A 56484-nucleotide genomic window follows, 5' to 3' on the forward strand; every position below is an offset into this window, starting at 1 on the left:
ATACGGAAGCTGCGGTAGATCTGGCCAAAATGTGCGGTTCTTCTCCGGCCGCCGTCATTTGCGAAGTGATAAAAGAAGACGGTACGATGGCGAGGCTGCCCGATCTTGAAGAGTTCGCCAAGGAACATTCCCTTAAGCTGATTTCGATCAAAGATTTAATCCATTATCGCAACGAGAAAGAAAAGCTCGTCAAGAGAGAAGTCGAAGTGAGATTGCCGACCGATTTCGGTACGTTCCAAGCGATTGCCTATACGAACGAGGTCGATAATAAAGAGCACGTCGCGTTCGTTAAAGGAGAGATCGACGGTTCGCAGCCGGTGCTCGTCCGCGTGCATTCGGAATGCTTGACGGGAGACGTCTTCCATTCCCATCGCTGCGATTGCGGCCCCCAATTGGAAGCCGCGCTGAAACAAATCGACGAAGCCGGAAGCGGGGTTCTGCTCTATATGAGGCAAGAAGGCCGCGGAATAGGCTTAATCAATAAATTGCGCGCGTATCAGCTGCAAGAGCAAGGTTTGGACACGGTAGACGCGAATCTTAAATTGGGCTTTGCTCCCGACTTGAGAGATTACGGCATCGGCGCTCAAATTCTGAAAGATATCGGCATCCGGGATATTCGTCTCCTGACGAACAATCCGCGCAAAATCAAAGGGTTGGAAGGTTATGGCCTTAACGTCGTCGAACGCGTGCCTATCCAAATGACCGAGAACGAAGACAATACCGGTTATTTGCACACGAAAAAATCGAAATTAGGTCACTTGCTGTCTTTCAAAGGCGACCCGGATTACGAAATTTAATCAAAATAAAACGATTACCTATCTAAGAGAGGATGAATGACATGTCAGTCGTATACGAAGGTCACTTAATTTCCAAGGGGTTAAAATACGGAATCGTCGTCGGAAGGTTTAACGAGTTTATTACTTCAAAATTGTTGGGCGGAGCGTTGGACGCGTTGAAGCGCCATGGAGCGGAAGAGAACGAAATCGAGATCGCATGGGTACCGGGCGCGTTCGAAATTCCTTTTATCGCGCAGAAGCTTGCGGAGAGCGGCAAATACGACGCCGTTATTACTCTTGGCGCGGTTATTCGCGGCTCTACTCCCCACTTCGACTACGTTTGCAATGAAGTAGCTAAAGGCGTCGCGGCGATCTCGCTGAAAACGGGCGTTCCGACGATTTTCGGAGTGCTTACGACGGACAGCATCGAGCAAGCGGTCGAGCGCGCGGGCACGAAAGCCGGCAACAAAGGCTGGGAAGCTGCGTCTACTGCGATCGAAATGGCGAATTTGTCCCGTGCGATCTCCGGTTAATGTTATAATAGCGAAAGTGGGATAAGTCAGCTTTGACGGATGTCCGATTCGCGCCATGCTCGCAATCGCCATTAAAGGTTGACCTAAGTAGGAGGAGAAACTCGCGTGGCAATGCTGTACAAGCTGGAAACGTTCGAAGGGCCGCTCGATTTGCTGCTGCATCTAATAGATAAAGCGGAAATCGATATTCAGGATATTTCGATCAATGATATCACGGATCAATATATGGAGTATTTGGCGGCAATGCAAGAGTTGGAGCTTGACATTACCAGCGAGTTTCTCGTTATGGCCGCGACGCTGCTGTCCATGAAGAGCAGGCAGTTGCTGCCGAAGCCGCCCGTTACCGAAGAGCCTTGGCTCACGGTGGAGGACGACGAGTATTTGGATCCGCGCGAGGAGCTTATACGCAAGCTGATCGAATACCGCAAATTCAAGTCGGTCGCCGGTCAACTCCGCGAGAAAGAGTGGGACCGGAGCCAGGTTTATACGCGCGAGCCCGCAGATCTATCTCCGTTCGAGAAGGTCGTTCAATCGAATCCGGTGGAAGGGCTTCACGTGGACGATCTGGTTAACGCGTTCCAGAAAGCGATGCGCCGATTAGCGGGACGGCATCGGGTATCGTCTATTCGTAAAGACGAAATCTCGGTCAAAGACCGGATTTTCGATATCATCGAGACGTTAAAAAGCCGGTCTCATGATGGGAAGTTGCTGTTTTCCCAGTTACTGGGGGATGGGGATGATCGCGAGGAAATCGTAGTTACTTTTCTCGCAATACTCGAATTGATGAAGCGCAAGTGGATTTCATGCCACCAGAGCGGATTATTCGACGAGATCGTGTTGACGTGGACGGGGAGAGAGGATAACAATGGATTACTCGACATTGAAATCAGTACTTGAAGGACTTCTATTCGTATCCGGCGACGAAGGAATCAGCGCCAAGACGGCTGCCGAAGTCGTCGAGACGGACATCGAAGTCGTCAAGGACGTGCTGAAGGATCTGCAGAAAGAGCTCTCCAAGAAAAACCGCGGAATTCGGATAGCCGAAGTCGCCGGAGGGTATCGTCTGACGACCGTCATCGAGCATGCTCCTTATTTCGAGAAACTGGCGTACTCCCCGACTCGATCGGCTCTATCGCAAGCGGCATTGGAGACGTTGTCGATCATTGCCTATAGGCAACCGATTACCCGGATTGAAATCGAAGAAATTCGCGGAGTCAAAGCGGACCGCGCGTTACATAATTTAATAAACAAGGATTTAATCGAGGAGAAGGGCCGGGCTGAAGCGTTAGGCAGGCCGATCTTGTACGGAACGACTAAGTCGTTCCTCGATTATTTCGGCTTGGCGAGTATTTCCAACCTGCCCGAACCGACGATCTCGGACGGCGATGACGAGCTCGAAGAGAGAACGAAAATGCTGTTCGACCGGATCGAAGGCCGTCAGCTATCTATGGAAGATATGGATAAGGAACTGGATATGGAATGAAGTTAAGCCAGAAGGTCATACTACCCCTAGGAAAGGCGGGGAAAGTATGGCCTTCTGGCTTTGGATCGTATTGGCACTTGTGATCGTTGGACTGGCCGCAGCTTTGGTGTCCCGGATTAGGGTTCGGGTACGGTATTCGCGCAGCGGCCGATTGGATCAACTCGTCGTCGTTATTCAAGCCCTTTACGGTCTGTTTCAATACCAGGTCATCTTGCCTTCCATCGTCATTCGCGGCTTGAATGTGGTGTACCGGGAGCGCAAGGATGGAAACCTCCCTGGTTCAAAGAAGAAACAGAAAAAGCGAATCATCGGCAGAGGGACGATCATACGTTACGCGAGAGCCTATCGGACGATATTGCTGTCGACGAAGAAATTCAAGAGATGGGCCAGGTACTCGTTGAAAAAAATCGAGTGTACCCGATGGCGCCTTGATTTTCGCGTCGGTACGGGAGATGCGGCTTCTACGGCGGTGATTACGGGGCTGTTATGGGCAATATCCGGTTGCGCTTCCGGTGCCGCCGGTCAATTGCTGTCTTTGAAAACTTCGCCCAAGAGCGAAGTGGCGCCGAATTATTCATCGGTCGAATTCTCGATTGTTTGGGAAGCGGATTTCCGCATTCGTTTGAGCGTCGCCTTGTGGGCAATCTTGAAGCTTGGAACGAGCACGGTCCGCATAGGCAGAGCCGTTCGAGCTTGGCGAAGCTGGCTGTCCGGTCCACCGGAAAGCGTTCGTTAATAGCTGCTGAATCTGTTCGTTATCATGTTTGCGTAAAGAAAAGGCACTGCTCGCCAAAAGCGGTGCCTTTATTTTGCGTTGCTTTCGCGGATAATAATGTCGCAAAACTTGGGTGAATGACGTAAGTACACTATGGGGAACATATTGATCAACACGATCATGCAACATAGGGAGGATATGAAAAATGACTCAGCATCCGATTAACGGATTAATGCAAACCGCCATGGAAAATATCAAAGATATGGTGGACGTCAACACGATTGTCGGAGAACCGGTTCAAACTCCGGATGGCAGCGTCATTATGCCGATCTCGAAAGTCGGATTCGGTTTTGCGGCCGGAGGAAGCGAGTTCAGCGCTCTAGACGATGCATCATCGGGAGGATCTGCGAAATCGAACGGACAAGACTCGCATAATGCTTCCGTATCGCTTCCGTTCGGTGGAGGTAGCGGCGGCGGCGTATCGATCACTCCGATTGCTTTCCTCGTCGTTGGCGCGCAAGGCGTCAAAGTCGTACCGTTGGACAACCAAACCCATATTCTAGAGCGTTTGATCGATGCCGCGCCGCAATGGGTGGATAAATTGAAAAACGCGTTTCAGAAGGACGGAAGCATAGCAAACACGACTAACCAAATTCCGCCTAGCCCAATTAATCCGGCCAACAACAATCTCATGTAATATGTCCAGTGCGCCGATACGAATCGCATTGCCGGCCATCTTCGGCCGGCTTTTTGCTGTAGGCAGATTTTCAATACGGGCGCGTTGTCGTTATAAGCGATTCGAATCGCGAACATTTCCACTCTAAACACGCCGCTTACATACTTAGGGACATGCATACATAAAATGGTTACATGATCTTTTCGGACAGGCCGAAACCGCTGTACTAGACGGCTAGTCGTTCAAGGAGGAAACGCATGTTCACCTTTACCGGAAATCGTTATGCCCGCAAATTATGGACGGGTTTGATCGCGGTTCCGCTGCTCATGGTTAGTTTACATTCGGAAGCCCATGCGGCTCCGGAAATATCCGCCACAGAGATCAATAAATGGCCTAAGCCTCCAACCAACCATGCGAGAGCGGCGCGCTAGCCGACGTTACTTCGGGTCGTATCTTGTTCAGCCAGCGCGGGGACGAGCCGATGAAAATCGCAAGCTTGACGAAAATCATGACCGCGATCGTCGCGATCGAGCATAGCAAGCTGGATAGCACGATTAAGGTAAGCCCTCTGGCCGCAGGTAAAGAAGGTTCATCCCTGTACCTGAAAGCCGGAGACAAAATGACGTTGCGAAACGCATTGTACGGGCTCATGCTACGTTCGGGAAACGATGCTGCAACTGCAATCGCAGAGCATGTCGGCGGGTCGGTGGAAGGTTTCGCATTCCTTATGAACAAGAAGGCGGAAGAAATCGGGCTAACCCGCAGCCATTTCATGAATCCGCACGGATTGGACGAGCAGGGGCATTACTCCTCTGCGAACGACTTAGCCAAACTTACGGTTTACGCGCTGCATAACCCGGATTTCGCGAACATCGTCAAGACGCAGGTAAAGTCGGCACCAAACCCGAACGACAAATGGGATTACAAATGGGTGAATAAAAACAAAATGCTCACGATGTACGAAGGGGCGGATGGAGTTAAGACGGGTTATACGAAGCAGGCGCTTCGTACGTTGGTGAGTTCGGCGACCCGCGGAGGACAGCAACTCGTAGCGGTTACCCTGAACGACGGGGATGATTGGAAAGACCATCGCAATTTGCTTGATTACGGTTTTGCCCATTTTCCGCTTGCAAGCGTCACGAAGAACGGCGAACCGATCGCAGGTTATCCGTTCCAGGTCGCAAATAGCTTCTCTTATCCTTTTGCCAAAGGGGAGCGAGAGCAATTGGAAATTAGATTGGCCCCCTTGCGCAAGGGTACGGTGCAATATAACTTAGGGTATCGAGGACAACTGAAGTTCGTATTGAACGATCGGCTGATCGGAACCGTACCGTTCATCGACAAACCCGAGCCGACTCAATCCGGGCAACGGCAGCTTCCGCTATCGGCGAGCGACCGAGAGTCGGCCCAACCGACGGACGTTCAGACCTCGCCGACGAAATCTTTTATCGCTTCCGTAAGGGCTGCGCTTAAAGCGCTGTTCCTGCAAAGGGGGACGTAGGGATGGTAAATTGGATTTGGATGGGCATGATCGTCGTTAGCGTAATTTTCGGAGCGGCGAACGGGAAAATGGAAAAAGTGGCGGAAGCGGCGTTCGGCGGCGCGCAGACCGGCGTAACCGTATGCTTAGGATTGATCAGCATTCTCGTGTTCTGGATGGGGCTCATGAGGATAGCTGAGGACGCGGGGCTCGTTCGCAAGTTAGCCGACATCATGGCCCCGGTCGTTCGTAAGCTGTTCCCTGACGTGCCGGACGACCATCCCGCCATGGGCTACATCTTGTCCAATATGAGCGCTAACTTGCTCGGATTAGGGAACGCGGCCACTCCGATGGGAATCAAAGCAATGCAGGAGCTGCAGAAAATGAATCCGAATCCCACGATCGCCACTCCGGCGATGTGTACGCTGCTGGCGCTTAATACGGCAAGCATAACCCTTGTGCCAACGACGATGATCGCGATCCGAATGAATTTCGGCGCCGTGCATCCCGCGGATATCGTCGCTCCGACCTTGCTTGCGACTATTGTTTCAACGGGGGCGGCTATTTTGGTGGACAGGTGGTACCGCAGGAGAAGCAAAGCCCCGCCAAGCGCGCCAACCATTCAACTTCATAACGGAGCATCGCCGCCAACTTCCGTATCTAAGCCTTCCGCTCCTATCGGAGGAGGCTGAACGAATTGATCTCGTTAATTCAGATGATCTCGACTTGGACGATTCCCGTACTTATCGCTTTCATACCTTTATATGCATCCTTGCGCAAAGTTCCGGTATACGAATCTTTCATCGACGGAGCCAAAGACGGTTTTCAGACCGCGGTCAGCATCATTCCGCATCTCGTCGGCATGATGACGGCGATCGGCATGTTCCGGGCATCGGGCGCCATGGATGCTTTAATCGGCCTCATTAGGCCTCTGCTGGAGGGCTTCGGCATTCCCGGAGACGTCCTTCCGCTAGCTCTATTGCGTCCGATTACCGGAGCGGGTTCTCTTGCGTTCGTTACCGATTTAATTAAAGAACAAGGCCCCGATACGATCGCGGCTAGAATCGCATCCACCATCCAAGGGAGCACGGACACGACGTTATATGTGTTGACCGTTTATTTCGGCGCCGTGGGCATACGAAATTCTCGTTACGCGCTCAAAGTAGGCCTTATCTCCGACTTCGTCGGGTTTTTCGCCGCCGTTGCCGCTTGCTGGTTGCTGTTCGGCTTGGTATGATGGATGATGAGGTGAAAGTCCGTGGAAGAAAGATTACAGAAGGTTCTTGCGAATGCAGGAGTCGCTTCTAGAAGAAAATGCGAAGAACTCATTACGGCCGGCAAAGTTACGGTTAACGGAGAAGTCGTAACGGAGCTTGGCGTTAAAGCCGATCCGACGAAGGATGTCATTACGGTATCCGGCAAACCGATTAAGAAAGAAGCGAAAGTATATCTTATGTTTAATAAGCCTAAAGGGGTTATTACGAGCGTATCCGACCCCCAAGGCCGAAGCGTCGTTACCGATTACATGAAGGAAATCAAGGAACGGTTATATCCGGTCGGGCGACTGGACTACGATTCCGAAGGGCTGCTGCTCATGACGAACGACGGCGATCTGGCCCACAAGCTTACGCATCCGAGCCATCATGTGCCTAAAACTTACCATGCTACCGTGGAGAGAGTTCCTCACGGCAACGCGCTGGAGAAGCTGCAGAAGGGCATCAAGCTGGAGGACGGCATGACGGCGCCTGCCGAGGTGGAGTATCATGATATCGATCCGGAGAAGAAATTCGCCACGATCGCCATTACGATTCACGAAGGCCGCAACCGCCAAGTCCGTCGGATGTTCGATGCGATTAACCACCCGGTCACGCGATTGAAGAGAATTTCTTTCGGCGGGCTGTCTCTAGGCAATCTCCAACGCGGGAAGAACCGCCGGCTTACGGCGGAAGAAATCAAGATGCTCCAAGATTCGGTAGCGGGCGTAGCGATTACGCCTGATACCGTGGCGTCGGAACTCGCTCAAGACTAACCCCATATTGCGTCAAACTGTGGTTAATACCGGCGGTCGGGTTCTTGCCCTTGACCCCGGTGTTTTCGTTATAATGGACTTCATCATCCGAAATATTACTATATTAACGAGGGTTGGCTATCAACGGGAACTTCTTTGCCGGCTTCGATAGCAATTCGTCGGTTGGGAGCGATATAGAATCTTTGAGTATACGTGCAATAGGGTGAACGGCGATCTGGAAATAAACGGCGATCTTAGCAAGCCCGAGTGGAGGTTGGCCGCCGAAGTAAATCTCCGCGACGCGGCTACGGGACAAGAGCCAAAGCAAGCTACGACGGCTAGGCTGTTATGGAACGAGCGATGGCTGTATGCGGCATTTCATTGCGCGGACGCCCATATCTACGCAAGCATGACGAATTTTAATGACCCGATCTATAACGAAGAAGTCGTCGAGCTGTTTATTGACGACAATTGCGATTTGAAATCGTATATCGAAATCGAGGTAAATCCGCTCAATGCTTGTTTGCATTACGCAATACACAACGACTTGAACGGCCATCTCCTGTCGTATGCCCGAACCGAGCAAACGATTGTAACGGCTGTCCATGTAGACAAGGCCAAAGGTTCATGGAGCGCGGAGCTGGGGATTCCGTTACGGGAGTTCGCCTCCGCGTCGAATATTCCCCCGATTCCCGGCGATGCCTGGCTTTTTAATTTATATCGCATTGACCGTCCCCCGCATCGGGAAATCGAATTTTCCGCATGGTCGCCGACGGGCGAACATCAATTTCATCGCCCGCATAGCTTTGGCCGCTTGCTATTTCGCTAATTGTTCTCGCGCGCCTAGCGGCAGCAAAGGCAAACGCTTCCGCTTCTCCAGGAAATACATGCCCTCTTTTTCTCATCGGTTTCGGATAACAATGCGTAGGGCAACGTAGTGACGAAAATGCGAAATGGCGATACAGGGATGACTTCCCTAGTATCGCCATTTCATCATTTTCACGTCGTTCGTTGGTTAAGTGAGCGATCTCCTAAGTGAGATTCCCTACTTTTGAGTCGGTCCCTTTTTTACGCGCATTACGAAAACATGTAAACGTATTTCTTTAATTCGATGTAAGTTCAACCAATCTCGGTCCATGCTCCGCCGGCATTGGCGGAGCGGATCTCGGCTTCTATGATGGCGATACTGTCCATCGTTTCGTTGGGGCTGGCTTCTTCGATCGGCTTATCCTGCAGCAAGCGTTCCACAAAGTAGCGCAGCTGGTGGTAGTAGCCGAGCTCGGGGGATAACTCGGGAACGAAGCCTTTGCCTTCGTTGGGATTTTCCCGCACGACGCCGTCCTTCAAGACGATATTTCCCCGTTCGAAATTAACCCGGAACGACATGTCGAAGCCGTAGTCGCCTTGCAAAGTCCAATCCGCCTGCGCGTTCACGATCTTGCCGTCGTCATACTGATAATGGGTAGAGACGATGTCGTATCCGCTCCCCGGGATAACATTGCGTGCTTGGCAGGAGACCGAATTCGGCCTACCGAACAGCCAGTTGACCACATCCGTATCATGCACGTGCATGTCCAGCATCGCGCCGCCGCTCAGCTCGTTATTTGTCAGCCATGCTCCCCATGTAGGCGTTCCGCCGCCGCGATAGAACGAAGCCGCGAGCACCTTTCCGTAAGTCTGATCCTTGACGAGCTTCTTAAGCCGCACGTAAGCAGGCCAGAAGCGCAGGCATTGACCGATCATGAGCTGGCGGCCGCTATTCGCGGCTGCTGCCGACATGTCCGCGCATTGCTGGAAATCTCGCGCCATTGGCTTCTCGCAGAGTACGTGCACTCCGTGCTGCAGACATTGAATCGCTGCATCTTTGTGGAGAAAAGTAGGGAGCGTAATATCGACCGCGTCCAACTGCTCGTTCTCAAGCATATCCGACACGCTCGTATACTTGCGATAACGGTTGAAGTCAAGAGAGGAGCCCGAGTCGGATCCGATATTGCCGACAACCGCTCCGCCTTCCATTTTTATGGGGTCAACGTCGCACAGCGCCGTTACGACTACCTGTACTCCTTCTTTCTCTAGCCGATCGTAGATTTCTAGATGCGTTCTTCCCATGAAGCCTAATCCGATTAAACCGATTCTGATCATGCTCTGCCCCTCCCGAGAATTTGATCCATAGAATTAGAAGTATTGTATATGATCTGCTCCGCATGATGCTTATAGGGAGGTATCATCTCCGCCGTCACGTAATCGTCGTAACCGATGTCTTGGAGAGCCTTTACCACCTCCGGATAATCCACGTCGCCGGCCAGCAAATCGACAAAGCCGTGCAGTCCGCCCGCTTCTCTTCTGTAATCCTTGAAGTGTACCTTCTTGATTCGGTGGGCGAGGATGCGAATCCAATGCTCGGGATAACCGGAATAGACGACATTTCCCACGTCGAAATAAGATCCCACGAAAGGAGAAGCGATCTGGTCGATGAATCCGCGCATCTCGAGCGGAGATAGGAGGAATTTGTTCCACACGTTCTCGATCCCGATGGAAACTTGCAGCGACTCCGCTTCGCGGGCTAGCTTGACGAATGCCTCCAACGCGTAATCGTAAGCCTGCTCGTAAGGAACGACCTCCGAGCCCGGAATGAAGTCTACGCCGACCGCTCCCGGAACGATCAATACCGTATTCGCCCCGAGAATCGCGGCACATTCGAGCTGCTTGCGGGCAATATCGTATGCCTTTGCGCGAATGTCGCTCTGGGAGCTGGTTAAGGAGTAGTTCCAGAATAGACCGCTTGCAAGGCTGGGCAGTTGAAGGCCGAGATCCTTCGCACGATCGCGAAGTTTGTTTAGATCTGCTTCGCTGCTGCCTAGGCTCAACTCGCCTTCCTCATCCAGCGATAGCTCAATGCCCTCGAATCCGGCTTCCGCAGCTAAACTCAAGCTTGTATCAATGCTATAATGGGCTGGGAAGGACCAAATATTAATGCCTTTTCTCATCTTCCAACACTTCCTTATTGTCGTTTGAGTCGATTATAGTAAGCGGGAAGAGACTTGCCTTTATCCAATTGACCGATATATTTGCACATTCCGTCAGGCGTAACGGCCGGACGGACGATAGGGAAGGGGATTCCGATGGAGTTTGCCAAGTTAGCGCTTCAAGAGCATGTATCGGTGGATAAGTTGATTTCCTTCCACTATTTCGAATATGCCACAGGTTATGCGTTCGATGGCGAGGAGCACGACTTCTGGGAGTTTTTGTACGTGGATAAGGGGGAGACTGAAGTTCGGGCGGACGATCGCATATACGAGCTGAAGCAAGGTCAGCTCATTTTCCATAAGCCGAATGAGTTTCATACCGTGAGAGTCCATAAACATCATAAGCCGCCCAACTTGGTCGTTATTTCGTTCGAATGCCCTTCGCCGGCGATGGCTATGCTGGAGGATCGCGTTTTCGCGCTCGAGGATAAGGAAAAGAAGTTGCTCTCGGTCATCGTTAAGGAAGGATACCAATGCTTTGCGCCTCCGTTCGACGATCCGTCTTCGCATAACTTGATCCGCCAAGAAAACGCCCCGTTTGCAGGCGAACAACTGATTAAAGCATATTTAGAGGTGTTATTGATTTCGCTAATCCGACTCATTAAGCACCCGGACAGCTTGTTCGGCCAAATCGGTACCCCCCTTCAGTTAGAGAGCAATAGCGAAGCGGATGTCGTTAACGGGATCGTCGAGTATATGAAAAATCATATCTCGGAGCCGCTTGAGCTGGATAAGCTCAGCAAGCGATTTCATCTGGGGCGGAGCCGCCTCCGCGAAGTGTTTCACAACCATACCTCGATGGGACTGCTGGAATATTTCAAGCACCTTCGGATCGAATTCGTCAAGTCGGCTATACGCGAGAACCGTTGTAACTTTACGGAAATCGCCGAACGGCTGGGCTACGCGAGCATACATTACTTCTCGAAGGATTTTCGGAAAATGACGGGCATGTCGCCCTCCGAATACGCTAAATCGGTTACTTCCCGCATACCGACTTCGAAACCATGAGGGAATGGGAATAAAACGAAGACTCCGGGGATTTTCCCGGAGTCTGTTCTTTGTCGATAACCTACCTGGAATCGATGATCGTTTACGATCAATAACGCTGGGTTGCATTGTGCTAATTTTGACAAACAAAACTGCGAAAATCCAGTAAAACCAACGTATACTGGAGAGTGTTGATTGATGCTAGACAATCATTCCGTTACAATGAAAGTATTGGATACAGGTGGTGAAAATGTTCTAATGGGGCGTCATCGGAAAACAATTCAATATATCATATTGGCCGCCGTACTCCTCGTTGGAGGATTTGCGATCGGCAATTCGTTATTTTCGAAAAGTGTCGTACTTACGAAGGGGGATAAGCCTCCCGCTTTCCGTTTGGCGGGATTGGACGGTCAGGTGCACGAGTGGCAAGATTACGAAGGCAAACCGTTGATCATTAATTTCTGGGGGACTTTCTGTCCGCCATGCCGGAACGAGATGCCCGCCTTGCAGAATCAATACGAGAAATGGAAGGGACAGGGGCTGGAGCTGATCGGAATCAATTTGAGCGAAGACCACTTGACCGCGGAAAGTTTTATACGCCAAGTCGGGGTTAACTTTCCGATCTTGATGGACAAGGACAAACGAACCGAAAAAGCGTACGGGCTCAAGCAATACCCGACGACGTTCTTCATATCCTCAAACGGAAAAATTCAAGAGGTCGTCATAGGCGGTTTGTTAACGGAAGAAGAGATCGAAGTGCGCGTCGAACGACTGATGAAGTCGTGAGCGGAAAGTTAAGGAGGCTTCACAGTTGTTTCAGAACACCAAGTGCGAATGCGGACATCAGAATCCCGTAGGTACGGTATTATGCGAATCGTGCGGCAAACCGCTCCTCGAGGATTTGCTCAATGACGAAAGCGCTCCCTTAGAAATGAGATATGACGGGGTCGCCCGCAGATCGCAAAAAGCGAACCCTCATATCGTCGATCGGATATGGAATTTTTTCTCATCGGTCAAAATCGCGGTCTATTTGATCGTTATTACTTTGTTGGGAGCGGCTCTGGGAACGGTCTTCCAGCAAGAGAGCACGTTGATCAACTTAACGGAATACTCCGAGTTTGCGGCATACTACAAAGAGCAGCATGGGACGCTCGGGGTCATTTACCATGCGCTCGGTTTATCCAGAACCTATGAGTCGTGGTGGTTCGTTACGCTGCTCGTCATGATCGGGACATCCCTAGTCGTCTGTAGCCTGGATCGCGTGCTTCCGCTGTACCGCGCGTTGGCCAAACAGCAAATCCGCAAGCATCTCCAATTCATCACCCGGCAACAGGTCGTTTATACCGGCGACGTGCAGGGAGATTCCGAAGCATGGATAACGGATTTCGGCAAGCAGCTTAAGCGTAAGCATTATCGGATCTGGCAAGAAAACGGGGCGTTGTTGGCGGAGAAGAACCGATTTAGCCGTTGGGGTCCCTATATCAACCATATCGGACTTATTATTTTCCTGCTGGCGGTATTGGGCCGCGGTATCCCTGCATGGCATATGGATCAGTACCTCGCTCTCTATGAAGGAGAGACGAGACAAATACCGGGCACGAACTACTACGTGAAGAACGAAAAGTTCACCGTGGACTACTACCCGGAGAGCGAGCTCGCGCAAAACCAGAAAGGTACGAAGGTCGTAAAGCTGTACGAGACGAAAGCGCGGCTGTACGAGTGCACGGACGCATGCGACGATCCGGTCAAGGATCCTGAGCTGACGGAAGTGAAAGAGCATGAAATCCGCGTGAACAGCGCCTTGTCTTATAAAGGCTTGAAACTGTACCAGAACAGCTTTCAAGAGCGGGTACGCTTCATCTCGGTACATCCTTCTCTAATGGACACGGCAACGGAAAAGCCAATAGGCTCATTTGACCTGCTGATGGACGATCCGGCGGAAACGTATCAAGTCGGTCCGTATACGTTGAAGCTTAACGATTATTATCCGGACTTCAGCTTGGACGAGCAGAACCGTCCGATGACGAAGACGCGCGAGCCGAACAACCCGGCATTCGTGTTTAGAATCGAAGGACCCGATGTTAAACCTAAAGGCGAAATCTATATTTACTTCCCCATGCCTAGCGAGAAGAGCAAATTTTACGAGAAGCTCCTTAATGATAGCTTCAAGCAAAGAGGAGATAGCACGGGGATTTTCGCAATTAAGGTGGAAAACCCGATCGTCGATGGTAAAATGAATAATATCAAGTATTCCGAATACACGACCTATCTGAACATCCGTATGGACAAGGCAATGCCTTATATCTGGGTCGGCGCGGCGATTTCCATGATCGGTCTCATCATGGGCTTCTACTGGCAGCACCGGAGAATTTGGTTGCGGATCGACGACGGCAAGCTTTCGCTTGGAGGACATACGAATAAGAACAGCTTCGGCTTAAGGGCCGACGTTGCATGGGCTTTGGGACGAACGGGCACTGAAGTCGATCCCAAGTCGTTAGATAACAGGAGGAATGTACGTTGACGTGGTGGCTAGATTTCAGCAGTGACGCTTTTATCGTCGCATTTTATTTGTATTGCGCTTCTTTTATTTTCTTCGCCATTGCGGTCGGAGGCAAACGCTGGAGTAATCGCAAGCCGGAAGACCATACTAACCGTTGGGGCAAACTCGGATTCGGGGCAGCCGTCATTGGTTGGTTGGCTCATCTGACGTTCTTCTTTACCCGCTGGTATGGCGGCGGTCATATTCCAACCAGTAACATGTACGAGTTCATGACGTTCCTCGGCATGGCGATCATGTTCGCGTTTATCGTCGTACACTTAATCTACCGTAATATGTTGCTGGGTGCATTTGCGCTGCCTTTAGTAGTTATCATAATTGCATATGCATCCGTGTTTCCGTCCGAAGTACAGCCGCTCATCCCGGCATTGAATAACTACTGGCTGAAAATCCATGTGACGACGGCCGCGCTCGGCGAAGCTTTCTTCGCGGTCGGATTCGCCGCCGCGCTGATGCAGCTAATTCGCGTGGTCGATTTTACCCGCGAAGATAAAGCGGGCAAACGCGCTCAACGTTGGACGGAGTTTTCGCTCTTCGTCATTATCGTGCTGATCGGATTCCTTGTCGCCGTATTCGGGTTCCGAGGCGCGGGGTACGAGTCGGTATTCAAACAAGAGACCGTTACGATCGACGATAACGGAATCGCAAGCTCCGAGGTGAAGGAAGTCGTATATAGCCTTCCGCCGATCGTAGCTCCATACAATAGCGAAATCGTATCCTTCCAATCGTTCCTCGGGATGAAAGAACCTGCGTTCGAATCATTCCCTTGGCTGAACGGAGTGAATGCGGGACGCAAGCTGAATACGGTCATTTGGTCCATTATCGCGGGCTTGGTCGTTTATGGAGTGCTGAGACTGATTGCCCGCAAGAAGCTGACCGCGGTTATTCATCCTCATCTATCGGATATCGATCCGGAAGACTTGGAGGAAATCAGTTACCGGGCGATCGCGATCGGATTCCCGATCTTCACGTTAGGAGCTCTCATTTTCGCGATGATCTGGGCGGAAATTGCCTGGTCTCGTTTCTGGGGCTGGGATCCGAAGGAAGTATGGGCGCTCGTTACGTGGTTGTTCTACAGCGCATATTTGCATCTACGGCTTTCCCGCGGCTGGCAGGGAACCCGCTCGGCTTGGCTGGCGGTTATCGGTTTCTTGGTCGTCATGTTTACTCTAGTCGGGGTTAATCTCGTTATTGCCGGATTGCATTCTTACGCAGGGGTATAATGTGGCACAATTAAGGCGAAGAGCCGAAAGGAGCGCATTCGGATGAATAATGCCGGTAATCGGATATTGGTCGTAGACGACGAAGAAAGAATTCGTCGTCTGCTCAGAATGTATTTGGAGAAAGAAGGATATTTGATCGAAGAAGCGGAAGACGGAGAAACCGCATTGCGCATGGCGCAAGAAGACGATTTCGATCTGATCGTGCTCGATCTTATGCTGCCCGGAATCGACGGAATCGAAGTATGCGCCCGTCTTCGCCAGCAGAAAGCGACTCCCGTGCTCATGCTTACGGCCAAGGGCGAGGAAGTCAATCGCGTGCAAGGCTTCGAAGTCGGCGCGGACGATTATGTCGTGAAGCCGTTCAGCCCGCGGGAAGTCATCTTCCGCATCAAGGCGATTTTACGGCGTTCGTCGGCAACGGCGTTCCTATCGAAAGAATTGAATACGAGCAACAACATCGTGTTTCCATACTTGGTCATCGAGCATGACGCGCACCGCGTTACCGCAAGCGGCCAAGAGGTGAATTTGACGCCGAAGGAATACGAACTGCTTCACTATTTGGCAAGTACGCCGGACAAGGTGTTCTCGCGCGAAGAGCTTCTGAAGGACGTATGGAACTACGATTTCTTCGGCGACCTGCGTACCGTGGACACCCATGTCAAACGGCTTCGCGAGAAGCTGAATCGCGTGTCTTCGGAGGCGGCTTCGATGATTACGACCGTATGGGGCGTAGGGTACAAGCTGGAGGCGGCGAAGTAGTCTATGGCGATATGGAGAACGGTCGTCGGCAAGATGTGGCTGACGATCATGGGTTTGGTTGCCGTAGTCATTCTTACGCTGGGCTTGTTCCTGCTGGAGTACATCGATCTCACGTTTACCGACCCGCTTGCGATCAAGCGATTGTTCAGTTACGCGGGAATAATCGGTTTTCTGTTAACGACTTTCTTCGCTTTCTTCTTGTTGACTAAGATCACCCAGCCGCTAAGGGAAATGAAGGACGCGGCGAATCGGGTCGCGCAAGGCGACTACACGACCCGTGTGGCGATCCGTTCGTCCGACGAGATCGGCGAGCTTGCTAACACCTTTAATCAGATGGCTTCCGAGCTTCATACGTTGATCCGCGATCTCCAACACGAACGGGATCATCTCAGCAGCGTCCTGAAAAGCATGACGGATTCCGTCATCTCCTTCGATGCCAATGGCGAGGTCATTCTGACCAATCCTCAAGGCCGGTATTTGCTAGAAGATTGGAGCTCCGTCGATTGGTCTGACGAAGAGTTGCCGGAGAAGGATGCCAACGTTCCCGGACCATTGCGGGAAACGTTCCGCAACGTCATCACTAGCGGCAAGGAGCTTACCGTCAAGGTACACGTCAAAAGCGGCGTATGGTCCGTCGTCATGACTCCGCTCGCGTCTACCGAGTCCGTCAGAGGAGCGGTAGCCGTTCTTAGGGACGTGACCGAGGAATTCCGCGTCGATAAGATGCGCAAGGATTTCGTTGCGAACGTATCGCATGAAATTCGAACTCCGCTCTCGATGGTGCAGGGGTACAGCGAAGCGCTCATGGATGATATCGCAGCCTCTCCCGAGGAACGCAGGGAGCTCGTGCAAGTCATTCATGACGAGTCGCTGAGGATGGGGCGGCTGGTCAAGGATTTGCTAGACTTAGCGCGGATGGAAGCCGGTTATCTCGAAATGAATTTCCAACCTCTTGACGTTAACGGCTTAATGTCGCGGGTATATCGTAAATTCTCGGCTTTGGCCAAAGAGCGCCAGATCGTTCTGTCGAAGACGGAGGAAGATCCGAGTTTGATCGTTGAAGCGGCGGACGCCGATCGTCTGGAGCAGGTGCTGACGAATCTGATGGATAACGCGCTGCGCCATACGCCATCAGGCGCTTCTATTGCATTATGCGCCACAAGGGTGGTCAAGCCGAAGGGAGATTGGCTAGAGCTTAAGGTCAAGGATGAAGGCCAAGGAATTCCGCACGAGGATTTACCGTATATATTCGAACGATTCTACAAGGCGGATAAAGCCCGCAAGAGAGAGACGACAGGCGGAACGGGGTTAGGTTTAGCCATCGTCAAAAATTTGATCGTGGCTCACGGGGGAACGATTAGCGCGATTAGCTCGCCCGGCGAAGGAACGACATTTACGATCATGCTTCCCATGACAGCAAACCGCAAGAAGAACAATCAAGCATCGAAGCGCTAGCAAAGGGGAAACAGCATGAAACTTTGCTTGCAATGGCCTCGGCCTCGGACGAAATTCGTATCGGAGACGTCGTTGTCTCCGGAAGCCCGAGTCGCCATCTTTATTCACGGTTGCTTTCAGTTCGGGGCTTCGATGTCGGGTCTATTCCTGAATTTGTACTTATGGCGCCTGACCGAGGATTTGGCCATTAATGGGATATTCAACCTCATCGTATATGGAATGACTCCGATCGCGTTCGCCATCGGAGGTTGGATCGCAAAGAAGAAAGATCGCATGGTCACGTATCGCCTCGGCATTGCGTTGATCACGGTCTTTTTTCTTGTCGTTAATTTCGCTCAAGAGAAGGTAGTGGCGTATTACCCGTTGTTTGCGGTGTTTAACGGACTCGCCTTGGGTTTATACTGGACGGGGTATCTCGTTCTGATGTACGACGTAACCAACGCGAGAAACCGATCGAAATATTTAGGCATCAATATGATCGTATTTAACTCGGCAGGCTTAGCGGGGCCGGCGCTGTCGGGTTTTTTGATCAGTCTGTTCGAAGGCTTGCGCGGTTATATTCTGACGTTCGCAGCCGCATCCGCATTGTTCGGAGTAGCCTCTTTCTTCAGCCTGCGCATTAAGAGAATAGATTCCCATCATCGAACTTACTATTTGAAGTATTCCGGCCTCATGATGAAGAAAAATCGGTTATGGGTACTATCGTTATTCGGCTTTCTCGTGCTGGGATTGTTTCAGGGACTTATGTTATTCCTTCCTAACATTTTGATGTACCAAACGGTCGGCAGAGAAGACCAAGTTGGTTATATGACTGTTTTCTTTGCTCTGCTCACGATCGTAACCGGTTATATTATTTCTCGCAAAAACCAATCCACCTCCATTAGGCGAGAGTTATTCGCGGCCTCGCTGTTGATCGTGGCGGGAGCGGCCGTGCTTCTGTTCGAAATCAGCTTGTGGACGGTTATCCTGTTCATGTCGATCTATTCCTTGATGGCGCCCTGGATAATTAATATGTTGACTTCCTACTATTATAGAATTATGGACGGGCTTCCATTGAGAGGGATGTTTCGCATAGAGTCGGTCGTCATAAAGGAGTTCTTTCTAAACGTCGGCCGGGTATTGTCGATCTTGCTGCAGGTCATTTTCGCGAGCGATGTCAACTCTCCAGCGTTGCCGATCGTTCTGCTGCTTGCGGCGCTAACGCAACTCGGCATTATGCTATTGGTGCGGAATAAAATATAAAATAAAAAAAGAGACGATCCAGACCTAAGTCGGATCGTCTCTTGCTCTACTATTAGTACAAGTGAACTTCCTTAGCGTTGTTCAGATCAGGCAGGGCGGAAATTTCGCCGAGCACTTGCTTAGTTACGCCTTTATCAACGCCGAGCACCATGATTGCCGCGCCGCCGACGATTTTACGTCCCACTTGCATGGTCGCGATATTGATATCTTTCGTGCCGAGCAGCGTTCCTACGCGGCCGATGATTCCAGGCTTATCGTGATGAGAGATGAGCAAGATATGACCTTGAGGCTCAACGTCGATCGGGAATTTGTCAACTTGGGTAATGCGCGGGCCGAAACCGTTCAATAACGTTCCCGCCACGAGGCGCTCTTCTTTGTCCGTGCGTAGCGTGACGCTCACTTGGTTAGTGAAGCCTTTGGAAGCATGCGATTTCGTGATGACGATATTCACGTCGCGGCTCTTAGCCAAATGCATCGCGTTAACTACGTTGACTTGGTCGGAACCAAGGTGATAAGCGAGCACGCCGTTTACGATATGGCGGGTTAACTGCTGAGTATCGACATCCGCCAATTCCCCGGCGTAAGTTACGCCGATTTCCTTCACGGGACCCTCTGCGATTTGCGCCGCGAAGCTTCCGAGTTTATTGCCGAGCTGGAAGTACGGCTCAAGCTTAGCAAGCACGTCGGCGGCGACAGGAGGCATGTTAACCGCGTTCTTGAACGGCTCGCCGCGCAGAATGTGCAGTAACTGCTCGGAAACGTCGATCGCTACGTTCTCTTGAGCTTCGATCGTAGAAGCGCCTAAGTGAGGAGTAACGATGATTTTCGGATGGGACAAGAACGGATGATCCGCTGCAGGCGGCTCTTCTTCGAATACGTCGAATGCCGCGCCCGCGACTTGCCCGGCGTTGATCGCGTCAACGAGCGCCAGTTCGTCGATGATTCCGCCGCGTGCGCAGTTGACGATGCGAACGCCTTTTTTAATTTTAGCGAACTGATCTTTGCCGATCATATGGCGGGTTTCCGGCGTAAGAGGCGTATGAACAGTAATGAAATCCGCTTCGGCGATAATATCTTCAACGGATGCTTTGCGAACGCCCATCTTCTCGGCGCGTTCTTCCGTCAGGAACGGATCGTAACCGAGCACGTCCATGCCGAATGCTTTCGCGCGAGCGGCTACTTCGCTGCCGATACGGCCCATGCCCAGTACTCCGAGCACCTTGTTGCGAAGCTCGACGCCAACGAACGTTTTGCGGTCCCACACGCCGCCGACGGTTTTCAAGTAGGCTTGAGGGATATGACGCGCGACGGCCATCATCATAGCGAAAGTATGCTCGCAAGTCGTGATCGTATTGCCGTCCGGAGCGTTGATAACGATAATTCCGCGTTTCGTTGCGGCTTCCAGATCGATATTGTCGACGCCGACGCCAGCTCGTCCGATGACTTTCAGTTGTTTGCCGGCATTCATGATTCTTTCCGTTACGCGAGTTTGGCTGCGAACGAGCAGAGCATCGTATTCGCCGATAATGGCAACGAGCTCGTCTTCGCTTAATCCAGTCTTTTTGTCAATGGAGATGTCGGATGCTTCGACTAGGAGCGAAATCCCTAAATCGCTAATCGGATCCGATACCAATACTTTAAACATGTGGAACCCTCCTTCGATATATAGAAAACACCCTCAACCCCGCTCTCCGCATTTAGCGGGCAAACGGTGCGTAGAGGGTGACTCCGCAAGGTCACTTCTTTTCTTGTATCGCCATACGCACGAGCGTGGTTCCAATTGCCTTTACTATTTTATAGCAACCGGGTAGCCTTTGCAATGGCGAAAGTACGACAAAATAGGCTTAGTTTTCGACAATGAGTTAAAACTCTACTTCTCCGGGAAGAAAAACGGCAATTGAGGCAGCTGCTCGTCTCCGTAGAAGCGCGATTTCATCGAGATGAAATCGCCGTTGCGCACGGCTTCCGTACTGACTAACAATTCAGCGATGGCGTTAAAGCTTTTGACTTTACGCTTGTCGGCTTGTCCGGAGCTGATGAATTGGTCGATTCTGGCGGTGAGATCATGCGGCAGGAAACCGGTTAGTTCATTTTGCTCCGACAAGTAATCGGAGGAAACTTTAATTTTGACAAGCAGAGGGAGAGCCTTCCATTTGGCTATGGAGAGGACTTCCGGACTTACGTAATCTCCCGGGACGTCGGCGTTGACCGATTCCGCCCATTTCAACATAGAGTTGTAGTATTGTTTCTGCGCGAGGAGGGCTTGGGTTCGCCCTTCCTTGTAGAACGAATTATTGTTTACTTTGTCCATAACGAGTTCCGCAGTGCCTTCGTTAGCGGAAGCCGCAAGCTCCGAGAAGCTTTCGTGGAACAGCTTCAAGCTCTTAAGGTAGTTGGTTTGCGAGTCTTTCAGCTGCGGCGATACCGGAGCGACGTAGACCGCTTTGATGGCATCGTATTTTTTCTGGGCGGATTTGGCAAGCTCTTTCATGGAAGCCGCCCGATCGGCAGTCGGATCGGAGAGCCACTTGGCTTGCGCCGTTATCCAATCGTTTTGAAATTCACGATAGGACAAAAATACGGTATGATAGAAGGAAACCAAATCTTGTTGTTGATAGGCATTCGGTTGAGGCGTTGCCGTCGCCTCGATTACTTCCTCTTTGGCAAACTTGGATTCGGTACGATCGGTGCCGACTTTGACGCCGTAAAAAAAAGCGCCTACCGCGATGACAAGCATAAGTAAGAAAGCTAGCGAGAACATGAGATCGGATCGATTCAGACGCTTTTCCATCGGTTGCTCCTTTAAACGGTCTTGGGATTTGTGGTAGTCCTAGTATAGGAAAAAATAAAGCTCTTGAACATACAAAAATTCGCATGATACGAGGGAACATGAGAAAATTCGACATCCGCAACATCAAGATTCGCAAAGTGACCGTAGACCAGTTGAACGACAAGATGTTATTAGTCAATTTATATGTTACGCAGGCGCTTACTCTTATTATCGGAATCGTGTGGGTATTATTTCAGGGCAGGAACCCTATTGACTTTTATAAATATCCGGGTTCGATCGATTTTGTCTGGTGGGGAGCCGGTTTAGCGTTGTTGGTTTTGCTGTTCGATCTTGGCATTTCCCGTTTCGCGCCGGAGGATGTAGCGGACGACGGGGGAGTTAACGATCGGCTTTTCCGCACAAGGCCGGTATGGCACATCGCGGTAATTTCATTGATCGTCGCGATTTGCGAAGAAACGCTGTTCCGCGGAGCTATTCAACATGCAATCGGGCCTTATTGGACGAGCATTGTATTCGCTGCGATACACGTTCGTTATTTGAGGCATTGGATTCCGACAGGTTTGGTTTTCTCGATTAGTTACGGATTAGGTTGGATTTATACGGAATCAGGAACGTTATGGGCTCCAATATTGGCGCATTTCCTCGTTGATTTCGTGATGGGATGCATCATTCGCTTTCGGAGGGAAGAAGGATGAAGGAAGACGACGAAACTTCGTCGGTATGGAATAAGTACGTAGCGGCTAAACAGACGGTTTTCGGCAAAGACAAGGAAGGCGATTCTCCGATGACGCTCGAAGAGCTGGAAGCGGCCATTGCCGAGGCGGCAGCGAGTTCGGGCATTCCGGAAACCGGAATGCCTCCTCGTTCCGAAGTCCATCCCGTTAAACGGAGCCAGCTTTCCAGATGGTTTTACCTAACCTTGGTCATCTTGTTCGCGGCTCTGGTCGTCGGATTATTATGGTGGGGACAGAAGCAGGAAGGCATGTAATCTGCGACGAGTCGCCCTTGCAATAGAAAACTGCCCCGGAAGGCGTTAGACGCGCCTTTCGGGGCAGTTCGTTCCTTCGCTTTACAATTCCGTATCGATGGCGTTCGGATCAACGAAGGAGTAGCCTTTCTGTTCCAGTTGCGTTAGCAGGTTGTCCAACGTCTCGGCCGTCCATGGCAACTCGTGCATAAGGATGTTGCTGCCGGGATGGAGCTGCTCGAGCACGTTGTCGATGACGGCTTGCGGTCGTTTGTTCTCGGGAATTTTATTCATATCCCAATCCAACGAACCGTTAGACCACGTCATGAACAGCAAGCCGTTATCTTTAGAAATTTGCCGAACGGCATCGTTGGAAGCTCCATGCGGCGGCCGGAAGAAAATCGGGGTTTTGCCGGTGACTTCCTTAACGATCGCCTGTACGCTTTCGATTTGTTCTTTGATTTTCGGCGCTTTCTCCTTCTTGAGGGAAATATGATCCCAAGAATGGTTGCCGATGATCTGGTCGCGTTCGTCGATGGCTGTAAGCAGGTCGGGATTGGCTTTGACGCGATAACCGTTTACGAAGAATATCGCCTTAGCCTTATGTTTATCCAACGTGTCGAGGATAGGATCGAGAGTGGCGTGGTCTTTAGGACCGTCATCGAACGTAAGAAGCACGACCTTGCTCTCGGTCTTTTCCTTATCGATAGGAACGATAAAATAGTTTTTGTTCATTCGATAGGTTTTCTCGACTTCCGTCGGTTCCGGGGCGGCGTTGGGCTCGACTTCCTCGGACGGCGAAGCTTGAGGGCTTGCCGACGGCGATGCGACTGCCGATGGAGCGGGCGTGGATGTCGCCGTCTCCGTTTGGGACGGTGCCGGCGAGACGGCATTGCTTGGCGATGCGTTATTGCCGCAAGCGGTAATAAGTCCAGCTAATAATACGGTTGTACAAAATGCGAGAAGACGTCGATTCATGCTGGAATTCCCTCCGTTTGCGTTCATTGCTTAAGACGGCGAAGCCGATTTAATTGGATTGTATCATACTTTCCCCATGAATCGACAAGCGGCGCGCTTCCTTATTTTGATGGGGATGCCTGTCGCCATCCCGGTCAAAATAACGTTAATAAGGAGGTGGCAAATGAAAATCGGGACTTTCGTTATAGGTGGATTAGCAGGGGCTGCAATCGTAATGATGATACAACGTAATCAGAGAATGTCGGCCGCAGCCGCAAGCGTCGGCAACAACCTCAAGCAACGAATGAGCGGAATGAAGGACGATGCCATCGAGATGGCATTGAACACGAAGTTCGCGAGCAGCTTCAAGAGGGCGTCGGAGAAGATCGGTCATCGGAATCCGACAACTGCCCCGCATGATGCGGCATTTGGGGATTTAGTCGCTCAAGATTCGGAGTCCAGCTCCGAGATCGATTCGTTCCCGGAACGAAGCGGTCACCACCGGATATAGGAGAATCGAGTGAGAAGAGGCGGCATCGTCCTCCCGGACAAGGGGAGAAACGGTGCCGTTTTTTTGATTTTCGAGGGTTTTCCCTAGTGCATTTCGTTGGGAGAAGTGATAACATGATCTCAAGAAAGTTTCGTTCACGCATTATATGCTTAATCATAAGCTGTTATCACCCACAGAAGGAGGATCCTGTCATGAGGATGGAACGGCTTAGCCAAGACAAAATTCGGATTTTCCTCACTTTCGATGATTTGACTGAGCGCGGGATCCAGAAGGAAGACATGTGGCGCGAGATTCCGAAGGTTCATGAGCTATTCAGCGAAATGATGGATCAAGCCTATAACGAGCTCGGTTTCGATGCTTCGGGTCCGCTTGCGGTGGAAGTGTTCGCTATGCCGGCTCAAGGAATGGTGGTTATCGTCACCAGGGGCAAACTCGATAGGGATGCGGATCCTCGGCCGAGGATGAAGAAGAAGTTTATGAACTCGAAGTTACGCTTGAACAAAGCGAAGCCATTATATATCGATTCAAAGACATTGAAGACGCGATCGGTGCCGCCAAGACGTTAGTCAGTCATTTGACGGAAGAGGGAAGGATGTACCGTTATCAGAATCAATGGGTTCTTTGTTTCGATCCGGCGGGGCTGGAAAGCTCCGGTTATCATGCGTTGATCGCCGTGCTGGCGGAATATGGAGAAGCCACCTCCATCACTCCCGCGGTTCTGGAGGAGTACGGACAATTAATTATCGGCTCCAAAGCCGTTAAGGTGTTAGCAGAGCATTTCGTGAATTAAACTTTTGATTAACCATGCGAATGAAACCCCGAATCCCGGGGTTTCATTTTTTTATATAAGATTATCCCTATTTCACCAAATGTTCTTTTTTTACACGTCTCGATTTGCTGTTATAATGGAAAAGTAGGAGAGGGGGGAACGGTGAATGCTGCTCGTGTCGATATTGGCGGCCGCGATCGTGCCCGGAATTGCGTTGCTGGCTTATTTTTACTGGAAAGATCGCTATGACGCCGAACCGATATCGATGGTGCTCAAGATGTTCCTGACCGGAGTATTAATCGTTCTGCCGATCATGATCGTCCAGCGCGGATTGATGATCTGGTGGGGAGAATCTCCGTTCACGTTCTCTTTTATCATTTCCGCCGGCGTCGAAGAGTTTTTCAAATGGTTCGTACTTTATCATATTATATATAATCATACGGAATTCGATGAACCTTATGACGGGATCGTCTACGCGGTAGCCGTTTCTCTCGGGTTCGCGACTTTGGAGAACGTATTGTATGCCTTCCTTGAGCCGGCGACGTTCGGAACGCTCATGATGAGGGCTTTGCTCCCGGTATCCGGACACGCGTTGTTCGGCGTCTACATGGGGTATTCCTTAGGTAAAGCTAAATTTTCCGTAGGCAGGAGCGTGAAGGTTCACTTGTGGCTTGCGCTGCTGTTGCCGATCGTTTGGCACGGAGCTTACGATTTCATGCTGATGACCGTACCGTCTACATGGATATGGCTGGCCGTTCCTTTCATGTTCTTCTTATGGTTCAGAGGAATTCGAATGGTTAACAGCGCCAACGCGGTTTCGCCCTTTCGTTTCTTGAAGCGGGAGGAAGAGATTAAATCGTAACCGATCCGTCCATACTGGATGTGGGAATATCCGGTAAGGGGGAGAGATGCCCGTTGTCGCAGCGGCTCAAAGTTACGATCAGGTGCAACCGGTGCAACGAAAAGTTCATTCTCCGCGGACGCAAGGAAAGAGGTCGCGTGGACACCGGATTCAAGCAATGCTTGTGCAGCAATGCGGATGATTTCGAGATCGAAGAGGAAGCGCTCATCTAAGCGGATGAGGCTTCCTTTTCTTGTTTTGTCGTCGAGCGCCGAATGGCGCGCATAAAAGTGGAGCCATATTCCCACAATAACCGCATAACGTTTTGGGAATGAAAGGGGTCGGCTTTTCATGTACGCTCGTTTAAGTTCCATTATGTTCCCGATTGCAACCTTGCTGTTTATCGGCGCCATCGTTTGGGGGTATCAGGAGCATCAGGAGAAAAACTCCGTTCTGATTAAAGCGGAAAATCAATACCAGCGCGCGTTCCACGACTTGAGCCATCATATGGGACGATTGCACGACCAGCTCGGGCAAACGCTGGCCGTCTCCTCCTCGTCTCAGGGGATGCAGCGCAAAGGCTTGGTGAACGTGTGGAGATTGACCAGCCAAGCGCAGAACGAGATTAACCAGCTGCCATTGGCGCTGTTGCCTTTCAACAAGGCGGAAGAGTTTCTTTCGAGGATCTCCAGCTTCGCATACCGGACGGCGGTACGCGATCTGAGCAAGCAACCGCTCACTCCCGCCGAAATGAAGACGATGAAGTCGTTGTACAAAACCGCCGAATCGGTCAATCTGGAGCTCGGCAAAGTACAGGATGCCGTTATTTCCGATCATTTGCGTTGGATGGACGTCGAGGTGGCTATGGCCAGCGAGAACAATCCGCACGACAATACGATCATAGACGGCTTCAAGGCGATGGATAAGCAGATGGGAGCCTATCCCGAGGCGGACTGGGGACCGTCCGCGATGTCGGCGGACCGCAAGCTTTCGGCCGCGGGGTTAGAAGGCAATGAAATGTCGAAAGAGGAAATCTGGAAGAAGGCGTTGGATTTTCTAGGTCCTCAGGCTGAAGGCGCGGACGCCAAAGTGACGGAGGATGGCAGCAAAACGGACTTGCCTAGCTATTCCGTCTCCGTTAAAGGACATGAAGGGGTGAACATTCAGCTCGATTACACCCGCAAGGGCGGCCATCTGCTCTGGTTCATGAATCCGCGGGAAGTGCAGACCCGTAAGCTTAATTTCGATACGGCCCGCAATAAAGGATCGCAGTTCTTAGTCCGGCACGATTATAAGCAAATGACGCCGATTACTTACGATGAGTACGACCATGTGGCTGTGTTTACCTACGTCCATACAATCGACGGGGTTAAAATTTATCCGGATAAAGTGACGGTACGCGTCGCCCTCGATAACGGGGAGGTCGTGGGATTGCAGGCATCGGATCATGTTTTCGCCGAGAAGTTGCTTGCCCCGGGCAAACCGAAGCTGACGAAGGAGCAAGCGCAAAAAGGTCTGAACCCCGACTTCCGGATTGAAGATTATTCTTTGGCCGTCGTCGAGAACGATATGCGCAAATCCGTCCTATGCCATGAATTCCTCGGCAAGATCAACGACCATCGTTACCGGATCTTCATGAACGCTGAGACGGGAGAAGAAGAAAATATCGAAGAAATCCCGGAATCCGCTAAAGCCATATACAAATAACGTTGCCGCTGAACATACACCATCGTCCGAAAGTAGTCCGGGGCGATGGTGTATGTCATTCCCCAAACTTCTCCACGCATGCTATAATAAGATGTACGAGCGGAAATGTTTTCCGATCATGCTTCATGTGGAGGGTTTACTAGTGCTTCCGAAAATCAATCAAACGATGTACATACAGACAGAGACCGGTCCTGAGCCGTTAACGCTGCGGTCGCGCGTGGCGGATCAAGATGCTAACCGGATCTACATCGAAATTCCTCTGGACGAGAAGAGCCGCAAGTTATACCGCTCGCAAGAGGGAGAGCAATTCCAGCTTTATTTCTTTACCGAAGACGGAGTGAAGCATTCCTTCCCGAGCGTGGTGACAGGATTTCGCAGGGATTCCGTGCCTCTGGTGGCGATTCGCAAGCCGGAGCTCGAAGAGATCATCAAAGATCAAAGAAGAAGTTTTCTTAGGGTGGAAGCCAACCTGGAGCTAGCGGTTAAGGTGGGCGAAAAGATGAGGTTCGTAGCCGTGACGGAAGATGTTGGCGGCGGCGGCATTTCTTTCACCTGCGATAGGAACAAACCGATCGTAACGAATGTCGTTCTGTCTTGTTGGCTATTATTGAGTTATAAAGGCGGAACGGTCGCGCATGCCAAGTTCGAGGGCGAAGTCGTCAGAGTACTTCCTGTCGAGCCGGACAAGCATCTGATTATGATGCGGTTTTCGGAGATCGCGGATTCCGACCAACAGAAGATCATTCGATATTGCTTTGAGCGCCAATTGGACAAGCGGAAGGACTAACGCCTTGAAGGCCTCCTTTGTCCCGGCGACAACGGGAGGGCTACCATGGGTGACAACGATAAAGAGAAGTATCGTTCCGACTTCGTCGCGTGGTCGGATCGCTTGGAAAAGCTTATATTGCGAAGTATTCTTGTATTAATCGTACTGTTAGGCTTAACGCAGCTCGCGTTGCAATATCCGGCGGCGCGGCACTGGCTCACGACGACGGACGATTCGGAAGGCGTGCCGTTTCATTATCAAGTTCGATAGCGCGCATCGATAGGATTTTTGCATCCCTAGGTGCTGTGTGGTATAATTTTCTCGTTCCTCGCAGGCTTTGCCTGCCTTATTTTTTCTAATGACATCAGGTTGTTGGCGTGTAGGAGGCTAGTCTTTCTCTCATGAATGGATCTCATGATCAACGAATCAATATTGCGATCGACGGGCCGGCGGGAGCGGGTAAGAGTACGGTTGCCCGACTAGTTGCGAAGGCTCTTCAATATGTCTACGTCGACACTGGCGCCATGTACAGAGCGGTAACGCTCAAAGCTCTCGAAGCCGGAATATCTACCGAGGATAACGAACTCGTTGGACGGTTAGTTAAACAACTGGATATCGTGTTGCTGCCGGGAGCGGATGCTCAGCTCGTATTAGTGAACGGCGAAGACGTTACCGCGCAGTTAAGATCGTTAGAGATTAACCGCAACGTATCTTATATCGCCCGTTTGGAAAGCGTCCGCAAAAGGATGTCCGAATTGCAACGCCGCATGGCCCACGAGAAAGGCGTCGTGATGGACGGGCGCGATATCGGAACCCATGTGCTTCCGGACGCCGAGTTGAAGATTTTTCTTACGGCAACGCCTAGGGAAAGAGCCAGCCGCCGATTTCTGGAGCTGGGCCCGAATGCGGGGATTACGCTGGAGCAATTGGAGTCGGAGATCACCGAACGCGATCGATTGGATCAAGAACGGGAAATTGCTCCTCTTCTTCAAGCGCCGGACGCTCGCTTGCTGGATTCGACAGGGCGAACGGTGGACGAAGTGGCCGAAGAAATCGTACAATGGGGACTTGCCGCGACAAGAACCATTTTGGCGGAGGAGAAGTAGATTATGTTATACCGTTTCGCCAGGATGATTCTCCGCGTTATTTACATGTTTCTTTACCGCTTGGAAGCCAGAGGGGTTTCCAACATCCCGCTGGAAGGTCCGGTCATTTTATGCAGCAATCATAGAAGTTTACAGGATCCCATTACTTTAGGGGTGTGGGTGCCCCGCAAAGTTCATTATATGGCAAAGGAAGAATTGTTCCGCATCCCTGTTTTCGGTTCATTGATCAAAGCCGTTGGCGCGTTTCCAGTCAAACGCGGAGGCGTGAGCAAGGAAGCGATCCGAACGGCGATAACGCTGTTGCAGGGCGGTAACGTAATGGGGATTTTCCCGGAAGGCACCCGCAACGAATCGGTAGGCATGGGCAAACGGGGAGCCGTTACGATGGCGATTCGTTCGAAAGCGATTGTCGTACCTGTCGCGTTAGTCGGTCAGTATCGTCCGTTTCGCAAGATGTTAGCGGTATATGGCGCACCCATCGATTTGACGCCGTATGCGGAGCAAGGGACTTCCGAGAGCATGGAAGAAGCGACGGAGCTTATTATGTCGCGAATCCGGGAAATGATGAAGACGAGTCAGCCTGCATCCTAACGATGCATGATTATGGCAATAATCCTTCATACTAGAGGTATTATTTGGTTCTCATTATTGAGGGTAAGTAAGATTTAAGCGCCGCTAGAAGCGGGTTTAAATAAAGTTGGGGTAGAACTGAGGAGGTAATTTTCATGTCTGAAGAAATCAACGTCCAGGAAACGGCGGCCGCCGAACCGGTCAGCCAGGATGCACTGGAAAATCTCGTAACCTTGAAGAAAGGGGACACCGTGAAAGGTACGGTAGTCAAAATCGAGGATAACCAAGCGTATGTAAGCCTTGGATATAAATACGACGGTGTCATCCCGCTACGCGAGCTTTCTTCCGTTAACCTGGAGAACGCTGCCGCAGCCGTGCAAATCGGCCAAGAAGTCGAAGCGAAAATCGTTAGCATCAACGATGCCAAAGAATCGCTCGTACTCTCTAAGCGCCAGATCGACAGCCCTCGCGCATGGGATGATCTGCAAGCGAAATTCGAAAGCGGAGAAGCGTTCGAAGTCGCGATTACCGATGTCGTCAAAGGCGGTCTGGTAGCCGACGTAGGCGTACGCGGATTCATTCCCGCCTCCATGGTCGAGCGTCATTTCGTCGAGGATTTCAGCTCTTACAAAGGCCGCACCTTAAAGGTGAAAGTGAAAGAAATCGACCGCGAGAACAACAAGGTCATTCTTTCCGCCAAAGACGTGCTCGATGCCGAATACGAAGCTCAAAAGCAACAAATCATGAGCTCCTTGCAGGTAGGTCAAGTTCTCGAAGGTAAAATCCAAAGATTGACGCCATTCGGCGCGTTCGTGGATATCGGCGGAATCGATGGACTCGTACATGTATCCGAAATGGCATGGCAGCACGTTGCCCATCCTGCGGATGTCGTAGCCGAAGGACAAAGCGTGAACGTTAAGGTTCTGAAAGTAGACCCTTCCCTGGGCAAAATTTCCCTCAGCATCAAAGCGGCACAACCAGGTCCTTGGGATACCGCTAACGGACAATTCAACGTCGGCGATATCGTTACGGGCGTCGTAAAACGTCTGGTTAACTTCGGCGCTTTCGTCGAGATCGCTCCTGGAGTTGAGGGTCTCGTTCACATCTCGCAAATCGCGCATCGCCACGTAGCGACGCCGTTTGAGGTGTTGAAGGAAGGTCAAGAAGTTCAAGCTAAAGTGCTTGACTTCAACCCTGCGGAGAAGCGCGTTTCCCTGTCCATCAAAGAAACGGAAGAAGCGCCCGCTCGTCCTGAGCGCGAGCAACGCGAGCCGCGCGCTCCGCGTGCTCCAAGAGAAGAAACGAACCTTCCTCCAGCGGAAAGCATGAGCTTCAACCTTGGAGAAAGATTCGGCGACAAGCTGAGCAAATTCAAGTAATAATATTTGTCGTAAAACCCGCCCTCGTGGCGGGTTTTTTGCGTTCTCGAGCGTTCTTCGGTTCCATCCTTACATTTATGCGATTTAATGGCATGGATTTCAATCCATACGGCGCATACTATCTCTATGGAGGTGAAGGTATGCCGCCCGCTTATGGCGCCGCGTTCCTATGGCTGATGACGACGATTCTCTGGTGGAGCGGCTGGAGGGAGGAAGCATCCGAGGGAATTCCGCATTGGGCCGTCGGGGCGTTCCTTGCCGTATGGCCTTTCGCTTGGTTAGGAAATATTGCAGTAACTCCAAACTTCGCAGTCAATGGGGCGTGGATATGGACGTTCCTTGCTGGAGCGCTTCTGGCGCGGCGAACTCACGCCCCGCGAAGATGGACCGCGATATCGGCGGGTCTATTGGTTGGCTCGATTTACGTGCTCGTTAGCCGGTTGGCACATTATCCGGCCGGTTTCTCGCATTTTTTAGATCCATGGGGCGCCGCGCTTATCGTTGGCTTATTAACGGCGCTTATCGTTCGCAGCGTCTCCGAGCAAGTTTTGGCGATCTCGACTGCACTGTACGTGAGTATGGGGATTTATGCTTACTTACAGACGACTTCGGGTGCGATCTTCGAAGGCAAAGCTTCGGAATGGATGGCAGGGTGGTGGATCGCGGTGCTTTCCTCGAGATTCGCGTCTTTAACGGTTCGCGCGTTGGCGGATCTTGCGGGCAAGCGGACTTTCAAAGTAGGCGGGAAAAGGGGAGATCAGCATTCGTGATACTGAATTGGTTTGACTCTCATAAAGATATCACTTGCGTGATCATGGGGACGGCTTTCGGAATGGCCGCAAGAATATTCATGCTTCGCAGCGACTATCGGCAATATCCGGCTTACCCGCACGGTAAAATAATTCATCTTGCCCTGGGTTTAATAGCGGGAGCATTAGGATCCGTTGCCGTTCCGGCTTTGCATAACAAAGATTATACGGCAATTACGTTTCTGTCGCTTGCCGCACAGCAGTTTCGGGAAGTCCGTAACATGGAGCGCAATACGTTAACCGCGATCGATCATTTCGAACTCGTTCCTAGGGGGGCGGCCTATATAGAGGGAATCGCCGTCGTGTTCGAGGGGAGAAACTATTTGGCCATATTTACCGCGTTCCTTTCGAGTCTCTTCGCGATGTGGATCGGGTGGTGGGGAGGTTTGGCGGCAGGCGTATCAGCGTTATTACTGGCGCATTACTTCATGCGCGGAAAGAAGATATCCCATATCGCCAACGTTGAAAGGGTACCGCTTAAGCTCGACGGGCCTGATTTATTCGTGGGCGACGTTTATATGATGAATGTTGGCCTAGACGAGAATAGGAAGATTATCGAGGAACAAGGAATCGGTTTTATACTGACTCCCAAGAACGATGACGCCAAAGTTACGATCGCCAATCTCGGCCAGAGGCAGGCTATCCTTCATGATGTTTCCACGCGTCTTGGCGTCTATCGCGATGATGGGGATCCAGCTCTGTTGCCAATCGGGAAGCTTGGGCTGCGTACAGGGAAGTTAGGCCTTCTAGTTCTTCCGCGGGAGAAGGATATCGATAAGGCCTATCAGGCGGTCAGTAACGTGCCGCTTCTGGAGGCTGCGGTTCGAATGCCGACGGAAGCAAACCGCAAGAGTACGGAAGGGGCCAAGCAAGGTGGCTAAAATCGTAGGAGTAGTTACGACGGATCGGGAAAACGTAGGCGGCGCGCGCCGATCTTCTACGCGGCAAACCGGGAGCAACTGCAGACTATCGCTCATCTGCTGGAGAAAATACTGGATTCGGCCGCGCATGAAATGAATGAGGATTTGTTCGTTATCGTGGATAGGCACTAGAAGGTTTGGCAATATTCGTTAGCCAAGCCGGACAAATTTTGATATGATGAAAGTTGTGAGTGTTTTTAATGACGTCGTCCTCGGGACGGCGAAGCTGGTTGAAATGTTGAGGAGTGGGAAATATGGCAAGACCCGTAATAGCCATCGTCGGAAGGCCAAATGTAGGCAAGTCCACGATTTTTAACCGGATCATCGGCGATCGGCTCGCGATTGTAGAAGATAAGCCGGGCGTTACACGCGACCGGATCTATGGGACAGGCGAATGGAATGGACGTTCTTTCAGCGTAATCGATACCGGAGGTATCGAGATCGACGGAGAAGACAGCTTGCTGCGTTCGGTTAGGACGCAAGCGGAGCTAGCCATCGAAGAAGCCGATGTCATTATATTCATGGTCGACGCCAAGGCAGGCGTCACGAACGCCGACGAGGAAGTCGCGCAAATGCTATTCCGTTCCCATAAGCCTATCGTGCTTGGGGTTAACAAAGTGGATAACTTGCAACGGATGGACGATATTTACGAATTCTACGTTCTCGGATTCGGCGATCCGGTACCGTTGTCGGGTTCGCACGGGATGGGAATCGGCGATTTGCTTGACGCCGCGGTCAACAAGCTGCCGGTTAAGGAAGATCAAGAGTATAATGACGACGTGATTAAGGTCGCCTTGATCGGCCGTCCGAATGTAGGCAAATCCTCGCTCGTGAACGCGATACTTGGGGAAGAGCGCGTTATCGTAAGCAATATCGCCGGTACGACGCGCGATGCGATCGATACGCCGTTCGAGAAGGATGGGCAGAAATACGTCCTCATCGACACTGCCGGGATGCGCAAACGCGGCAAAGTGTACGAAACGACGGAGAAATACAGCGTTATGAGAGCGATGCAGGCGATTGAACGCGCCGATGTCGTCCTTGTCGTCATTAACGGCGAAGAAGGCATTATCGATCAAGACAAGCATATTGCCGGATATGCCCATGAGAACGGCAAAGCGGCGATCTTCGTCGTCAATAAATGGGATGTCGTCGAGAAGAACGATAAAACGATGCAGCATTTTACGAACACGATCCGCGATCACTTCCTGTTCATGTCGTATGCGCCTGTCGTATTCTTGTCCGCTTTGACGAAACATCGTCTGACTAAGCTGTTCCCCGTCGTTAATCATGTTGCCGAGCAACATGCGCTGCGGGTACCTACCAATATCCTTAACGATATCATTTCGGATGCGGTAGCGATTAACCCTCCGCCTACGGACAAGGGACGCAGGCTGCGAATCAACTACGTTACGCAAGTCGCGGTCAAGCCGCCGACGTTGCTTATTTTCGTTAACGACCCCGAATTGATGCATTTTTCTTACGAACGGTATTTGGAGAACAAAATTCGCGCGGCTTTCGCATTCGAAGGTACTCCGCTCAGATTGTTCACCCGTAAGAAATCGGATCAAGAATAGGGGGAGCAAGGGTGTTGAATTCGATCATCGCGATAGTCATAAGCTACTTGTTAGGTTCGATATCTTTCAGCATATTATTTGCGCGTTGGCTTCGTAAAATCGATATTCGGGAACACGGGAGCGGAAATGCGGGAGCTACGAATACGCTGCGAGTCCTTGGCAAAGGACCCGCGATTGCGGTGTTCTTGCTCGATATCGCGAAAGGCTCCGCTGCGGTATTGATCGGGCTATGGATTGGAGACGGAAATAATTGGGTACCGGTTGCTTGCGGACTTGCGGCAATCGGAGGACATAACTGGCCGATCTATTTCCGCTTCAAGGGCGGTAAAGGAATCGCGTCGACGGTTGGAGCTTTAATCGTATGGGCGTTTTTGCCGACGTTAATCGCGGGAATCGTGGCGATTTTGATAATCGCTTTTACGCGATATGTATCGCTTGGTTCTATGGTATTCGCGGCTTTGCTTCCGATTTTGTTCTATCTATTCGGCTTGGAGCCTCCATATATCTGGGGAGCATTGATCGTGGCTGTACTAGCGATCGTCCGTCATCGCAAAAATATCGTGAAGCTGGTGAACGGTACGGAAAATAAGCTGGGGAGCAAAAAGGGTGAACCTCATGGCGCATAAGAAAATAGCGGTTCTTGTCGCGGGGAGCTGGGGGACGGCGTTGTCGCGGGTGTTGGCCGATAATGGACATTCGGTAACGCTTTGGACGCGCAAAGAAGCTCAAGCAAATGAAATCAATCAAGAGCGCCGCAACGAGAAGTTCCTTCCCGGCGCGAAGCTGCCGGAAGGGATTACGGCAACGACGGTAATGGCCGATGCCGTGAAGGAAGCCGAAGCGGTGCTGTTCGTCGCGCCATCGTCGGCTATGAGGGAAGTAGCGCGTCAAGCGGCTAGTTACTTACATAAAGACGCTTTGGTTATCCATGCCACTAAAGGATTCGAAAGCGACAGCCTCAAACGGATGTCTACGGTTCTAGCGGAGGAGCTTGGACGTTCGGAAGAGCAAATCGTCGTGCTATCCGGTCCGAGCCACGCGGAGGAAGTCATCAATCGCCATCCGACGACGATCGTCGTCGCCTCCAAGGAAATAGCCTGCGCTGAGGCGGCTCAAGACTTGTTCATGAACGAATCTTACTTCCGCGTATATACGAATCCGGATCTTATCGGAGTCGAGACGGCTGGCGCGATCAAAAACATTATCGCTCTCGGAGCGGGATTGTCGGATGGGCTCGGCTTTGGCGATAATGCCAAAGCGGCTTTAATTACGCGAGGTTTAGCGGAGATAGCTAGGCTCGGCGCGGCCATGGGAGCGAATCCGTTGACATTCGCCGGACTTGCCGGCGTAGGGGATTTGATCGTAACCTGTACCAGCCAGCATAGCCGGAATTGGAGAGCGGGCTCCATGCTCGCTCAGGGACTTCCGCTGGCAGAGGTGCTAGAACGAATGGGAATGGTCGTAGAGGGCGTGCGGACGACGAAAGCGGCGCATGCGCTTGCGGGCAATCACGACGTAGAGATGCCGATTACGGATCAACTGTACGCCGTTCTGTTCGAGGGGAAATCGCCGGAGAAAGCCGTAGGCGCGCTGATGGGACGGGTTCGTACGCATGAGATCGAGGAAATCGCGTCTACTGCCCAGGAAAAATGGTTTAAAGGCTAATTGTAAACTAGCCCGCACGCATTAGCTCTTCTCCTCATAGGATGGATTGCAAACATCCGAGGAGGGGTAGCGTGGACAAATTTCCTAAAGATCTTCTTGGCGCCGTAAATAAAAAAGCCGGAAAAAATATTTCCGAAAGCTCGATCAAAAAAATCGCCAGCAACGTCAAACCGGGCACGTTGCAAAGCGAAGCTCAAATTAGAGCTTTAATTAAGCAAGTGTCTACAATGGCTAACGTTCCCGTATCGGAAGATACGGTAAAAGAAATCGTTGGCGCGGTCAAGAAGAGCGGCATGAACTTGAACAGTCTCGAGTCCCTGGTCAAAATGATGATCAAGAAATAACTAAAGATGCCCGACTGAAGCTAGATAGCTCAGTCGGGCATCTTTGTACCGCCGACTGCCGATTTTGTCATAATTCGCTGAGAATGGTATAATACAATGCATTTGAGACAGTTGACGAGACGGAGGAAGACATAGATGGACATGATGCTGCAATTGTATGCGGCGGCCAAGCTAAGCGCGATGAACAAAATGTGGGTTTCCATGATCGGGATCGGCTTAATGGTGTTGGCGGCACTCGTTATTACATACGCAAGAAACAAGACCAAGGGCTGGGTTCGTCTAGTTCTTACATTAGTCGCGATTGTTATGCTTATTTACGGAATGATTTGCGGTCTATTATCTCTAGTTTAACGAATCATAATGGAGGGCATTTGCTTGATTACTTTAACTGGACGAACCCTCACGAAAACAGTCGAAGCCGTAATCGACCAAAGCTTGCTTGCGATAGCCCAGAAAGCGTCGATTGATTGGCAATTCAATTGCTCCCGGGGAACTTGCGCTAAATGCAGGTGCAAAATCATAGAAGGCTCAGAGCTGCTCTCGGAAGTAAACGACGCCGAATGGGACCGTCTGGGGCCGGATGAATTGGAAGCGGGATTCCGGTTAGGCTGTCAGGCTATCGTCGTCGCGGACGGGAATATTAAAGCGATGAATAAAACTTATTTTTGATCAATGAACCTAAAAGAACACTCACCTATAGAATGGAAGTGGCCCGTATGCGGAGTGATTGGCCGGTTTCCGCGCTTGCGCAATTGGCGGCAATGCTGGGAAACTGCGAAGCCCGTTGGGTTGTTGGAGGAAGCACGGGGTTAGCGCTTAGGGGAGCTCATCTGGATCGGGCTCCTCGGGATCTGGACATCTACGTGGATAACGATACGGTTGATTTGGTGCATGAGAGATTGCAAGCTCTTGCATTGGACGGACCGGTGGAAAATACGACGGAACGATATTACTCTACGCTTTCCCATTATCGAATCGACGATACGATGGTCGAACTGGTCGGGAGCTTTCGCGTATCGGCGTTGGAATGCTTGTATATAACGGAAGTGAACGGGTTCTTGTACCCCAACTGCGACAAGATAGACTTGGATGGGCATGAAGTCCCGCTCGTTCCGCTTGGCCATGAGCTTATTTTTAATTTGTTGCGTGAACGCCAAGATCGGGCGTTAGTCGCGGGAAAGTTAATTGCGGCGGACCCTTTGAGACATTTGCCGTTGCTTCAACGGTTAATTGGCAGAAATGCGATCTCGAATACAATTGCGGAAGAAGCTTTGAGGTTGGCGAGCTCCAATAGCTAATTTTCGCGGAAGGAGCCCATATGACAAATCAACATTCGGTTACCTTTCGCCCCGATGGCCGCACCGTATCGGTAAGACCCGGGACAACGCTGTTGGAAGCTTCCCGCCGTGCCGGGGTAACGATACGAACTCGCTGCGGAGGCGTAGCGGGCTGCCTGATGTGCAAGGTGCATGTGTCTGAAGATCAGTCGGAACGTCTGCAGCCGCCTACGCCGGCCGAGACGCGAAAGCTCGGCAGCAGTATGTTATCCGAAGGAGCGCGTCTTTCTTGCCAAGCCCGGACCAAAGGCAACGTTACGGTTACCGTGCCGGAGGATCCGTTAAAAGCGGCTATACGCAGGAGGTTAGCCGAGCAACAAGAAGACGACGAGGACTGGTTGAAATGAGCGTTACAGGAGGACTATTCATGAAGATGCTACAAATAACTAGAACTCTGGGCTTAGGCTTGCTTGCCTTGATCATGATGTCGTTAGCCGGTTGCTTGTATCCGGAGGACCAGACGCCGGGCAATCAGGCTTCGGCAAGGGAAGCGGTGTTGACGGTACAGGATGCGATTGATCGTTACCAGCTGCAAACCGGGCTTCTCCCGATACAGAATGCCGGCGAGTCCGTGCCTATTTACGAGAAATATAAAGTGGATTTCGGGAAACTTAAGCGCATGGGCTTCATTGCTCAGATTCCGTCCGCGGCTTTCGAGAACGGCGGTTCCTTTCAGTTTTTGATCATCGACGAGGAAACGAAACCGCAGGTGAAGCTTTTGGATCTGGCAACGTTCCAGTCGATTAACGACATCCAGAAAAAAATCAACGAATATCGTGCCAGCCATGGCAATCGAAATCCAGTAGGAGACGAGGTATACCCGGGATTTCCGTCCGTCGATTTTAAGAAGCTAGGCATGAAAGCCCCGGACATCGTTAGCGTGTATTCGCGTCAGACATTAAATGTACTAGTTGACGAACGAGGACAAGCTTACGTCGATTACGGAATCGATATTGCCACGGCGGTGAATAAGACGGAGAGTAAACCGCAGTCTGACGAAGATCTTAGAAGGGTGCTCATCGACGCCTCGTATTACGTGCCGGTTCGTTCTCCGGTATACCATTGGATAGATGGAGAACCTCGCGCCGTTTCCAAGTAATTTAAGCATTCGAATAAAACCGTATTTCCGAGTGGTTACCACTATTCCGGGAATACGGTTTTTCATGGCGTACGGATTCTATTAAATTTTTCCTGAAAATATTAAAGGAGATGACATACGTCTCTCTCTTCTCTCATATGCTCATGGGGGAAACAACAGGGGCACCGGCGGGCGTAAGTCGGCAGGGTAAACATTTTGCGCGGGGCGTCATAAACCGGGCGTTCGCACATACAATGTTACCAGTCCAAGTTCGTGTACGAGTTCCGCCCTCATGGCGGGTCACGAAAGTTTCGCGATTACGATGGGAGGGAATCTCAGTGGAAAAAGTGGACATTTTCAAGGATATCGCCGAACGCACCGGCGGTGATATCTACCTCGGGGTCGTGGGTGCCGTCCGCACGGGCAAATCGACCTTTATCAAACGGTTTATGGAAACCGTTGTACTTCCTAATATTGCGCATGAAGCGGATAGGGTCCGCGCGATCGACGAGCTGCCGCAAAGCGCGGCAGGCCGCACGATCATGACGACGGAGCCTAAGTTCGTACCGAATAACGCCGTTCAGCTCAAGGTGGCAGAAGGGCTGGAAGTGAACGTTCGCCTTGTGGATTGCGTGGGATATACCGTCGACGGCGCCAAAGGCTTCGAAGACGAAGGCGGTCCCCGGATGATCACGACGCCTTGGTTCGAAGATCCGATACCGTTCCAGGAAGCCGCGGAGATCGGCACTCGCAAAGTCATTCAAGAGCATTCCACACTCGGCGTCGTCGTCACTACCGACGGAACGATCGCGGAGATTCCTCGCAGCTCCTATATCGATGCGGAGGAGCGGGTCGTTAACGAATTGAAAGAGGTTGGCAAACCTTTCGTATTAATCGTAAACTCCGCGCGGCCCAAGAGCGATGAGGCGCAAGCCCTTCGCAACGAGCTAGCCGCTAAATACGATATTCCCGTCATGGCGGTAAGCGCCGCTACGATGGGAGAAGAGGAAGTCATGGGCGTGCTTCGCGAGGTGCTGTATGAATTCCCCGTACATGAAGTGAATGTCAATCTGCCTAGCTGGGTAATGGTGCTGAACGAAGGACATTGGCTCCGTTCCAGCTACGAGAATTCCGTACGGGAAACCGTGAAGGACATTCGCCGATTGCGCGACGTGGAACGGGTAGTCGCCCAATTCATGGAGTACGATTTCGTGGCACGCGCGGGTCTCAGCGGCATGAACATGGGGCAAGGCGTCGCGGAAATCGATCTGTACGCTCCCGACGAACTGTACGACAAGATCCTCATGGAGGTCGTCGGAACGGAGATTCGCGGCAAGGATCATCTTCTGCAGCTGATGCAGGAGTTCTCCCACGCGAAGCGGGAATACGACCGGTTCGCGGAAGCGCTCGAAATGGTCAAGACGACCGGATACGGAATCGCGGCTCCCTCGCTTGCGGAGATGGTGCTCGACGAGCCTGAGCTTATCCGTCAAGGCTCTCGCTTCGGCGTGAGGCTGAAGGCTACGGCTCCTTCGATCCATATGATCCGGGTAGACGTCGAATCCGAGTTCGCTCCGATTATCGGTACGGAGAAGCAAAGCGAGGAGCTCGTACGATATCTGATGCAAGATTTCGAGAAAGATCCGATCAAGATCTGGGAATCCGATATTTTCGGGCGCTCCTTGCACTCGATCGTCAGGGAAGGCATTCAAGGCAAAATCGCGATGATGCCTGACAATGCCAGATACAAGTTGCAGGAAACGCTGGGCCGTATAATCAACGAAGGCTCGGGTGGATTGATCGCGATAATATTGTAAAAACAGCAAGCGTCGAGAGCAGAGCGGTGATAAGTGCCGTTTCTGCGCTTGGCGTTTTTTTATTGTCTTGAGTTGGGGATCTGGACATGAAAATAGTGAAGACCAAGATGAATGATTCCTATAGAAGGAAATGTAAGCATTTTCTCGGTGTCAATTCTCGCAAAATCCTCGTTTTTTCTTGTCATTGCGGGGCAAATGTCCTAGAATGATGGATGGCGCACGAGCCCCGGTTTATTTCTGAAACTCTTAATTTATTTTCATAGACCAACCTTTTAATTCTTAAATACCGATTGACATACTCGGATTAAGCGATTATAGTAATTTTATCATCAATATGCAAGAGATAAATGGGGAGGCAGAATTTACATGACACAAAGAAAATTCAAAGGAACATGGCTCGCATTGGCGCTCGTATTCGTACTGGTGCTTGCGGCTTGCGGCAATAAGGAAGAGAACAACGCCGGTAGTTCGGCTCTGGCTTCCTCGTCCGCTTCTGCATCCGCTTCTTCCGAACCATCGGAAAGCGCATCTTCGCTAGAAGCGTTGAAAGGCAAAAAGATCGCGCTCGTAATGCGTTTTAACACAGGTACTTTCTCCGCTCAATACGTAGACGGAGTCAAGAAACAAGTCGCCAAGTACGGCGGAGAAGTTACCGTATTGGCTTCCGAGAACGATTTGGCGAAGATGTCCGCTAATTTGGATTCCGCGGTAAACCAGAAGTTCGATGGAATCCTAGTCGACCACGGCGACGCCGCGGCGCTTACGAACGGACTAAATAAGGCGAAGGAAGCCGGCATTCCGATCGTTGCGTTCGACTCCGGCCTTCAAGCGTTCGAAGGAATCACTAACTTGGCGCAAAACGACCAACAACTGGCCGAGTTTACCTTGGAGAAGCTTGCTGAAGAAGCAGGCGGCAAAGGGAACATCGTTAAAGTATGGGTAGCGGGTTTCCCTCCGATGGAGAGCCGCCAAATTTCATACAAAGCATTCATCGAGAAATATCCCGACATTAAAGAAATCGCCGCTTTCGGCGATGCGAGCAACCCGCAATTGGACACGCAGAATAAACTGGAAGCGGTATTGAAACAATATCCGAACAAAGGCGATATTACTGCGGTTTGGGCATCTTGGGACGAGTTCGCTAAAGGCGCGGCCAACGCGATTAAACAAGCCGGCCGCGATGAAATCAAAGTATACGGAATCGACCTTAGCGATGAAGACTTGAAGATGATTCAGGATCCGACTAGCCCATGGGTAGCATCCGCTGCCGTTGATCCGACTTCCATCGGAACCGTTCAAGTTAGATACTTGTACCAAAAGTTCAATGGCGACACGACCGAGCCGGTCGTACAACTTGAGCCGGTATTCGTTCACCGGGACGCTCTTCCTAAGGACAAAGTCATCACGACTGCAGAGCTTTCCCAATATGTCGAAGGTTGGGGCAGCAGCGACCTCGGAAACACGGATTACTTGAAAGAGCTCGAAGCTTCCGTTGGAGCGAAATAATCGGATAAATGCAGCTAAAGGTTAGGCATGGCACGGCGCGGGGATTAACCGCGCCGTGCCATGCTGTCATTACCCCATCACATAAGGCTCCGTCCGGAAAGGAGACGTTCATCGATGGCAACGAATCATAAGATCTCTGAATTGAACATGAGGAACATTTCGAAGTCTTTTGCCGGCGTACCCGCTCTGAACAAAGTGGATTTTAACGTAAAAGGCGGCGAAATTCACGCTTTGCTCGGTGCCAATGGCGCAGGGAAAAGCACGTTGATGAAAATTTTATCGGGCGCGTACGAGACCGATGAAGGTTCGATCGATTTGGAAAGCGGTTCCCATGTATTCCGTTCCCCGGCGGATTCCAAAGCCGCGGGCATTCATTGCGTCTATCAAGAGGTGGATACTTCCCTTGTTTCCCATCTCAGCGTGTCGGAAAATATTTTCCTCGATCAGCTAGCGACTTCCAAAGGGAAAGCGTGGCTGAAGTGGGGGAGCCTGCATGAAGAAGCGAAAGCGGTTTTGAACCAAATCGGGTTGTCGCTGTCGCCTAGGGCATTGATCAGGGATTTGACTTTGTCCGAGAAGCAGTTGGTGCTCATCGCCAGGCTGCTTGCCGAGAAAGCCAAGTTCGTTATTCTCGACGAGCCGACAGCTCCTTTGAGTTTGGAGGAAGCCGATAAGCTGTTCGGAATTATGGAAGGCTTGAAAAACGCGGGTATCGGAGTCATCTTTATCTCCCATCGCTTGCCGGAAGTTTTTCGGATCTGCGATCGGATAACGGTCATGCGCGACGGCGAACGGGTGCTCACCGAGCGCAAGGAAGATATCGACATGCAGGGAGTCGTAAGGGCGATGCTAGGCAGAAGCTTCGAGGACGAATTTCCGAAGCTGCCAGCCGACATCGGAGAGACGGTATTATCCGTTCAAGGCTTGGAAGCGGGAAGACGCGTTCGCGGCGTCGATCTGGAAGTTCGGCGCGGGGAGATCGTTGCGATCGTCGGCTTGGTCGGGGCGGGCAAATCGGAGTTGTCCAGAGTCTTGTTCGGGGCAGATCCCGCCGACCGGGGGACGGTAACCGTCGCCGGCAAACCTGCCACGCTGGGCAATCCGTCGGAAGCGGTGCAATCCGGCATTGCGCTTATCCCCGAGGAGAGACGCAAAGAAGGAATACTCGTCCGAGAGTCCGTTCTACATAATCTCAGCTTGCCGATTCTCAAGTCGATCAGCCGCTTGGGCTTCCTGTCAGGCAAGGCTGAGCGCGACTTCGCGAACGGGCAAATCGCCGGACTGGGGATCAAATCTTCATCCGTAAACCAACTGACCGCGTTCCTGAGCGGAGGGAACCAGCAGAAGGTCGCGATCGGCAAATGGCTCGGCACGGAAGCGGACGTGTATTTATTCGACGAGCCTACGAAAGGCGTGGACGTCGGGGCGAAGAGCGATATTTTCCGTATCATCGGCAAGCTCGCCCAGCAAGGCAAAGGCATTGTTTACTTGACCTGCGAGTTCGCCGAAGCGCTTGGGCTGGCGGATCGAATTCTGGTCATGTGCGACGGAGCCATCGTAAAATCATTCAACCGCGGCGAAGCGACGCAAGAGGACTTATTGTTGTATGCCAGCGCGGGTCGGGAGGAATTAGCGTGAAAAAACATCTTCTGCCGTTCACGTTCAAATACGGCGCTCTCGTGTTCATCGGGCTGGTCATTTTGTTTTTCTCGATCAGAAACGAGTACTTTTTCACTTACAGCAATCTTACGGACATCCTTCGCTCCATTTCCATCGTTACATTCGTTGCAATAGGAGTTACGATATCGCTGACCGTCGATGGCTTCGATCTTTCCGTCGGATCTACCGTATCGTTATCGACCGTTCTTACGGCTACGATGATGGTGTGGTTCGAAATGCCGCTTATCGTCGTTCTGATCGTTCCGATCGCCGTCGGCGCGATAGTCGGCTTGCTGAACGCTCTGTTAATCGTGAAGATCCGCATACCGGATTTGCTGGCGACGTTAGCGGTCATGTACATCGTTAACGGAATTCATAAAACCTACACCAAAGGTTATTCGATCTATAACAATATGCCATTGCCCGACGGCACTACCGCCCCTGGCGTCATGAGCAAGGAGTTCTTATGGATCGGGCAAGGAAAGCTGCTAGGCGTTCCTTTCCCCGTTATTCTGATGCTGCTGGCCGTCATTGCCGCGCACGTGTTCTTCAAGTATACCCGCTGGGGTCGACAGATGATTATGACCGGCGGCAACGAAGAGGCCGCGCGCCTGTCCGGCCTCAAGGTCAAGAGAGTCCGCACGCTTGCTTACGTCGCTTCCGGTATTTTCGCCTCGATCGGCGGTATCTTGTTCGCTTCGCGGATCGGTTCCGGCCAGATCGACGCGGGGGCGCCGATGCTCATGGAGTCCGTTGCCGCGGTGTTCGTAGGTTATTCGGTGTTCGCGGCGGGGCGGCCCAACATCATCGGTACGTTTTTCGGGGCGGTACTCATGGGCGTGCTCGTTAACGGATTAACGATGATGAACGTGCAATATTACACGAACGATATTATCAAAGGCGCGGTATTGGTTCTTGCCCTTGCCGTCACTTTCATCCATCTCAACCGCCGAAAAGCATGACGAATCGCCCGAAAATCGCGCCACGCTTGAAACTTCGCGGTAGGCAAGTGTATAATTTCTGATGAAACGGATAAACAGATACTATGCCATTGTGCCGTAATGGGAGGTGAATGCAATGAATAAAACCGAATTGATCTCCAAAGTGGCCGAATTGGCCGACTTGTCCAAGAAGGACGCGACTCAAGCGGTTGACGCTGTTTTTGACGTTATTTCCGAGGCTCTTCAGAACGGAGATAAAGTACAACTCGTAGGGTTTGGTAACTTCGAGGTTCGCGAACGCTCCGCTCGTAAAGGACGTAACCCGCAAACGGGTGTCGAAATCGAAATTCCGGCCGGGAAAATCCCCGCATTCAAGCCGGGTAAAGCGCTTAAAGACGGCATCAAGTAAGGAGTCGTCTAGTCCTGAACATTCGTGATATACGATAGGGTGCATTCCTAGCTTGCTAGGAATGCACCCTTTTTCGTTGCCAATCCGGACGGCGAATCTTGCGAGGGTAAACGGCGATATGCTATAATAGCGCAAGCAGCGAGCATGCTAGGCATACATAAGTTGGCGAGCCGCCTTAAATCGGGACGTGGCGCAGCCTGGTAGCGCGCACCCTTGGGGTGGGTGAGGTCGAGAGTTCGAATCTCTCCGTTCCGACCATTACATAACCGTAGACCGCTTTCTCGCACGGATGATGTGAGGAAGCTGTTTTTATCTGGCGGCAATCTATTTTATCCTTCCGCAGGAATTCTAAGAAGGAGGTTCGATAAGCTATGAGTTCGGAACAACAAGAATATATCGTAATCAAGGCTAAAGATAGCGGAGTGCAAGTCATCGGATTAACCCGCGGCCAAGATACCAAATTTCATCATACGGAGAAGCTGGATAAGGGCGAAGTGATGATCGTTCAATTCACCGACCACACGTCCGCCATGAAAATCAGAGGCAAAGCGACGATCCTGACAAAACACGGAACGATCGATACCGACGCGTAAAGCGGACTTTTTGAACAACCTTTTGTCGCAAGAGTTCAAAAAGGATCAACCTCTTCAAGGAGTGCAGGCATAGCCTGCCCTTTTTATTTGTACAATGGGTAAGGAGGAGCCTCTCGCGAAAGGGGAAATCGCCATGCCCATGTTTCCGATCAGACAATGGGGAGTTATGATTGTCGTTGGCATTGTAGTCGTCTTGTTGTTAAGCCGGATTCCGTCCTTGGAACAAGCGCTTCAAGAGCGTCGGCAAACCGTTGCCGTATTTCAGCCGTCTCAAGCGAAATGGTTAACGGACGACAATATGGTAGACAGGTTGGCCCGGCTGCCGTTACAGGATCGATTGGTGAAGGTCGGTTGGGATCACGCGATTCTGACGATCGACATGCAAGGAGCGATCCCGGAGGAAGTGTGGGCGGATATCGGCCGATTGATTATTTTTCCTATTCGGAAGTCAATAATGTCAAACAAGTGCTTATTAGGGTGTTCTCGGAAACCGAGAGTCGCCGTCTGCTGCTTACGGCGGAGACCCGAAAGGCCGATTGGACGGATAAAGAATTAGCCGAGATGGAGGGAATCCCATTCCATATCGGATCCGAAACGAACGCGAACCTGCGTCTTTCGATGACTTCTGCCGGAAGGCGTTGGATCGCAAATTTTGCAAATTCATGAACAAAGTCCTAGGCTTATGCGAGCCCATCTCGGTTATGTTATAATAATTGAAATGACCCTTGGTAGATAAGGTGCCTGGCAGCGTGTTCGGAGGCGGAAGCAATGAATAGATTACGGATTACACAGATGGCCAACAAATACATGAATCACGAAATGATCAGTCTTCATACGGAATTGCCGGAATTTCCCGATGGCAGGATTTCTTTGTTATATACGGTTCTTAGCCATCAACCGGGTGCGGTTCCGCATAAAGACCTGCTCTCGATCGTGACCTCTCTCGTTCAAATGGGGTTAGACACCCATGACATGGTCGAGAATGAGACGAACCCGGCGCAAAAAGGGATGTTAAGCATGCGCGCGCAGCAGTTGAAGGTGCTCGCCGGAGATTATTTCAGCAGCCGCTTCTATCATCTGTTGTCGCAAGCGGGCAGATCGAGACGATTCGCCATCTTAGCGAAGCCGTATGCAACATCAACCGGGCCAAGATGAGCTTGTATGGCAAAATGAAGCAAATGAAATTAAACGCTGAAGAATATATCCATTACGGCGCAGAACTTAAATCTGGGCTTTTCCTCTCGTTTACGGGTTTTATGAGCGGCTTGTACGAACGGTTATGGCCGGAGCTCGTCGAACGCTTCAGCCGGTGCGAAGTATTGCTTCAAGAGCTTCGCAAACTCGACGAAAAAACTTCGCTCGACAGCAGTTGGGGCGTATGGCATATTCTTCATGAAGGCGCGGAAGAAGATCGGCGGATTCTCGCCGATCGCCGGGAAGATCCTAACTTGATCGTCAGCATGCTGAACAAATATGACATCGCGGAAAAATTAGGCGGCTTGTTGCGCCAATCGACCGGACAACTGCAAACGTTGCTTCAGAAACTTCAATCGGACAAGTTGCTGCGCGAGCTGCAGCCTTTGCTTGAGCCGTTCCTGCAAGCAACGGGACAGCAAAGGGCAACCGCATTGAAGGAGCTGGGATAACGATCATGATGGATGCGGAATCGAAAACGAAGCACGTGCACGAGGTGTTCGAGAGTATCGCGCCTAAGTACGATATGATGAATGACATCATCAGCTTCAGAAGACATAAAGCTTGGCGTCGGTTTACGATGCGCAAGATGGACGTACAGCCGGGGCAAACTTCGCTTGATCTTTGCTGCGGAACGTGCGATTGGACGATCGCGCTCGCTAAAGCGAGCGTCAAGGGCAAGACGGTCGGCCTTGACTTCAGCCGCAACATGCTCGACATCGGACAAGTCAAAGTAGATAAACTGGGCTTAAGCTCGCAAATTACTTTGGTACAGGGTAACGCGATGGAATTGCCATTCAAGGACAATTCGTTCGACTTCGTAACGATCGGATTCGGGCTTAGAAATATACCTGATATCGTCCAGACGCTTAAGGAAATGAAACGGGTAGTCAAGCCGGGCGGGAAAATCGTATGCATCGATATGTCCAAGCCGACTTGGCAGCCGTTCAAAGGCATATATTATTTTTATTTCGAGAAAGTCATGCCGTTATTCGGGAAATGGTTTGTTAAAAGTTATGAGCAATATCGCTGGCTGCCTGAGTCTTTGAAGACATTCCCTGACTTGCAGGAACTCGCAGAGCTATTTCGCACCGTCGGAATGCGTAACGTGAAAGCATATCCGTTTGCGGGCGGAGTCGCGGCGTTGCACATCGGAACGAAGGGAAATGAAGGTCAATGATTTCAAAGCTTCGCGTTTTTCTAGAAATGATTAAATTCGAACATACTTTGTTCGCATTGCCATTCGCATTTGTCGGGGCGATCCTCGGCGCGGTTACGGTCGAAGGACGATTGCCGGAATGGAGCGAATGCGGATGGATTTTGCTAGCCATGGTCGGCGCGCGGACGGCGGCTATGGGACTGAACCGCGTCATCGACAAAGCGATCGACGGGCGTAATCCAAGAACGGCCATGAGGGCGATTCCCGCAGGACTGTTAAAATCCAAAGACGTACTGATCTTCATTATAATTTCTTTCGTCTTGCTGTTTTGGGCCGCAGCCCAACTAAATAGCCTTGCCGTCAAATTATTGCCGCTTGCCGTGTTTATGATGGTCATCTATTCTTACACCAAAAGATTTACTTGGGCGTGCCATCTCGTGCTAGGGTTGACGATCGGTCTTGCGCCGCTTGGAGGCTGGGTAGCGGTTACGGGCGGCATGACGTGGACGGCCATCATTCTGTATATTACCGTTGCGTTATGGACGGCGGGTTTCGACGTTATCTATGCTTGCCAAGACGTTGAATTCGACCGTAAGGAGGGCTTGCATTCCATTCCGGCGAAATTCGGAATTTCGCGCGCGTTAGGAATCGCTCGTTCACTTCATGCCCTTACGGCTGCCGGGTTCGCCCTGTTGCTCGTTCTGACGGATTTAAGCTGGTGGTATTTCGCCGGTACGATCGTAGCGGCCGGGTTGTTGCTATACGAACATAGGCTTGTGAAACCTAACGACTTAAGCAAGTTGAATGCGGCGTTTTTCACGATGAACGGTATTCTTAGCGCCGTCATTTTCGTCTTCACTTTCATTGATCTGGTGGTGGTGAGGTCGTGGTAACGAGAACGGCCGAAGCCGGGAAACAAGCTCAATTTCCTAGGTGGGTCGTCGGTATTACCGGCGCCAGCGGCGCCGTATATGGAATTACATTATGCCGGCAATTGCTTCATGCCGGTTTTCATCTTCACCTCGTCATATCCGATGCGGGTTGGCGTGTCCTGAAAGAAGAGCTAGGTTGGAATGTTTCCCGCAGGGCAGACTGTTTAAACCACGCTTTCGAACATGCGTTGGAAGAAGGGCGGATGACTTATCATCCGCTTAATGACATTGGAGCGAGTATTGCAAGCGGATCGTTCCTTTGCGAGGGTATGGTCGTTATTCCTTGCTCCATGGGCTCGCTGTCCGCGATCGCGAACAGCGCATCGACGAATTTGCTTACCCGAGCTGCGGATGTCATGCTTAAGGAAGGTCGCCCATTGCTTATCGTTCCAAGAGAGACTCCGCTTCATGCGATACATCTGGAGAACATGCTTAAGCTTGCCCGGCTCGGAGTACGGATTATTCCGGCAATGCCGGCTTTCTATCAAGGCCCGCAAACGTTGGAGGACATTGTATCCTTCATGGTCGGCAAAGTAATGGATAGCATGGGCATCGAACATAATCTATACAAAAGATGGGGACAACCCAATGAATAATGAATACGAACGGCCGATTAAGCTTGGCCGAATTTCTTATACGAATGCTTGGCCCGTATTCCACCATTTCGATCCAGCAGCGCTCTCTTTTCCAACGGAGATTCACTCCGATATGCCCGCAACCTTGAATCGCAAGCTAAGGGCCGGGGAGATAGACATGGCCGCCATATCCTCATATGCATATGGCATTTCGTCCGACACCTATTATTTGCTTCCCAATCTGTCCGTGAGCTCCAACGGAAGGGTTCAATCGATCCTGCTATTTCTGAAATCCCCGTTGGAAGAGGTCATTCACGGGAAAATCGCGTTAACGACCACCTCGGCAACATCCGTTAACTTACTGAAGATTATCATGGAGAAATTTTACGGCGGCAAACCGACTTATGAAGACGCGGAGCCTTCTCTGGAAAAAATGCTGGAAAACGCGGATGCGGCCCTATTAATCGGAGATCATGCGATTCGGGCTTCCTGGACGAAACACGGATATCGCGTGTTGGATTTGGGAGAGGTTTGGAACGTATGGACCGGGCATTGGATGACATACGCGGTATGGGCCGTTCATAAGAAAACCGCGAATCGTTACCCTGATGCGATTCATCATATTTACGAGCATCTGCTCGAGAGCAAAAATAAATCGTATCGCAACATGGAACCGATCGTCGCCAAAGCGTTGAGTCAAATCGGAGGTACTTCCGAATATTGGCACAACTATTTCGCTACTTTATGTCATGATTTCGGGCCGGAACAGAAAGCCGGGCTGCAATTATATTTCCGGTACGCTAGAGAACTAGGACTTATGGCCAACGATGTCGAGCTTCTGGAATTGCCAGTCCAACGCGTAATAGATAACCTTCCAAACTGCAGGTGAACTAATGAAATTATTACAGCTCTATGCCGCAATGAAATCGGATTTACAAGCGATAGAAGACCAAATGGCCCAAACGGTTACCTCCGATCTGCCTATTCTAAGCGAAACTTCGTTACATTTGCTTAAGGCGGGTGGTAAGCGTATTCGGCCCGTATTAGTGTTGCTGGCAGGCAAGTTCGGCAATTACTCGATGGAGTCGCTCAAAAAAGTCGCCGTTCCGCTCGAACTCATTCATATGGCTACGTTGGTGCACGATGATGTCATCGATGACGCGGAAACCCGCCGCGGACAACTAACCGTCAAGTCGAAGTGGGATAATCGGATCGCTATGTTCACTGGCGATTATATCTATGCGAAAGCATTGACGGTCATTACGGAGTTGGACAAGCCGCGCATTCACCAAATCTTGTCCGGTGCCATCGTACAGATGTGTATCGGTGAAATGGAACAAATACGCGATTTCTTCAACGTAGATCAAAGCATTCGTAATTATTTGCGTCGGATCAGAAGAAAAACGGCATTGCTCATCGCGATTAGCTGCCAGCTCGGCGCGATGGCGGCGGATGCCCCTGCGCGCACGAGCCATGCCTTGTACAGATTCGGTTATAACGTCGGAATGCTGTTTCAGATTACGGATGATCTTCTCGATCTATGCGGCACGGAGAAAGCGATCGGCAAACCGCCGGGAAGCGATCTTCGGCAAGGCAATATTACGTTGCCGGTATTGTATGCCCTTCAGGAGGATTCGATAAGAGAGCAACTTTTGAAGGAAATCGCGTTAATCCGCGAGAGCGAGGGAACCGCGAATTCCGCCGTCGCCGTTAAGCTCGTGCGCTCCAGCCGCGGAATCAAAACCGCGGAAAATATGGCCGAACGATATTTAGCGAAAGCTTTGAAAGCCCTGGATTCGTTGCCTGACATTCCGGCAAAGCGCAATTTAACGGATATTGCCCGGTTTGTGGCGAAACGAAGTTATTAAGGTTGTTCATTTATGCTAAAATAACAGATACGGTAGCGTTACATAATTTTGCAAAAATGCAGAGATGGAAGGGGAGAACGTAATGGAAAGAACCTACTTAATGGTCAAACCCGACGGAGTGCAGCGGGGATTGATCGGCGAAATCGTCAGCCGTTTCGAACGCAAAGGGTTAAAGCTCGTCGGCGCCAAGCTGATGAACGTTTCGTTGGAGCGCGCCGAGAAACATTACGCGGAACATAAAGGCAAAGATTTCTACGATAGGCTGCTTGATTTCATTACCGCCGGTCCCGTTTTCGCGATGGTTTGGGAGGGCGATCAAGCCGTAGGATTATGCCGCGCGCTAATCGGCAAGACCAATGCGCTGGAGGCTGCTCCGGGAACGATTCGCAGCGATTTCGCTATACATACGAATTTCAATCTCATTCACGGCTCCGATTCTCACGATAACGCGGAGCGTGAAATCGGCATTTTCTTCACCGAAGAGGAACTCGTTTCATACGACAAAGCGATACAGGTGTGGATTTAACGGATTTGCATTCCAGTACACATCATGATAGAGTCCGGGGGAGAACAGAACGTCATGGGAGACAACCTTTCCAGTTTGAATGCAAGTTCTAACTTTTCCGAGGATGAGGATTTTGCCCGGTTCATCGTCAATATTAAGCGTTTGACGTCGATCGACCTTTCGCAATACAAGGAAAACCAGATGCGTCGACGTTTGACGACCTTGCGGATGAAATACGGGTACAAATCCTTTAACGATTATTTCTCGGCTTTGTCCGGAGACGCGCGGCTACGGAATGAATTTCTCGATCGGATGACGATCAACGTTTCTGAATTTTGGCGTAACCCTAACCGTTGGCAAGTGCTGAAGGATAAATTTCTTCCGGAACTTATGAAAGCCTCTCCACGGCTGAGCATCTGGAGCGCCGCCTGTTCGACTGGGGAAGAACCGTATACGCTAGCGATGATCTTGGATTCCTTGAATGCTTTGGATCGGACTTCCTTGATCGCGACGGATATCGACGAAGGAGTGCTTGGGAAAGCGAAGGAAGGCATCTACTTGGAGAGATCCTTGCGGGATGTGCCCGTCGCTTTCAAGAACAATTATTTCACGGAAGCGGACGGCGCCTTTAAGGTTGCCGACAAGCTGAAAAAAGCGGTAAAGTATCAAAAGCAAAATCTGCTTCTGGACAAGTTCGGCGACAAATACGATTTGATCGTATGCCGCAACGTGATGATTTATTTCACGGAAGACGCCAAGCATATTCTGTACGGCAAGTTCGCCCAAGCGCTTAAACCCGGCGGATTGCTGTTCGTGGGCAGTACGGAACAGATTTTTTCGCCTGGACAATACGGCTTGGAAACGGCCGATACTTTTTTTTACCGCCGCGTGATTTAAGCGTATGTTGACTAGGCTCCCAACCGATAATAAGGCTATTCAAGCCCACACGGAGGGAACCATGGACAAACGCAAAGTCATTGCCGCATATAGGCGAGGGTTGATTTCCGTGCAGGAATGCGCGCAAATATTAGGTTTGGACAACGTTGAGTTGCTCGGATATATGAGGGAATCGAGAGGGGTTCGCTCGAAAACCAATAAGAAACAGTCCGTCCGCACATGACGGGCTGTTTTCTTGTCAAACGCTTTAACGCTGTACTATAATGGTCAAAGATGTTCACGGCTTGCGTGGCTAATAGAGGCATACAATTGGGAGGAACCGAAATTGAGTTTACGTTACTTAACCGCGGGGGAAACGCACGGCCCGCAGCTTACTGCCATTATCGAAGGATTGCCGAGTAATCTGGAGCTTGATTTCGAAGCTTTGAATTTCCAATTGCAACGACGCCAGAAGGGGCATGGACGCGGCCGTCGCATGCAGATCGAGACGGATACCGCGCAGATCGTCGGAGGAGTCCGACATGGACGTACGACAGGAGCGCCGGTGGCGGTCGTCGTCGAGAACAAAGATTGGAAGCATTGGACTTCCGTAATGAACGTTGAACCTATCGAAGGCAGCGACGAGGCGAAGCGCCGCGTTTTTCGCCCGCGTCCCGGTCATGCCGATCTGAACGGCGGCTTGAAATATAATCTTAAAGACTTGCGCAACGTGCTAGAGCGTTCAAGCGCTCGTGAGACCGCCGCGCGCGTAGCCGTCGGCGCGATCGCATGCCAGTTGTTGGCGAAATTCGGCATTAAAGTGGCGGGACATGTCGTCTCTATAGGCGGAATCGTTGCTGAAACTCCGAATTTGCCGATCGACGAGCTTATCGCGGTTACCGAGGAGTCTCCCGTTAGAGTAGCTGACAAAGACGCGGAGCAAAAAATGATTGAGCTAATCGATCGCATGAAAGCGGAAGGCGATACGATAGGCGGCGTCGTAGAATGTATCATAACGGGATTGCCGGTCGGACTCGGTAGCCACGTACAATGGGATCGCAAGCTGGACGGAAGAATCGCGCAAGCGGTCGTGTCGATCAACGCGTTCAAAGGAGTCGAAGTCGGTATCGGTTTCGAAGCCGCGCGCATTCCGGGCTCCAAAGTGCATGACGAGATTTTGCATACCGCGGACAAAGGCTTTCATCGCGCGTCTAACCGCGCAGGCGGATTCGAAGGCGGAATGACGACCGGCGAGCCGATCGTCGTTCGCGGCGTAATGAAACCTATCCCGACGCTCTATAAACCGCTCGCGAGCGTAGACATCGATACGAAGGAAGCTTTTACCGCCCAGGTTGAGCGTTCCGATGCGTGCGCGGTGCCTGCGGCAAGCGTCGTCATGGAGCATGTCGTTGCCTGGGAAGTCGCCCAAGCGTTCTTGGAAAAATTCGGCGGAGATTCGATCGACGAGATTCAAAGAAACTTGGACAGCTACCTTAGTCAAGTGGAGGCTTACTGATGGCGGGCGGAACGAGAGAGCTTACGGTCGATCTCGGAGAACGTTCCTATCCTATCTACATCGGTACGGGATTGATCTCGCGGACCGGACAGTATTTTACGGAGCATGGATTTCCCGTTAAGTCGCCGATATTGTTGGTTACGGACAATTCGGTAGTGGATTTGTATGCGGAGAAGGTAGAGGAATCTCTAGCCCGGGCCGGATACAAAGTGACGACGGCCGTCGTTCCATCCGGCGAAACTTCCAAATCGCTGGAGATGCTAGACGAGCTTGTCGGCGCGGCTTTGGAAGCCGGTCTCGATCGCAAATCTACCGTCATCGCTTTGGGCGGGGGTGTGGTCGGCGATCTCGCTGGGTTTGTTGCGGCCTCATATATGAGGGGCGTTCGTTTCGTCCAAATTCCGACGACGATATTAGCGCATGATAGCAGCGTTGGCGGTAAAGTCGCTGTTAACCATCGCTTGGCTAAAAATATAATCGGTGCTTTCCATCAGCCGGATTTTGTGTTGTACGATATCGATACGCTGGCTAGCCTCTCGATGCGGGAAGTCCGCGCAGGGTTGTCCGAAGTGATCAAACACGGACTCATCTGGAATAAGGAGTTCGTGGCTTGGTGCGACACGAATTCGGAGAAGCTGCTTGCCTTGGATCCGGAAGCGTTAGGTTACGCGTTATATGAAGGCTGCAAGGTGAAGTCCATCGTCGTCTCGCGCGACGAACGCGAGAACGATCTGCGGGCGATCCTTAACTTAGGACATACGATCGGACATGCGCTTGAAGCCGTTGCGGGTTACGGAGAACTGGTTCATGGAGAAGCGATTGCCATAGGGATGGTCGGTTCTGCCCGTTTGGCCGCGAAGTTCGGTTATTCAGGGGACATTGCCGTAGAAACGGAGCGTTTATTCCGGAAATTCGGACTTCCCGTCCGCATTCCGGCAAGCTGCCCTACGGATGAAATCATGAATGCCATGTTGCATGATAAGAAATTCGCGGAAGGTAACATGGTATTCATTGTACCAACCGCGATCGGAAGCGTGGAAATTCGCAATGACGTGCCTACGGAGTGGGTTACGGACATTGTCGACGGATTAAGAGAGGGGAATGAACATCCATGAGCGTCAGGGGAATCCGTGGAGCCATAACGGTAGAATTAAATGAAGAAGGTCCGATCTTGGACGCGACAATCGAACTATTGAACGGAATCGTCGAAGTGAATCGCTTCGAGCCGGATGACATTGCCAGCGTGTTCATTACGGTAACGCAGGATCTGGACGCAACTTTCCCTGCTCGCGCCATTCGCCAGATGGCCGGCTGGGAGCTGGTGCCACTCATGTGTTCCGTGGAAGTGCCGGTCAAAGGCAGCCTGGAAAAGTGCATTCGCCTGATGGTGCTCGTGAATACGGAAGTTTCCCAGAAGGAAATCCGCCACGTCTACCTCAACAGAGCTCAGGCTCTTCGCCCGGATCTGGCAGCTAAGTAATCTGGGGATCATTGACCCGTACGCACCGCACCGACAAGTCAAGCGCACTTATCAATTTTTTCTATGCGATAGCCATGCGTGAAGCACACGCCGTTTCTCTCCTTGGAGAGGATGGCGTGTTTTTTTTGTTTAACTAAATCTTTGAGGAGGGGTTGCCATGTCGAAGTCTTTGGCGGAACGGGAGTATATGCAGCTATTGGAGGTTCAGATGAGCCAAGCCCAAGGTATGCGATTAGAGCAACTGAAGAAACAAGGCGAGGGAGAAAGAAAACTATTGGTTGATATAATTTGGCCGGTTCGCAAGTCGTTTCATGGAATTACTCTGGAGAAGGAAATCGTAACTTTATCCGGAGTGAAGGCTTATATCGATGCTTTTGACGACTCATTCCGATTCGGGTTTGAAGCCGAGGGCTTTGTGCCGCATGCAGAGAATATAACCC

Annotated in this window: 68 protein-coding genes, 1 tRNA gene and 1 pseudogene (2 of these 70 only partly in view); 65 read left to right on the forward strand and 5 right to left on the reverse strand. The window is 51.3% G+C overall.

Going from position 1 to position 56484, the window contains the following annotated elements:
* The 12 genes from FPL14_RS26660 to FPL14_RS26715 all read left to right on the forward strand — a co-directional run.
* Positions 1-797, forward strand: partial view of a bifunctional 3,4-dihydroxy-2-butanone-4-phosphate synthase/GTP cyclohydrolase II gene (locus FPL14_RS26660; protein ID WP_182300563.1) — the 3' portion only. The gene continues 433 nt to the left of window position 1, outside the view; the window shows 797 of its 1230 coding nt (coding positions 434-1230); the start codon falls outside the window, past its left edge; the stop codon is at positions 795-797.
* Positions 798-838: 41 nt separating this feature from the next.
* The gene (gene ribH, locus FPL14_RS26665; RefSeq protein ID WP_182300564.1) at positions 839-1309 is read left to right on the forward strand and encodes a 6,7-dimethyl-8-ribityllumazine synthase; all 471 of its coding nucleotides are present in this window, start codon (positions 839-841) and stop codon (positions 1307-1309) included.
* A 111-nt stretch (positions 1310-1420) separates the two neighbouring features.
* Positions 1421-2206, forward strand: coding sequence for a segregation and condensation protein A (locus FPL14_RS26670; RefSeq protein WP_182304179.1), 786 nt, complete (start codon positions 1421-1423; stop codon positions 2204-2206).
* Positions 2175-2792 (forward strand): SMC-Scp complex subunit ScpB, encoded by a 618-nt coding sequence (gene scpB, locus FPL14_RS26675; RefSeq protein WP_182300565.1) that lies wholly within the window; start codon positions 2175-2177, stop codon positions 2790-2792. Before FPL14_RS26670 ends, scpB begins: the two co-directional genes overlap by 32 nt.
* Before the next feature lie 46 nt (positions 2793-2838).
* The gene (locus FPL14_RS26680; protein ID WP_182300566.1) at positions 2839-3528 is read left to right on the forward strand and encodes a DUF2953 domain-containing protein; all 690 of its coding nucleotides are present in this window, start codon (positions 2839-2841) and stop codon (positions 3526-3528) included.
* A 184-nt stretch (positions 3529-3712) separates the two neighbouring features.
* Positions 3713-4204: a GerW family sporulation protein gene (ytfJ, locus tag FPL14_RS26685; protein ID WP_182300567.1), complete on the forward strand. Its 492-nt coding sequence runs from the start codon at positions 3713-3715 to the stop codon at positions 4202-4204.
* A 236-nt stretch (positions 4205-4440) separates the two neighbouring features.
* On the forward strand, positions 4441-4614 hold the full coding sequence (locus FPL14_RS30865; protein WP_182300568.1) for a hypothetical protein: 174 nt from the start codon (positions 4441-4443) through the stop codon (positions 4612-4614).
* Between the two features lie 50 nt (positions 4615-4664).
* Positions 4665-5684, forward strand: a complete 1020-nt coding sequence (locus FPL14_RS26695) for a D-alanyl-D-alanine carboxypeptidase family protein (protein ID WP_407644630.1) — start codon at positions 4665-4667, stop codon at positions 5682-5684.
* Between the two features lie 2 nt (positions 5685-5686).
* The gene (locus FPL14_RS26700; RefSeq protein ID WP_182300569.1) at positions 5687-6355 is read left to right on the forward strand and encodes a nucleoside recognition domain-containing protein; all 669 of its coding nucleotides are present in this window, start codon (positions 5687-5689) and stop codon (positions 6353-6355) included.
* Positions 6356-6360: 5 nt separating this feature from the next.
* Complete coding sequence (locus FPL14_RS26705) at positions 6361-6900, forward strand: spore maturation protein (protein WP_324617850.1); 540 nt, start codon at positions 6361-6363, stop codon at positions 6898-6900.
* A gap of 21 nt (positions 6901-6921) precedes the next feature.
* Positions 6922-7692 (forward strand): pseudouridine synthase, encoded by a 771-nt coding sequence (locus tag FPL14_RS26710; RefSeq protein ID WP_182300570.1) that lies wholly within the window; start codon positions 6922-6924, stop codon positions 7690-7692.
* A 202-nt stretch (positions 7693-7894) separates the two neighbouring features.
* Positions 7895-8500 carry a carbohydrate-binding family 9-like protein gene (locus tag FPL14_RS26715; protein ID WP_182300571.1) on the forward strand — a complete coding sequence of 202 codons (606 nt, stop codon included), beginning with the start codon at positions 7895-7897 and terminating at the stop codon, positions 8498-8500.
* Positions 8501-8790: 290 nt separating this feature from the next.
* On the opposite strand, the gene FPL14_RS26720 is transcribed toward FPL14_RS26715, so the two are convergent.
* The gene (locus tag FPL14_RS26720) at positions 8791-9813 is read right to left on the reverse strand and encodes a Gfo/Idh/MocA family protein (protein ID WP_182300572.1); all 1023 of its coding nucleotides are present in this window, start codon (positions 9811-9813) and stop codon (positions 8791-8793) included.
* Complete coding sequence (locus tag FPL14_RS26725; RefSeq protein WP_182300573.1) at positions 9810-10658, reverse strand: sugar phosphate isomerase/epimerase family protein; 849 nt, start codon at positions 10656-10658, stop codon at positions 9810-9812. Before FPL14_RS26725 ends, FPL14_RS26720 begins: the two co-directional genes overlap by 4 nt.
* A gap of 135 nt (positions 10659-10793) precedes the next feature.
* On the opposite strand from FPL14_RS26725, the gene FPL14_RS26730 reads away from it, so the two are divergent.
* The 7 genes from FPL14_RS26730 (at position 10794) to FPL14_RS26760 (ending at position 18920) form a co-directional block, all read left to right on the forward strand.
* Entirely contained in the window at positions 10794-11705 is a 912-nt protein-coding gene (locus FPL14_RS26730; protein ID WP_182300574.1) for an AraC family transcriptional regulator, read from the forward strand.
* 177 nt (positions 11706-11882) lie between these two features.
* Complete coding sequence (locus FPL14_RS26735) at positions 11883-12470, forward strand: redoxin domain-containing protein (RefSeq protein ID WP_229264021.1); 588 nt, start codon at positions 11883-11885, stop codon at positions 12468-12470.
* A 25-nt stretch (positions 12471-12495) separates the two neighbouring features.
* The gene (gene resB, locus FPL14_RS26740) at positions 12496-14205 is read left to right on the forward strand and encodes a cytochrome c biogenesis protein ResB (RefSeq protein WP_182300575.1); all 1710 of its coding nucleotides are present in this window, start codon (positions 12496-12498) and stop codon (positions 14203-14205) included.
* The gene (gene ccsA / locus FPL14_RS26745) at positions 14202-15464 is read left to right on the forward strand and encodes a cytochrome c biogenesis protein CcsA (protein ID WP_182300576.1); all 1263 of its coding nucleotides are present in this window, start codon (positions 14202-14204) and stop codon (positions 15462-15464) included. The genes resB and ccsA overlap by 4 nt, the downstream gene beginning before the upstream one ends.
* A 42-nt stretch (positions 15465-15506) precedes the next feature.
* Positions 15507-16223 carry a response regulator transcription factor gene (locus tag FPL14_RS26750; protein ID WP_182300577.1) on the forward strand — a complete coding sequence of 239 codons (717 nt, stop codon included), beginning with the start codon at positions 15507-15509 and terminating at the stop codon, positions 16221-16223.
* 3 nt (positions 16224-16226) lie between these two features.
* Positions 16227-17678: a HAMP domain-containing sensor histidine kinase gene (locus FPL14_RS26755; protein ID WP_182300578.1), complete on the forward strand. Its 1452-nt coding sequence runs from the start codon at positions 16227-16229 to the stop codon at positions 17676-17678.
* Positions 17679-17693: 15 nt separating this feature from the next.
* The gene (locus FPL14_RS26760; RefSeq protein WP_182300579.1) at positions 17694-18920 is read left to right on the forward strand and encodes an MFS transporter; all 1227 of its coding nucleotides are present in this window, start codon (positions 17694-17696) and stop codon (positions 18918-18920) included.
* 52 nt (positions 18921-18972) lie between these two features.
* Here the strand turns inward: FPL14_RS26760 and serA are convergent, their stop codons facing one another.
* Together serA and FPL14_RS26770 are read right to left on the reverse strand one after the other, a co-directional pair.
* Complete coding sequence (gene serA / locus FPL14_RS26765) at positions 18973-20565, reverse strand: phosphoglycerate dehydrogenase (RefSeq protein ID WP_182300580.1); 1593 nt, start codon at positions 20563-20565, stop codon at positions 18973-18975.
* A 225-nt stretch (positions 20566-20790) separates the two neighbouring features.
* Positions 20791-21711 carry a hypothetical protein gene (locus FPL14_RS26770; RefSeq protein WP_182300581.1) on the reverse strand — a complete coding sequence of 307 codons (921 nt, stop codon included), beginning with the start codon at positions 21709-21711 and terminating at the stop codon, positions 20791-20793.
* A 98-nt stretch (positions 21712-21809) separates the two neighbouring features.
* Here FPL14_RS26770 and FPL14_RS26775 point away from each other — a divergent pair, with 98 nt between their 5' ends.
* Both FPL14_RS26775 and FPL14_RS26780 read left to right on the forward strand, forming a co-directional pair.
* On the forward strand, positions 21810-22406 hold the full coding sequence (locus FPL14_RS26775; RefSeq protein WP_182300582.1) for a CPBP family intramembrane glutamic endopeptidase: 597 nt from the start codon (positions 21810-21812) through the stop codon (positions 22404-22406).
* Positions 22403-22699, forward strand: coding sequence for a hypothetical protein (locus tag FPL14_RS26780; protein ID WP_182300583.1), 297 nt, complete (start codon positions 22403-22405; stop codon positions 22697-22699). The genes FPL14_RS26775 and FPL14_RS26780 overlap by 4 nt, the downstream gene beginning before the upstream one ends.
* A gap of 81 nt (positions 22700-22780) precedes the next feature.
* Here FPL14_RS26780 and FPL14_RS26785 read toward each other — a convergent pair whose 3' ends face one another.
* Positions 22781-23656, reverse strand: a complete 876-nt coding sequence (locus tag FPL14_RS26785; RefSeq protein WP_182300584.1) for a polysaccharide deacetylase family protein — start codon at positions 23654-23656, stop codon at positions 22781-22783.
* Positions 23657-23819: 163 nt separating this feature from the next.
* On the opposite strand from FPL14_RS26785, the gene FPL14_RS26790 reads away from it, so the two are divergent.
* The 44 genes and pseudogenes from FPL14_RS26790 to FPL14_RS27005 all read left to right on the forward strand — a co-directional run.
* A complete protein-coding gene (locus tag FPL14_RS26790) occupies positions 23820-24146 on the forward strand; it encodes a hypothetical protein (protein ID WP_182300585.1) in 327 nt (108 codons plus the stop codon).
* Between the two features lie 191 nt (positions 24147-24337).
* Positions 24338-24936, forward strand: a pseudogene (locus FPL14_RS26795) (genetic competence negative regulator).
* Between the two features lie 145 nt (positions 24937-25081).
* Entirely contained in the window at positions 25082-25777 is a 696-nt protein-coding gene (gene prsW / locus FPL14_RS26800; protein ID WP_182300586.1) for a glutamic-type intramembrane protease PrsW, read from the forward strand.
* A 53-nt stretch (positions 25778-25830) separates the two neighbouring features.
* Positions 25831-25989: a hypothetical protein gene (locus FPL14_RS26805; protein WP_182300587.1), complete on the forward strand. Its 159-nt coding sequence runs from the start codon at positions 25831-25833 to the stop codon at positions 25987-25989.
* A gap of 118 nt (positions 25990-26107) precedes the next feature.
* Positions 26108-27463 carry a germination protein YpeB gene (gene ypeB, locus FPL14_RS26810; RefSeq protein ID WP_182300588.1) on the forward strand — a complete coding sequence of 452 codons (1356 nt, stop codon included), beginning with the start codon at positions 26108-26110 and terminating at the stop codon, positions 27461-27463.
* Between the two features lie 142 nt (positions 27464-27605).
* Positions 27606-28250, forward strand: coding sequence for a flagellar brake protein (locus FPL14_RS26815; protein ID WP_182300589.1), 645 nt, complete (start codon positions 27606-27608; stop codon positions 28248-28250).
* A 45-nt stretch (positions 28251-28295) separates the two neighbouring features.
* Positions 28296-28499 carry a hypothetical protein gene (locus FPL14_RS26820; protein ID WP_182300590.1) on the forward strand — a complete coding sequence of 68 codons (204 nt, stop codon included), beginning with the start codon at positions 28296-28298 and terminating at the stop codon, positions 28497-28499.
* Positions 28500-28630: 131 nt separating this feature from the next.
* Complete coding sequence (gene cmk, locus FPL14_RS26825; RefSeq protein ID WP_182300591.1) at positions 28631-29335, forward strand: (d)CMP kinase; 705 nt, start codon at positions 28631-28633, stop codon at positions 29333-29335.
* 3 nt (positions 29336-29338) lie between these two features.
* The gene (locus FPL14_RS26830; RefSeq protein WP_182300592.1) at positions 29339-29926 is read left to right on the forward strand and encodes a lysophospholipid acyltransferase family protein; all 588 of its coding nucleotides are present in this window, start codon (positions 29339-29341) and stop codon (positions 29924-29926) included.
* 134 nt (positions 29927-30060) lie between these two features.
* A complete protein-coding gene (rpsA, locus tag FPL14_RS26835; protein WP_182300593.1) occupies positions 30061-31284 on the forward strand; it encodes a 30S ribosomal protein S1 in 1224 nt (407 codons plus the stop codon).
* Between the two features lie 140 nt (positions 31285-31424).
* The gene (locus FPL14_RS26840; RefSeq protein ID WP_182300594.1) at positions 31425-32054 is read left to right on the forward strand and encodes a hypothetical protein; all 630 of its coding nucleotides are present in this window, start codon (positions 31425-31427) and stop codon (positions 32052-32054) included.
* 44 nt (positions 32055-32098) lie between these two features.
* Positions 32099-32974, forward strand: a complete 876-nt coding sequence (locus tag FPL14_RS26845) for a YIEGIA family protein (RefSeq protein ID WP_182304183.1) — start codon at positions 32099-32101, stop codon at positions 32972-32974.
* A gap of 99 nt (positions 32975-33073) precedes the next feature.
* Positions 33074-33145: a capping complex subunit for YIEGIA gene (locus tag FPL14_RS30870; protein WP_407644684.1), complete on the forward strand. Its 72-nt coding sequence runs from the start codon at positions 33074-33076 to the stop codon at positions 33143-33145.
* Positions 33146-33267: 122 nt separating this feature from the next.
* Positions 33268-34590: a ribosome biogenesis GTPase Der gene (der, locus tag FPL14_RS26855; RefSeq protein ID WP_182300595.1), complete on the forward strand. Its 1323-nt coding sequence runs from the start codon at positions 33268-33270 to the stop codon at positions 34588-34590.
* 11 nt (positions 34591-34601) lie between these two features.
* Positions 34602-35216: a glycerol-3-phosphate 1-O-acyltransferase PlsY gene (gene plsY, locus FPL14_RS26860; RefSeq protein WP_182300596.1), complete on the forward strand. Its 615-nt coding sequence runs from the start codon at positions 34602-34604 to the stop codon at positions 35214-35216.
* Positions 35206-36255, forward strand: a complete 1050-nt coding sequence (locus FPL14_RS26865; RefSeq protein ID WP_182300597.1) for an NAD(P)H-dependent glycerol-3-phosphate dehydrogenase — start codon at positions 35206-35208, stop codon at positions 36253-36255. The genes plsY and FPL14_RS26865 overlap by 11 nt, the downstream gene beginning before the upstream one ends.
* A gap of 41 nt (positions 36256-36296) precedes the next feature.
* Positions 36297-36599 carry a stage VI sporulation protein F gene (locus FPL14_RS26870; protein ID WP_182300598.1) on the forward strand — a complete coding sequence of 101 codons (303 nt, stop codon included), beginning with the start codon at positions 36297-36299 and terminating at the stop codon, positions 36597-36599.
* Between the two features lie 135 nt (positions 36600-36734).
* Positions 36735-36950: a DUF2768 family protein gene (locus tag FPL14_RS26875; RefSeq protein ID WP_229263687.1), complete on the forward strand. Its 216-nt coding sequence runs from the start codon at positions 36735-36737 to the stop codon at positions 36948-36950.
* A 24-nt stretch (positions 36951-36974) separates the two neighbouring features.
* Positions 36975-37268 carry a 2Fe-2S iron-sulfur cluster-binding protein gene (locus tag FPL14_RS26880; RefSeq protein ID WP_182300599.1) on the forward strand — a complete coding sequence of 98 codons (294 nt, stop codon included), beginning with the start codon at positions 36975-36977 and terminating at the stop codon, positions 37266-37268.
* Between the two features lie 47 nt (positions 37269-37315).
* Positions 37316-37897: a nucleotidyltransferase domain-containing protein gene (locus FPL14_RS26885; RefSeq protein ID WP_182300600.1), complete on the forward strand. Its 582-nt coding sequence runs from the start codon at positions 37316-37318 to the stop codon at positions 37895-37897.
* A gap of 20 nt (positions 37898-37917) precedes the next feature.
* Positions 37918-38283 (forward strand): 2Fe-2S iron-sulfur cluster-binding protein, encoded by a 366-nt coding sequence (locus tag FPL14_RS26890; protein WP_182300601.1) that lies wholly within the window; start codon positions 37918-37920, stop codon positions 38281-38283.
* Positions 38284-38303: 20 nt separating this feature from the next.
* The gene (locus FPL14_RS26895) at positions 38304-39035 is read left to right on the forward strand and encodes a hypothetical protein (protein WP_182300602.1); all 732 of its coding nucleotides are present in this window, start codon (positions 38304-38306) and stop codon (positions 39033-39035) included.
* Positions 39036-39352: 317 nt separating this feature from the next.
* Positions 39353-40831 (forward strand): stage IV sporulation protein A, encoded by a 1479-nt coding sequence (spoIVA, locus tag FPL14_RS26900; protein ID WP_182300603.1) that lies wholly within the window; start codon positions 39353-39355, stop codon positions 40829-40831.
* 366 nt (positions 40832-41197) lie between these two features.
* Positions 41198-42337 carry a sugar ABC transporter substrate-binding protein gene (locus FPL14_RS26905; RefSeq protein WP_182300604.1) on the forward strand — a complete coding sequence of 380 codons (1140 nt, stop codon included), beginning with the start codon at positions 41198-41200 and terminating at the stop codon, positions 42335-42337.
* 114 nt (positions 42338-42451) lie between these two features.
* Positions 42452-43975 carry a sugar ABC transporter ATP-binding protein gene (locus tag FPL14_RS26910; protein ID WP_229263688.1) on the forward strand — a complete coding sequence of 508 codons (1524 nt, stop codon included), beginning with the start codon at positions 42452-42454 and terminating at the stop codon, positions 43973-43975.
* Positions 43972-44958, forward strand: coding sequence for an ABC transporter permease (locus tag FPL14_RS26915; protein WP_182300605.1), 987 nt, complete (start codon positions 43972-43974; stop codon positions 44956-44958). Before FPL14_RS26910 ends, FPL14_RS26915 begins: the two co-directional genes overlap by 4 nt.
* Before the next feature lie 115 nt (positions 44959-45073).
* Positions 45074-45346 carry an HU family DNA-binding protein gene (locus tag FPL14_RS26920; RefSeq protein WP_182300606.1) on the forward strand — a complete coding sequence of 91 codons (273 nt, stop codon included), beginning with the start codon at positions 45074-45076 and terminating at the stop codon, positions 45344-45346.
* Positions 45347-45527: 181 nt separating this feature from the next.
* Positions 45528-45604: transfer RNA gene (locus FPL14_RS26925), tRNA-Pro, on the forward strand.
* A 113-nt stretch (positions 45605-45717) separates the two neighbouring features.
* Positions 45718-45939: a trp RNA-binding attenuation protein MtrB gene (gene mtrB, locus FPL14_RS26930; protein ID WP_182300607.1), complete on the forward strand. Its 222-nt coding sequence runs from the start codon at positions 45718-45720 to the stop codon at positions 45937-45939.
* Between the two features lie 133 nt (positions 45940-46072).
* The gene (locus tag FPL14_RS26935; protein ID WP_182300608.1) at positions 46073-46495 is read left to right on the forward strand and encodes a hypothetical protein; all 423 of its coding nucleotides are present in this window, start codon (positions 46073-46075) and stop codon (positions 46493-46495) included.
* Between the two features lie 212 nt (positions 46496-46707).
* On the forward strand, positions 46708-47094 hold the full coding sequence (locus FPL14_RS26940; protein WP_182300609.1) for a heptaprenyl diphosphate synthase component 1: 387 nt from the start codon (positions 46708-46710) through the stop codon (positions 47092-47094).
* 14 nt (positions 47095-47108) lie between these two features.
* The gene (locus FPL14_RS26945) at positions 47109-47585 is read left to right on the forward strand and encodes a hypothetical protein (protein ID WP_182300610.1); all 477 of its coding nucleotides are present in this window, start codon (positions 47109-47111) and stop codon (positions 47583-47585) included.
* An 8-nt stretch (positions 47586-47593) separates the two neighbouring features.
* Positions 47594-48313 (forward strand): demethylmenaquinone methyltransferase, encoded by a 720-nt coding sequence (locus tag FPL14_RS26950; RefSeq protein WP_182304186.1) that lies wholly within the window; start codon positions 47594-47596, stop codon positions 48311-48313.
* A complete protein-coding gene (locus FPL14_RS26955; protein WP_182300611.1) occupies positions 48310-49185 on the forward strand; it encodes a UbiA-like polyprenyltransferase in 876 nt (291 codons plus the stop codon). The genes FPL14_RS26950 and FPL14_RS26955 overlap by 4 nt, the downstream gene beginning before the upstream one ends.
* Complete coding sequence (locus FPL14_RS26960) at positions 49179-49820, forward strand: UbiX family flavin prenyltransferase (protein ID WP_182300612.1); 642 nt, start codon at positions 49179-49181, stop codon at positions 49818-49820. The genes FPL14_RS26955 and FPL14_RS26960 overlap by 7 nt, the downstream gene beginning before the upstream one ends.
* A complete protein-coding gene (locus FPL14_RS26965; RefSeq protein WP_182300613.1) occupies positions 49813-50688 on the forward strand; it encodes a menaquinone biosynthetic enzyme MqnA/MqnD family protein in 876 nt (291 codons plus the stop codon). The genes FPL14_RS26960 and FPL14_RS26965 overlap by 8 nt, the downstream gene beginning before the upstream one ends.
* 4 nt (positions 50689-50692) lie before the next feature.
* Positions 50693-51667 (forward strand): heptaprenyl diphosphate synthase component II, encoded by a 975-nt coding sequence (gene hepT, locus FPL14_RS26970; RefSeq protein ID WP_182300614.1) that lies wholly within the window; start codon positions 50693-50695, stop codon positions 51665-51667.
* An 82-nt stretch (positions 51668-51749) separates the two neighbouring features.
* Positions 51750-52193, forward strand: coding sequence for a nucleoside-diphosphate kinase (gene ndk, locus FPL14_RS26975; RefSeq protein ID WP_182300615.1), 444 nt, complete (start codon positions 51750-51752; stop codon positions 52191-52193).
* A 54-nt stretch (positions 52194-52247) separates the two neighbouring features.
* Positions 52248-53069, forward strand: coding sequence for a CheR family methyltransferase (locus FPL14_RS26980; RefSeq protein WP_182300616.1), 822 nt, complete (start codon positions 52248-52250; stop codon positions 53067-53069).
* A gap of 61 nt (positions 53070-53130) precedes the next feature.
* Positions 53131-53292: a hypothetical protein gene (locus FPL14_RS26985; RefSeq protein ID WP_182300617.1), complete on the forward strand. Its 162-nt coding sequence runs from the start codon at positions 53131-53133 to the stop codon at positions 53290-53292.
* A gap of 102 nt (positions 53293-53394) precedes the next feature.
* A complete protein-coding gene (gene aroC / locus FPL14_RS26990; protein ID WP_182300618.1) occupies positions 53395-54564 on the forward strand; it encodes a chorismate synthase in 1170 nt (389 codons plus the stop codon).
* Positions 54564-55679, forward strand: a complete 1116-nt coding sequence (aroB, locus tag FPL14_RS26995; protein ID WP_182300619.1) for a 3-dehydroquinate synthase — start codon at positions 54564-54566, stop codon at positions 55677-55679. Before aroC ends, aroB begins: the two co-directional genes overlap by 1 nt.
* Positions 55676-56044 carry a chorismate mutase gene (gene aroH, locus FPL14_RS27000; protein WP_182300620.1) on the forward strand — a complete coding sequence of 123 codons (369 nt, stop codon included), beginning with the start codon at positions 55676-55678 and terminating at the stop codon, positions 56042-56044. Before aroB ends, aroH begins: the two co-directional genes overlap by 4 nt.
* Before the next feature lie 208 nt (positions 56045-56252).
* Positions 56253-56484 carry the beginning of a hypothetical protein gene (locus FPL14_RS27005; RefSeq protein ID WP_182300621.1) on the forward strand. It continues 392 nt past the right edge of the window, so the window shows 232 of its 624 coding nt (coding positions 1-232); it begins with the start codon at positions 56253-56255; its stop codon lies off the right edge, out of view.

It is taken from the genome of Cohnella cholangitidis (genome assembly GCF_014107495.1).
Taxonomy (GTDB): domain Bacteria; phylum Bacillota; class Bacilli; order Paenibacillales; family Paenibacillaceae; genus Cohnella; species Cohnella cholangitidis.

Coding starts and splice junctions, on each gene's coding strand:
- FPL14_RS26820 (WP_182300590.1), top strand. CDS start 28,296: ATGGGTGACAACGATAAAGAGAAGTATCGTTCCGACTTCGTCGCGTGG.
- aroH (WP_182300620.1), top strand. CDS start 55,676: ATGAGCGTCAGGGGAATCCGTGGAGCCATAACGGTAGAATTAAATGAA.
- rpsA (WP_182300593.1), top strand. CDS start 30,061: ATGTCTGAAGAAATCAACGTCCAGGAAACGGCGGCCGCCGAACCGGTC.
- FPL14_RS26935 (WP_182300608.1), top strand. CDS start 46,073: ATGCCCATGTTTCCGATCAGACAATGGGGAGTTATGATTGTCGTTGGC.
- aroB (WP_182300619.1), top strand. CDS start 54,564: ATGGCGGGCGGAACGAGAGAGCTTACGGTCGATCTCGGAGAACGTTCC.
- FPL14_RS26890 (WP_182300601.1), top strand. CDS start 37,918: ATGACAAATCAACATTCGGTTACCTTTCGCCCCGATGGCCGCACCGTA.
- FPL14_RS26830 (WP_182300592.1), top strand. CDS start 29,339: ATGTTATACCGTTTCGCCAGGATGATTCTCCGCGTTATTTACATGTTT.
- FPL14_RS26980 (WP_182300616.1), top strand. CDS start 52,248: ATGGGAGACAACCTTTCCAGTTTGAATGCAAGTTCTAACTTTTCCGAG.
- ypeB (WP_182300588.1), top strand. CDS start 26,108: ATGTACGCTCGTTTAAGTTCCATTATGTTCCCGATTGCAACCTTGCTG.
- FPL14_RS26895 (WP_182300602.1), top strand. CDS start 38,304: ATGAAGATGCTACAAATAACTAGAACTCTGGGCTTAGGCTTGCTTGCC.
- FPL14_RS26845 (WP_182304183.1), top strand. CDS start 32,099: ATGGGGACGGCTTTCGGAATGGCCGCAAGAATATTCATGCTTCGCAGC.
- scpB (WP_182300565.1), top strand. CDS start 2,175: ATGGATTACTCGACATTGAAATCAGTACTTGAAGGACTTCTATTCGTA.
- FPL14_RS26785 (WP_182300584.1), bottom strand. CDS start 23,656: ATGAATCGACGTCTTCTCGCATTTTGTACAACCGTATTATTAGCTGGA.
- FPL14_RS26945 (WP_182300610.1), top strand. CDS start 47,109: ATGAAGCAAATGAAATTAAACGCTGAAGAATATATCCATTACGGCGCA.
- ribH (WP_182300564.1), top strand. CDS start 839: ATGTCAGTCGTATACGAAGGTCACTTAATTTCCAAGGGGTTAAAATAC.
- FPL14_RS26750 (WP_182300577.1), top strand. CDS start 15,507: ATGAATAATGCCGGTAATCGGATATTGGTCGTAGACGACGAAGAAAGA.
- der (WP_182300595.1), top strand. CDS start 33,268: ATGGCAAGACCCGTAATAGCCATCGTCGGAAGGCCAAATGTAGGCAAG.
- ytfJ (WP_182300567.1), top strand. CDS start 3,713: ATGACTCAGCATCCGATTAACGGATTAATGCAAACCGCCATGGAAAAT.
- FPL14_RS26670 (WP_182304179.1), top strand. CDS start 1,421: ATGCTGTACAAGCTGGAAACGTTCGAAGGGCCGCTCGATTTGCTGCTG.
- FPL14_RS26725 (WP_182300573.1), bottom strand. CDS start 10,658: ATGAGAAAAGGCATTAATATTTGGTCCTTCCCAGCCCATTATAGCATT.
- FPL14_RS26865 (WP_182300597.1), top strand. CDS start 35,206: ATGGCGCATAAGAAAATAGCGGTTCTTGTCGCGGGGAGCTGGGGGACG.
- cmk (WP_182300591.1), top strand. CDS start 28,631: ATGAATGGATCTCATGATCAACGAATCAATATTGCGATCGACGGGCCG.
- FPL14_RS26905 (WP_182300604.1), top strand. CDS start 41,198: ATGACACAAAGAAAATTCAAAGGAACATGGCTCGCATTGGCGCTCGTA.
- FPL14_RS26720 (WP_182300572.1), bottom strand. CDS start 9,813: ATGATCAGAATCGGTTTAATCGGATTAGGCTTCATGGGAAGAACGCAT.
- FPL14_RS26920 (WP_182300606.1), top strand. CDS start 45,074: ATGAATAAAACCGAATTGATCTCCAAAGTGGCCGAATTGGCCGACTTG.
- FPL14_RS26870 (WP_182300598.1), top strand. CDS start 36,297: ATGGATTGCAAACATCCGAGGAGGGGTAGCGTGGACAAATTTCCTAAA.
- FPL14_RS26680 (WP_182300566.1), top strand. CDS start 2,839: ATGGCCTTCTGGCTTTGGATCGTATTGGCACTTGTGATCGTTGGACTG.
- FPL14_RS26965 (WP_182300613.1), top strand. CDS start 49,813: ATGAATAATGAATACGAACGGCCGATTAAGCTTGGCCGAATTTCTTAT.
- FPL14_RS26695 (WP_407644630.1), top strand. CDS start 4,665: ATGAAAATCGCAAGCTTGACGAAAATCATGACCGCGATCGTCGCGATC.
- FPL14_RS26780 (WP_182300583.1), top strand. CDS start 22,403: ATGAAGGAAGACGACGAAACTTCGTCGGTATGGAATAAGTACGTAGCG.
- FPL14_RS26775 (WP_182300582.1), top strand. CDS start 21,810: ATGAGAAAATTCGACATCCGCAACATCAAGATTCGCAAAGTGACCGTA.
- ndk (WP_182300615.1), top strand. CDS start 51,750: ATGGAAAGAACCTACTTAATGGTCAAACCCGACGGAGTGCAGCGGGGA.
- FPL14_RS26955 (WP_182300611.1), top strand. CDS start 48,310: ATGATTTCAAAGCTTCGCGTTTTTCTAGAAATGATTAAATTCGAACAT.
- FPL14_RS26700 (WP_182300569.1), top strand. CDS start 5,687: ATGGTAAATTGGATTTGGATGGGCATGATCGTCGTTAGCGTAATTTTC.
- mtrB (WP_182300607.1), top strand. CDS start 45,718: ATGAGTTCGGAACAACAAGAATATATCGTAATCAAGGCTAAAGATAGC.
- FPL14_RS26735 (WP_229264021.1), top strand. CDS start 11,883: ATGCTAGACAATCATTCCGTTACAATGAAAGTATTGGATACAGGTGGT.
- hepT (WP_182300614.1), top strand. CDS start 50,693: ATGAAATTATTACAGCTCTATGCCGCAATGAAATCGGATTTACAAGCG.
- FPL14_RS26875 (WP_229263687.1), top strand. CDS start 36,735: ATGGACATGATGCTGCAATTGTATGCGGCGGCCAAGCTAAGCGCGATG.
- FPL14_RS26885 (WP_182300600.1), top strand. CDS start 37,316: ATGCGGAGTGATTGGCCGGTTTCCGCGCTTGCGCAATTGGCGGCAATG.
- FPL14_RS30865 (WP_182300568.1), top strand. CDS start 4,441: ATGTTCACCTTTACCGGAAATCGTTATGCCCGCAAATTATGGACGGGT.
- FPL14_RS26985 (WP_182300617.1), top strand. CDS start 53,131: ATGGACAAACGCAAAGTCATTGCCGCATATAGGCGAGGGTTGATTTCC.
- serA (WP_182300580.1), bottom strand. CDS start 20,565: ATGTTTAAAGTATTGGTATCGGATCCGATTAGCGATTTAGGGATTTCG.
- FPL14_RS26730 (WP_182300574.1), top strand. CDS start 10,794: ATGGAGTTTGCCAAGTTAGCGCTTCAAGAGCATGTATCGGTGGATAAG.
- prsW (WP_182300586.1), top strand. CDS start 25,082: ATGCTGCTCGTGTCGATATTGGCGGCCGCGATCGTGCCCGGAATTGCG.
- FPL14_RS26910 (WP_229263688.1), top strand. CDS start 42,452: ATGGCAACGAATCATAAGATCTCTGAATTGAACATGAGGAACATTTCG.
- FPL14_RS26940 (WP_182300609.1), top strand. CDS start 46,708: ATGAATAGATTACGGATTACACAGATGGCCAACAAATACATGAATCAC.
- FPL14_RS26840 (WP_182300594.1), top strand. CDS start 31,425: ATGCCGCCCGCTTATGGCGCCGCGTTCCTATGGCTGATGACGACGATT.
- FPL14_RS26755 (WP_182300578.1), top strand. CDS start 16,227: ATGGCGATATGGAGAACGGTCGTCGGCAAGATGTGGCTGACGATCATG.
- FPL14_RS26760 (WP_182300579.1), top strand. CDS start 17,694: ATGAAACTTTGCTTGCAATGGCCTCGGCCTCGGACGAAATTCGTATCG.
- FPL14_RS26950 (WP_182304186.1), top strand. CDS start 47,594: ATGGATGCGGAATCGAAAACGAAGCACGTGCACGAGGTGTTCGAGAGT.
- FPL14_RS26790 (WP_182300585.1), top strand. CDS start 23,820: ATGAAAATCGGGACTTTCGTTATAGGTGGATTAGCAGGGGCTGCAATC.
- FPL14_RS26770 (WP_182300581.1), bottom strand. CDS start 21,711: ATGGAAAAGCGTCTGAATCGATCCGATCTCATGTTCTCGCTAGCTTTC.